Genomic DNA, 50,019 nt, shown 5'->3' with positions numbered 1-50,019 from the left:
CGTACTGGACGTACTTGGGCTTTCGGCCGGTGCGGCGAGAGTGCGTGCCGGGCGTCGCGACGGGGCGAACGTTGCCTGCCGCGGCACTAGCTCCGCTGCTCCTGCCAGGCCCGGTAGTGGTCCACCAAGGTCTCCTCGATCGGGCGGTAGGCGAGGCCCAGTTCCTCGGTGCTTCTGCGGTTGTCGACGCGGAAGCGGATGCCGAGGTGGTTGCGGATGTAGGCCTGGGAGAGGCCGAAGGCGGGGCCGAGGATGCGGACCGGCCAGTGCGGGAGGGCGGTGCGGGGCAGGCGCCGGTTTCTCGGGTGGTGCTTGAGCAGGACCTTCGCCATCTGGTGGAAGGAGGTCATCTCCTGCGCCGCGACGATGTACCGGCCGTGCGCCTCGGGGTGTTCCGCCGCCGCTATGTGGGCCGCCGCCACGTCCCGGACGTCGACGGTGGTGAAGCTGAAGTCGGGGGCGCCGTAGAAGAAGTAGCCCTTGAAGAGCTCGTCGAGGAGGAACAGGCTGCCCGAGTCCGAGGCGGGGGTGAGGGACGGGCCCAGGATCAGGCCGGGGTTGAGGGAGACCATGCGCCAGCGGCGCTGGGCCGCCTCGGCCTCCCAGGCCGACTGCTCCGCCACCGTCTTGGCGTAGTGGTAGGGGTTGTTCTCGACCGTGCTGGTGGTGTTGAAGTACTTCTCCGACAGGGTCCGGTCGTCCATGGCCCGTACGTCGGAGTAGTCGCCGAAGATCGCGCCCACGGTGGAGGTGAGGACGAGGCGCTCGACCGTCTCCGTGCGCTCGACGGCCGCCACGACGTTGCGCGTGCCCCGCAGGGCCGGTTCCACGACGTCCCGTCGGCCGTCCTTGATCTTCTCCGGCATCAGGAACGGCGAGGCCACATGGAAGACCACCGCGCAGCCCTTCATCGCCTCGTCGAAGGAGCCCTCCGTCAGCAGGTCCGCCTCGAAGAGGTCGAGGCGACCGGGATGGGCGTCCCGCAGGGCGTGCAGGGGCCGGAGCTTCGCCGGGTCCGCCGTGGAACGCACGGTGGTGTGCACGCGGTAGCCGCGTTCCAGGAGCTGACGGACGAGATGGGCGGCCACGAAGCCGCTGCCCCCCGTCACGAGAACCGTTCGGCCGGCCGGGCTTTCGCTCACGCGCGCTCCCCTCGGAGGTCAGGATGCGCCATGATCCCATCAGGACCGCCCGACCGGCCCTCGCTCACCGGCAATTCGTTCGACGAGGCCGCTCGTACCCGGGTCCGACAGATCAGCCGCCTCCCGCCTCCACCCGGCCGACCGCCCCGGACGCGGGCCGGACGGGCACGTCGACTCGGCTGCCGTCGCCCTCGGGCGCAGTACTCGGATTCCCGCGGCCGCGGCCAGCGTCTTGCGGTCGGGGTGGGCGCCCGGCGGGAGCGCGGGCAGTACCTCGACCTCCGCGACCAGGCCTCGTGACTTCACCACCCGCCACAGCGAGGCGAGCAGCGGGTCGTCGCCGACGAAGGCGGCCACGGTGCTGGCCGCGCCCTCCCCGTCGCGGTAGCGGATGCGTACGGGCTGGACGGGTACCCCGGCGTCCAGCGCGGCCTGGAACACGGCCCGCCGGAAGGGCCCTTGAGCGCGGCCGCACCAGGTGCTGCCCTCCGGGAACACCGCGACCGCCCTCCCGGCCCGCAGTGTGTCGGCGATCCGGGCGACCGTCTCGGGCAGGGCGCGCAGCCGGTCGCGGTCGATGAACAGGACTCCGCCGCCGGCGACGAGCGCGCCCGCCACCGGCCACCGCCGGATCTCGGCCTTGGCGAGCATCCGGGCCGGGCGGACGCCGGCCAGCAGCGGGATGTCCAGCCAGGAGATGTGGTTCGCGACCAGGAGCAGCCCGGTCGAGGTGGGCGCGGTCGCACCGGTCACCCGGACCCGGACCCCCGCCGCCCGCACGACGGTCCGGCTCCAGGACCGGACCACGCGATCCGGTATCCAGGCGCTGAGCGGCGCCAGCACGACCCCGACCAGGACCAGCAGGACGACCGTCGTGAGCCGCAGCACGGCCCGCGGCAGGCCGGTGAGGGACGCCGTCGTCTCCACGCACGCCCGCGGGGTGCAGGGCGCGCTGGGCAGCCAGACGCTCATCACGCCGGGACGAGCGAGAGGAAGTGCCGCAGATAGCGCGGGTTGATTCGGCGCATCGACAGCAGCACGTAGAGGTCGGCGACGCCGAAGGCGGGGTCGTGGGCGGGCTCCCCGCACACCCAGGCGCCGAGGCGGAGGTAGCCGCGCAGCAGGGCGGGCAGTTCGGTGCGGGCGGCCGGGACGGTGGCCTTCGGGGTCCAGGGCAGCAGCGGACGTACCCGGTGCTCCGGCGGGGCCAGGTGCTTGTCGCGCACCCGGTCCCAGGTCGCCGTCGCCAGCGTGCCGCCGTCGGCCAGCGGGATCGAGCAGCAGCCGGCCAGCCACTCGTGGCCGCGGTCCACCATGTAGCGGGCGATGCCGGCCCAGATGAGGCCGATGACGGCGCCGTCCCGGTGGTCGGGGTGCACGCACGAGCGGCCGACCTCGACCAGGCCGGACCGGATCGTGTCGAGCGGGCTCAGGTCGAACTCGCCCTCGGAGTACAGCCGTCCGGCGACCGCGGCCCGCTCGGGCGGCAGCAGCCGGTAGGTGCCGACCACCTCGCCGGTGACGCGGTCCCGGATGAGAAGGTGGTCGCAGTAGGCGTCGAAGGCGTCCGTGTCGAGGCCCGGTTCGGGGCCGTCGAGCCGGGCGCCCAGCTCCCCGGCGAACACGTGGTGGCGCAGTCGCTGCGCGGCCCGGACGTCGTCCTGGTCACGGGCCAGCGACACGAGGTAGCCGTTGCCGCCGGGCGGGACGGCGAGGGCGGGGGGCGAGAGCGGCATGGCGGTCATGAGGTCTCCTGCGCCGAGCGGAAGAAGCATGGGGACGGTGCATGGGGATGTGCACCTGCTTTCTTCCGCGGCCGGCTGGCCTCGGCGTGTCCTGCGCGGAACCCGTGGATGTGCGGCTGCTGAATCCCGGGCGACGCTACCGCTTCGCGACCTTACGGGTCGCCCGCAGCCACTCCTTGTTCATGCTCGTGATGGACACCAGCGGGATGCCCTTCGGGCAGGCCGTCGCGCACTCGCCCGTGAGGGTGCAGCCGCCGAAACCCTCCTCGTCCATCTGCGCCACCATGTCCAGCACCCGCGTCTCCCGCTCCGGCGCGCCCTGGGGCAGCACATTGAGGTGGTTGACCTTGGCGGAGGTGAACAGCATCGCCGCCCCGTTGGGACAGGCGGCCACGCACGCCCCGCACCCGATGCACTCGGCATGCTCGAAGGCTAGGTCGGCGTCCGGCTTGGGCACCGGGGTGGCGTGAGCCTCGGGCGCGGCGCCGGTGGGGGCGGTGATGTAGCCGCCGGCCTGGATGATCCGGTCGAGGGCGCCGCGGTCGACGACCAGGTCCTTGACGACGGGGAAGGCGGCGGCCCGCCACGGCTCGACGTCGATCGTGTCGCCGTCCCGGAAGGACCGCATGTGCAGCTGGCAGGTGGTGGTGCGCTCCGGTCCGTGCGCGTCGCCGTTGATGACGAGCGAGCAGGCGCCGCAGATGCCCTCGCGGCAGTCGTGGTCGAAGGCGACGGGGTCGTCGCCGCGCAGGATGAGCTCTTCGTTGAGGGTGTCGAGCATCTCCAGGAAGGACATGTCGGGCGAGATGCCGTCCACCTCGTACGTGGACATCGCGCCGTCGGCGTCGGCGTTGCGTTGCCGCCAGACGCGCAGTTTGAGCTTCATGCATAGCTCCGCTGAGTGGGGTGGACGTACTCGAAGACGAGGTCTTCCTTGTGCAGGGTCGGGGCGTCGCCGGTCGTGGTGAACTCCCAGGCGGCCGCGTACCCGAACGCGTCGTCGTGGCGGGCCGCCTCGCCGTCCGGGGTCTGCGACTCCTCGCGGAAGTGGCCGCCGCAGGACTCGGCGCGGTGCAGTGCGTCGAGGCACATCAGCTCGGCGAGTTCCAGGTAGTCGACGACCCGGTTGGCCTTCTCCAGCGACTGGTTGAACTCCTCGCCGGTGCCGGGGACCTTGATGCGCCGCCAGAACTCCTCGCGGATCTGCGGGATGCGCTCCAGCGCCTTGCGCAGACCGGTCTCCGTGCGGGCCATGCCGCAGAACTCCCACATCAGCTCGCCGACTTCGCGGTGGAAGGAGTCCGGGGTGCGGTCCCCGTCGACCGCGAGGAGCAGGTTCAGCCGGTCCTGGGTCTCGGCCAACACCTCCCGGACGGCGGGGTGTTCGTCGCTCACCTCGCCCTGGTTCGGGTTGCGGGCGAGGTAGTCGTTGATGGTCGCCGGGAGGACGAAGTAGCCGTCGGCCAGGCCCTGCATCAGCGCGGAGGCGCCGAGGCGGTTGGCCCCGTGGTCGGAGAAGTTGGCCTCGCCGATCGCGAACAGGCCGGGGACGGTGGTCTGGAGGTCGTAGTCGACCCACAGTCCGCCCATCGTGTAGTGCACGGCCGGGTAGATCCGCATCGGCACCTCGTACGGATCCTCGTCGGTGATCCGCTGGTACATGTCGAAGAGGTTGCCGTACTTGGCCTCGACGGCCTTGCGTCCCATGCGCCCGACGGCGTCCGCGAAGTCCAGGTAGACGCCCTGGCCGCCGGGGCCGACGCCCTTGCCCTCGTCGCAGACGTTCTTCGCGGCGCGGGAGGCGATGTCACGCGGGACCAGGTTGCCGAAGGAGGGGTAGATCCGCTCCAGGTAGTAGTCGCGCTCGTCCTCGGGGATCTTGTTCGCCGGGCGGTCGTCGCCCTTGGCCTTCGGCACCCAGATCCGGCCGTCGTTGCGCAGCGACTCGCTCATCAGCGTCAGCTTCGACTGGTGGTCGCCGGTGCGCGGGATGCAGGTGGGGTGGATCTGGGTGAAGCAGGGGTTGGCGAAGTACGCGCCGCGCCGGTGCGCCCGCCAGATCGCGGTGGCGTTGGAGTTCATCGCGTTGGTCGACAGGTAGAAGACGTTTCCGTAGCCACCGCTGGCGAGGACGACGGCGTCCGCGAAGTACGTGTCGATCTTCCCGGTGATCAGGTCACGCGCCACGATGCCGCGCGCCCGTCCGTCGACGACGATCAGGTCGAGCATCTCGGTGCGCGGGTGCATCTCGATGTTCCCGGCGGCGATCTGCCTGCTCAGGGCCTGGTAGGCGCCCAGCAGGAGCTGCTGGCCCGTCTGGCCGCGGGCGTAGAACGTCCGGGAGACCTGCACACCGCCGAACGAACGGGTGTCGAGCAGACCGCCGTACTCGCGGGCGAAGGGCACGCCCTGCGCCACGCACTGGTCGATGATCTCGACGGAGATCTGCGCGAGCCGGTGGACGTTGGACTCGCGCGCCCGGAAGTCGCCGCCCTTGACGGTGTCGTAGAAGAGGCGGTGTACGGAGTCGCCGTCGTTGCGGTAGTTCTTCGCCGCGTTGATGCCGCCTTGCGCGGCGATGGAGTGGGCGCGGCGCGGGGAGTCCTGGTAGCAGAACTGGACGACGTGGTAGCCCTGTTCGGCGAGCGTGGCGCCGGCCGAGCCGCCCGCGAGTCCGGTGCCGACGACGATCACCGTGTGCTTGCGCCGGTTGGCCGGGTTGACCAGCTTGGCCTCGAACCGGCGCTTGTCCCAGCGCTCGTTGATCGGACCCGAGGGGGCCTTGGCGTCGACGATCGGCTCGCCGGTCGCGTAGTCCGCGTAATCGGTAGACATGTTCAGCTCACCACTCCGGTCATGACGCCCACGGGGACGGCGATGAAGCCGGCCGTGAGCAGCAGCGCGAGGACGTCGGCACTGGCCTTCAGGGCGCGGTCGCGGGTGCGGCTGCCGGCGCCGAGGGTCTGTGCGGCGCTCCAGAAGCCGTGCCGGACGTGCAGGCCGAGCGCGAGCACCGCGACGATGTAGACGACGTTGCCGTACCAGGTGGAGAAGGTGTCGATCACGTTCTGGTACGGGTGTCCGGACTGGAAGCCGCCGCTGTGCACGGTGCCCGTCGTCAGGTCCAGGATGTGCCACACGATGAACAGCGCGAGGATGACGCCGCCCCAGCGCATGGTGCGCGTGGCGTAGTCGGCCCGCGGCTTCTTGTGCACGTACCTGGTCGGCCGGGCCTTGATGCCGCGGCGGCTCAGCTGGTATGCGGAGACGGCGTGCGCGACGACGGCGGCGACCAGGACGACGCGGATGATCCACAGCGCCCACTCGTAGTGCAGGAAGGGTTCGCCGAGGGTGCGCAGCCAGTGCGCGTAGTGGTTGAAGTCGCCCGGTCCGAAGAAGATCTTGAGGTTGCCCAGCATGTGGACGACCAGGTACGACAGCATGATCAGACCGCTGACGGCCATCACGGTCTTCTTGCCTACGGACGAGTCCCACATGGTGCGCGTCATGGACGGTTTTCGGTCCGTCCCCGGTGCCAGAGCCATGGATCCGACGGTAGGGCCGGCCCACCCCATCGGTCCAAGACATGGTCCGCCTGGTTTCCATAGGCGATGACTATCGGCGGCGTAGGCTGGCAGCATGCAGTTCCAGCAGCTCCAGTACTTCGTGGCCGTCGCCGAGACCCGGCACTTCACCCGGGCCGCCGAGCTCGTGCATGTCGCGCAGCCCTCGCTGTCGCAGCAGATCCGGGCGCTGGAGCGGGAGTTGGGGGCGGATCTGTTTCTGCGGGCGCGCGGCAACATCACGCTCACCGACGCGGGCGAGGCCCTGCTGCCGCTGGCCCGGCGGATCCTGGCGGACACCGAGACCGCGCGGTACGAGGTGCAGGAGCTGGTGCAGCTGCGCAGCGGGCGGGTGCGGCTCGGGGCGACGCCCAGCGTGTGCACGGGTCTGCTGCCGGACGTGCTGCGCGCCTTCCACGACCGCTACCCGGGCATCCGGCTGATGATCGAGGAGGGCGGCTCGCACGACCTCGTCCGGGAGCTGGCCCGCGGCGCCCTCGACCTGGCCCTGGTCGTCCTGCCCCTGCCGACGCCGTCCCCGGCGCTGACGACGGTGGAGCTGCTGCGCGAGGACCTGGTCGTGGTCTCCTCCCCGGAGGCCACCAGGCCCGGGAACGGGGGCCGGACCGTCCGGATCGCCGATCTGGAGCGCGAACCCCTGGTGATGTTCCGGCACGGCTACGACCTGCGGGAACTCACGGTGGCGGCCTGCCGGGCGGAGGGGTTCGAGCCGGACTTCGCGGTGGAGGGCGGGGAGATGGACGCGGTGCTCGGGTTCGTGCGGGCCGGGCTGGGCGTGGCCGTCGTCCCGCGGATGGTCGCCGCCCGCTCGGGCCGGGGGCTGCGGGTCACCCCGCTCGCCCGGCCCGGTCTGCACCGCACGATCGCCCTCGCCCACCGCAGCGACGTCGCGCCGCCGCGGGCGGCCCGGGAGCTCCAGCGGATGCTGCTGGAGCGCTGATCCGGGCTCACACCGTGCGAACGCAGGTGCTCAGGCCGGCACGGCCGGCCTGAGCACCTCCTCGCACCACTGACGGAAGCCGGTGGGGGCGAGGTCGGGGGTGGGGAGCTGGACGGCGCCGTAGAAGCCCTGGTCGTTCTGGGCGTCGATCATGTCGGCGTACCCCTGCGCCCAGGCCTCGGTCGCTCCGGAGCGCAGGATCGCGGCCTGCTGTGCCGCGACGGTGACGAACTCGGCGCGCACGGGCCGGTCGAGCACCTCGGCCAGGACAGCGGCCATGCCCTCGGGGGTGAGGTCGTCGGGGCTGACCAGGGGGACGTCCGCCCGCCCGGTCCAGGAGTCGTCGAGCAGCAGACGGGCCGCCGCGGCGCCGATGTCGCGCGTGGCGCACAGACGCAGCACCCGGCCGGGCAGATGCGGCGTGACGAGGACGCCCGTGTCACGGATCGCGGCGGCCTGGCGCAGGGTGTTCTCCATGAGGGCCGGCGGGCACAGTGCCCGGTAGTGGACGCCGGTGGCGGCGATCGCCTCGTCCATGGCGAGGCCCACGGAGATCAGCCCGGCGTTCCTCGCGACGCCGCGGCCGAGGGTGGAGACGGCCACGACCCGGGTGATGCCCTGGGCGCCGATGACCTCGCACAACGACTCGTTGAAGACCCGGTACTGTCCCTCGACGCTGTCGGCGGCAGGGTCCGGCGGGACCAGCCAGAACACGCGGTCGGCGCCCTCGCACGCCTCCTTCAGGACAGCGGGGTCTGCGTGCGAGCCCCGGACGACCTCCACCCGGTCACGGACCTGCGGGTCGAGCCGGGCGGGGTCGCGGACGATCACCCGGACCGGTGCGGCAGCGGCGGGGGCGTCGAGGAGACGGGCGACGACCTCACGACCGATCTGGCCGGTCGGAGTGGTGACGACGATCATGAACTGCTCCTGGAAGAACGGTGGTCGGGATGTCGTCGAGCCTGCCGCCGGACCCCGCCGAACTGAAGGACCGCTTCGCTCCCGCTTGTTACCCTCAGGGCAATACCGAGCGAAGGGCAGGCCCATGGAGTCCCGTCCGCTGCGCTATTTCGTCGCGGTCGCCGAGGAGCTCAACTTCGCCCGCGCGGCGGATCGGTTGGGCATCTCGCCGCCGCCGTTGTCCCGGGCCGTCCGTCAGTTGGAGACGGAGCTGGGAGCGGTCCTGTTCGAACGGACGACGCACAGCGTGAAGCTGACCACCGCAGGTCAAGTCCTCCTGGAGGAGGCCCGGTTCGCGCTGGAGGCGTTGGAGGCCGCGGAGCGACGGACCCGGCGTGCGGCCTCCGACGAGCCGAAGCTGGTGCTGGCGGTGAAGGCCGACGGGGACGCCGGGCTGCTGGAGGCGATCCTCGCGCGATACGCGGCCGACCCCGCGGCGGCGCCGGTCTCCGTGCGGCTGTGCGCATGGCACGAGCAGACCCTGCTGCTGCGCCGGGGCGAGGCCGACGTCGCCCTGGTCTACGAGCCGTACGACCGCGGCGGCCTCGATGCCGAGCACCTGGCCGCCGAGCCGCGCGTCGCCGCCCTCGCCGTGGCCCATCCCCTCGCGGCCCGGGTCGCGCTGACCCTCGCCGACCTGGGGCTGCGCCCCGACGAGGCGCACCGGTACATGGACGAGGTGCGCGGCAGGGGGAACGACCTCGCCCAGCTCCTCACCCTCGTGGGCCTGGGCGAGGTCGTCCCCCTGCTGCCGGCGTCGGTGGCCGACCGGTATCCCCGGCCGGGCGTCGTCTACCGGCCGGTCCTGGACGCGCCCCACGCCGTCCTGGTCGTGGCCTGGCCCCAGCAGTCCCGCTCGACGGCCACAGCGGCGCTCGTCCGGGCGGCCACGACGGTGGCCGAGGACGTCCGCGAACGGCGGGCGGGCTGACGCCGGACGGCCTCGGGCGGTACCGGCGTCCCCTGGCGGCGGTGGGGTTTGCGTGGCCGTCCGCCCATGATCGCTCAGGCCGTCGCGTCCACCAGTGCCAGCTCGTGGAGCCTGTCCGCCGGGCCCGGGCGGGCGTAGTACCAGCCCTGGGCCGTGTCGCAGCCCAGTATGCGCAGCTGCTCGGCCTGGGCACCGGTCTCCACGCCCTCCACGGTGACCGCGAGGTTCAGGCTGTGGGCAAGGGAAACGATCCCTTCGACGATCTTGAGGTCGACGGGGTCCGCCGGGAACTGCTGCATGCCCTGGGTGAAGGAGCGGTCGAGCTTGAGCACGCTCACCGGGAGGCGGCGCAGGTTGGCGAGGTTGGAGTAGCCGGTCCCGAAGTCGTCCAGGGCGATGTCGACGCCCATCTCGGCGAGCCGGCGCAGCGGTTTGAGCAGGTCGTCGTCGGCGCCGATCAACGCCGACTCGGTCACCTCCAGGCACAGGGCCTCCGGTGCGACGCCCGCGCGCTCCAGGATGTCGACGGTGTCCTGCACCAGACCGGGGTGCGTGAGCTGGCACGGGGAGAGGTTGACGTTGATGCGGAGGGGGTCGGTGTCCCCGCCCCGCTCCCGCCACTCGCCGGCCTGGCGGACCGACTCCTCCAGGACCCAGCGGCCCAGCGGCACGATCAGCCCGGTGTGCTCGGCGAGCGGGATGAACCGGTCGGGGCCGAGCACCCCGTGCTGCGGGTGCAGCCAGCGGACCAGGGCCTCCGCGCCGCGCACGCTGCCGTCGCCGAGGTGGACCAGCGGCTGGTACTCGATGAAGAACTCACCGCGTTCGAGGGCCGCCGGGAGCGCCGTGGTCAGGCCGTGCCGGGTGATCGCGCGGGCGTCGGCCTCCGGGTCGGCGAGCTCGAAGCGGTTGCCGCCCGCGGACTTGGCCCGGTACATGGTGATGTCGGCGCTGCGCAGCACCTCCGCCGCGCTGCGCTCCCCCGCCGGGCCCTCGACGATGCCGATGCTGCCGCGCACGGTCAGCTCCCGGCCGTCGATGCTCACCGGCGCGATCAGGGCGTTCATGATGCGTGCGGCGAGTTCGTCGACCTCGTGACGGGTGTCCCGGCCGGTGGTCAGCGCCACGAACTCGTCGCCGCCGAGACGCGCGACCATCTCGCCGGGCGCGGTCGCGCAGGACTGCAGTCGGTCGGCGACCTCGACGAGCAGCCGGTCGCCGGCCGCGTGGCCGAGGCTGTCGTTGATGGTCTTGAAGCCGTCCAGGTCGAGGTAGCACAGACCGAAGCGCTTGCTCTCGCCGGCGCCCAGCACCTTTTCGAGGCGTTCGAAGAACAGGGTGCGGTTGGGCAGACCGGTGAGCGCGTCGTGGGTGGCCTCGTAGCGCAGCCGCAGGTTGAGCAGCCGGCGCTCGGTGGTGTCCTCCATCAGGGCCAGCATGTACTGCGGTTCGCCGTCGGCGTCGCGCAGCAGGGAGACCGTGAGGTTGGTCCACAGGACCGTTCCGTCGGGGCGGCTGAACGCCTTCTCCGTGTGGAAGTGCTCGCGTTCGCCGCGGACGAGTTCGTCGTAGAGCTTCCAGATCTGCGGCGCGTCCTCGGGATGCGTCAGATCCTCGACGTTGCGGCCGCGCAGACTCTGCTCGGACCCGCCGAACATGCGCAGCAGCGCCCCGTTGACCTGGAGGACGTTGCCTGCCAGATCGGCGATGCTGATTCCTATCGCCGCTCCCTCGAAGACCGCGCGGAAGCGGGCCTCGCTCGCGTGCAGCGCCTGCGCGACCACGCCCTGGGCCTGCAGCGCGGCCCGGGCGATGGTCTCCTGTTCGGCGAGCGTGCGCTCGCGCAGCGCCCGCGCGTACCCGGCCGCCATGGCGTGCTGAAGCCTTGAGGCACGGGTGCGCAGGTCCTCCTGGGGACCGTCCTCGCCGCAGTAGAGCACCAGGTAGGCGTCGACGCAGTCGAGCGACCGGCTCAGCGCCTCGGGGTCGGTGCAGTGCACGTCGACCAGGGCGGCGCCCACGGTGTGGCCCGCGTCGGCGTCGAAGGCCCGCTCCAGCAGCGCCTCGCGCAACCGCCGTGCCAGCGGCAGGAGTTGCTCCTCCAGCTCGGGCCGGGTCAGCGACGTCGCGGTCACCGGGAACACGGCCCGGCTCCAGATCGTCGCGAACCGCCGCAGTCTGTCCTGCGGCCCGTCCTGCTCCGCGCTCATGCCGTACGGCCCAGGCCGGCGAACCCGGTGAAGGCCCAGGGGTCCTCGTCCTCCGGCGCCGTGTCCGGCCGCCAGTGCGGCATCGGCACCAGTCCCGGTTCCACCATGTCGTACCCCTCGAAGAACCGCGCGATCTCGTCACGCGAGCGCATGATCAGCGGGTTGCGAATGTCCTTGTACACGTCCACCGCGCCCTCGGTCCGTTCCGGCGGCTGCGGGATTCCCTCGTACGAGGCATGCGTGAGCACGAGCAGACTGCCCGGTGCGAGCGCGGCGCCGAGCTCGGCCACCGCCCCGTACGGGTCGTCCGCGTCCTCCACGAAGTGCAGTACGGCGACGAGCAGCAGCGCCACCGGCCGCTCCAGGTCGATCAGTCGCTGGACCTGCGGGCTGCCCAGGATGTCGTGCGGCTTGCGCAGATCGCCGGCCACGACGTCGGCGTCGGCGTCGTCCGCCAGCACCGCCTGGCTGTGCGCGACGGCCACCGGGTCGTGGTCGACGTAGACCACGCGCGCCCCGGGGCTCGCCGCCTGGGCGACCTCGTGGGCGTTGCCGAAGGTGGGGATGCCCGAGCCGATGTCGAGGAACTGGGTGACGCCCTCGGCTGCCGCGTGGCGCACGGCCCGGCGCATGAACGCCCGGTTCGCCTGCATGATCTTGGGAAGTCCCGGCATGAACTCCATGGCCCTGCGGGCGGCTTCCCGGTCGACCTCGAAGTTGTGCGAACCGCCCAGGTAGTAGTCGTGGATCCGCGAGACACTCGGCACCGAGATGTCGATGCTCCGAGGGGCCCAGGCGGGACGCTCCATCAATCTCTCCAAGGCGTAGGCGATCCGGTGTTCGAGCTGAGGCTACTGATCGCCCGCCAAACGGGCGAGTGGAAACGGAAATTGACCGTCCGTTCCCGGTCACTGCCTGCGGCACGTGCCGAATCGACGCCCCCCGTGGGGCTACGAAGGGTGCCCGGGGCGTTCCGGAGCGTTCCGGTCGGTCCACAGGGCGGCGAAAGTCTACGCACAGGAAACGGGGGGCGGACAAGCACAGCGGTCCGCCCCCTCCGTGCGGCGCGGAGGGGGCGGACCAACGGTCGTGCGCTATGGAGCAGTTGCGGGGATCAGCCCTGGGGAGGTGATCTCTACTGCGCCGGCGCTCCGACCAGCTTTCCGTCGGGCGCGACGGCGAACCACGTACCGCCGACGCCCTGGCCGTTGATGTCACCGGGCGCCTTGTCACCGGAGAAGGTGTAGATCGGCGAGCAGTTGATGGTCTGCTGCTTGACGCCGTCACCCCGGGTGAAGTTCATGTAGCCCTTCTCCTGGATGCCCTTGGTCTCGGCGAAGTCGACGGGCGCGACCGCCGGCCACTTCTCCAGGCAGGCCCCGTTGCAGTTCGACACCGGCTCGGGCCACGCCTTGTCCTTCACGAACCGGTAGACCGTCATGCCGTTCTTGTCGACAACGATCTTGCCGAGGTTGGGGTCGTTGCGCACGGACAGCCCGGGCAGCTCGGTCTCGGACTCGGAACCCGAGCCGGAGCCGGAGCCCGACTTGGCGGCCTTCTTGCCCTCCGGGGTCAGCGCGAACCACTTGTTGCCCACGCCCTGGCCGGTGGTGTCGCCGGCCTTGGCGTCCTTGGCGTAGTAGTAGGCGGGCCAGCCGGCCACGGTCAGCTGCTTGGTGCCGTCGGTGCGGGTGACCTCGCCGAGCAGCGACTTGTCGATGCCGTCACCGGCGCTGATGTCATCGGCGGAGACCGGCGGCCAGGTGGTCGCGCAGTCGCCGTCACAGTTGGACTTCGGCGGTTCGGCCGTGTCCGCGTCGAAACGGTAGAGGGTCTTGCCGCTGCCGTCGGTAAGGATCTTGCCGAGGTCCGTGTTCGCGGAGATGGCCAGTTCGCCCGCCGCGCCCTGGGCGCCGGTACCGCCGGTCGGGCTGGCGCTCGCACCGGAGCCGACGCCGCTGCCGACGCCGGTTCCGACACCGACTCCCGCGATGCCACCGGCCGGGGCCGTGGCCCCGACGTTCTGGCTCGACGACGTGCCGCTTTCGGAACCGCACGCCGTCGTCAGCGCCAGAACGGCCACAGTGCTCGCCGCGAGTGAGGCGCTCCGCCAGGTGGTCTTCATCGTCAACAACTCCCCGATCGTCACAAGGGTGTTGCAGCGCCCTGCTGCGCCGCCGCACGGTCCTGAGTACGCAGGGGGGTGGTCGTTGTGTTCAAACCTCGCACAAAATTCTTTCCGCGACCTGTGACGCGGGCCGCGCCCGGCCACCGCAACGGCGACCGCGACGGACGCCGTGACCGGCCGCGAAGGGGCGCGGAGGCCCGCGCCGGTCGCACATGCGCACGATGCACCGGATACGCGCACGCATCGCCGGCAAACCCGCGGACCGGAACTTCCCCCGTTCGGGGCAATCCTCGTAAGGCGTGGGCGTAGGGCGGTGCGAGAGGCCGCATGATCTCCGTCGTGCATGGATCCGAACCGACCCGATCCGCCCTCGTCACCAGGGCCTTGGCCCTGGGAGCCGTGGCCTGGATCCTCGCGGCCGCACCGGCCGGGGTGGCCACGGCCGACGCGTGCGCGTACGCCTCGACGGGCCCGGACGGCACCGAGGCGGTGGCGGTCGCGGGCGGCCACCAGTGGCCGACTCCCCCGGTGTGCCCGAAGCCGACGCCGACGCCCACCCCGACCTTCACACCCCCGAAGCCGAAGCCGACGCCCAAGCCGACGCCGACCCCCGCTCCCACGCCCACACAGACCCCGACCACGCCCCCGAAGCCGACGCCCGAGCCTCCGAAGCCGGCGCCGACGCCCGAGCCTCCGAAGCCCAGGCCGTCGACGACGAAACCGCGGCCGACGCCGCGGGCGCCCGCGCCCCGGCCCGCGGCACCGCTCCCCCGGCCGAAGCCCACACCCACGCGGACGCCGACTCCCACCCCCGAGCCGACGCCCACGCCCACACCCCGGCCCTCCCCGGCCCCGGTGAGCTATCCGGAGTACCACTCCTCGCCGCACCAGCGGTCCGTCCGCGGCGGCCAGTCGCCGGTCACCTACGTCCTGCTCATCACCGTGCCCGCGGTGATCGCCGTCGCCGCGCTGCGACCGCGCTGACACCGATGCTGGAGGCATCTCTTGCCGGAATGGCTTGTTCTCACCCTCGCGATGCTCGCCGCCTGTGCGGTGGTGGTCGTCGTGACCCTCGTTCGGCACCGCAGGGCGCCCGAGGACGAGGACCCCTCCGAGACCCCGGACGTCATCGAGTACATGACGATGTGGATCGGCGTGGTGTACGCCATCGTCCTGGGGCTGGCCATCGCCGGGGTCTGGGAGGCGCGCAGCGTCGCCCAGGACCACGTCCAGGCGGAGGCGCAGGCGCTGCACGAGATCTCGGAGCGGGTGCGGGTCTACCCGGCCGACACCCGCGACCGCATTCGGGGGGATGTCAACGCCTATGTCGGACACGTCGTCACCACCGAGTGGCAGAAGATGGCCGACGACGGGGAGGTGACGAAGCGCGGCGACGAACTCCTCCAGCAGCTCCGGGTGGACGTCACCGACTACGAGCCGAAGACCGACTTCGAGGCGCAGGCCTACCAACCGCTGCTCGACCAGATGGCCGCGGCCGACCAGGCGCGCAACTCCCGCGCCGCCTCGACCGGGGCGACCATGCCCGGTGTGGTGTGGTTCGGGCTGCTGGCCGGGGCGGCCATCACCATCGGCATGGTGTTCGCGCTGCAGATCCGGCGCACGCCGCGCGAACTGGTCCTGGCCGGGCTGTTCTCCGCGCTCATCGCCTTCCTGCTCTTCCTCATCTGGGACTTCGACGCGCCCTACAGCCGAGGCATCACCGCGTCGGCGGAACCGTTCCTCCACCTCTTCCCCGGCATCAAGGGCTGAGGTCCTGAACGGCTCGGGCGTTCGGGGGCGGCCGCCACGCCGACGGCGTCCCCTGTGCGGCCCACCCGCGTGCCCCATTCGTACGACTGCGATCGCGCGAGCGCACACATGTTCCTAGCGTTTCGGTCATCGAGGTGCATTTATGGCGCAAGCGGAACAGGTCCGCGGCTGCTCCTCGGGGACCGGAGGATCCACCATGCGCGCGATACGCGTCGCTTCGGCCGCACTGCTGGGCGTCACCGCCCTGACCTTCTGCGCACCCGCCGCCGTCGCCAGCGGCGACGACGACCACTACGTCATGTCGAACGGCTACGGCGTGCTGCCCTCGGCCGTCTCGGCGGGCGGGCAGGTCACCGTCCAGGTGGACCGCGACACCAGTGGCTGCAAAGGCTCCGTGACGGTGACTTCGGGCGTGTTCGACACGGTCGTCATCCCGCGGGGCTCCTCGTCGGCACTGGTCGTGGTCGACCGGAACGCCAGGGCGGGCGCGTCGTACCGGGTGACGTTCAGCTGCGGCGGCCTCAGCGCCGTCAAGGAGTTGACGATCGTCGGCGGCCGTCCGGTCGACCCCTCGCCGCTCTATCCGGTCCCGCAGGGCGTGCACGCCGGCGGGGGCGGCAGCGTCGCCGGGTTCGACCTCCGGGAGATCGGGCTGGGCGCGGCGATCGTCGCGGGTTCGGTGGGCGCCGCGTACTACTTGGCGCGGCGGCGCACCGGAGAGGACGGCGGCTGACGGCTCGGGTGGGCGCGGACCCGGTCGCGCGCAGGCCTTCGCCCCGGATCCCAGCAGGGACCGAGGCGAAGGCCTGTTCGCGGGTCAGATGCGGCGCTCGGCGCGACGCCGCATCCAGAACAGGCCGCCGCCGAGCAGGGCCGCGGCGACGAGTCCGCCGCCGATGGCCATGTCGGTGGGGGTGGCGCCGGCGGTGGTGCTGCCGCCGAGACCGCCGCGGACACCGCCGATGACGGTGAACGCGGCCGGGCGGGTCAGGGTCCGGCCGGAGCAGTTGACGGTGATGTCGTAGGTGCCGGGCCGGGCGTTGTCGTCGATGGTCGCGGTGCCCTTGGAGGTCTGGTTGGCTCCCTGGATCGGGGTCAGGTTGGCCTGCCGGAACGCGTTCGAGGTCATGGTTCCGCCGGTGGGGCAGCCGTCGACGGTGACCGTGATCTGGCCGCCGCGGGCGATGACGGCGGGCAGGACGACGATGTTGCTCGGATTGGCGCCCATGCCGTCACGTGCGACGGCGACGGGGGCGGCGACTCCCAGGGTGGCGACCGCGACAGCGGAGACCGCTGACGCCGCCAGAACACGAGTGGTACGCATGTGATCCTCCGCGGAAGGCGCCCCGGGGCCCGTCCCCGGCATGTCGGCGAGAAAGCGCCTCCCAAAAAGACCCTCAGATGCCGTGCACGCGCCCGCATTTCGGGAATGGTCCGTCCTGGTGAGCGGACACGCCGAGCAAAATGCACGCAAAGGGATATCGCCGCAGGTCACGGACCGTCAGAAAATTCCTGCCGTCGGCAACTCGGATGGCGCACCGAAGGACGCCGGGCCACCCGTTCGCTGTCGCCCCGTCGCCGGTTACCGCCGGGGGACTTAGCGTTCTCGTATGCGCGAAAGGACGTGGCGACGGCCGCGTCGAAAGGGGATGGCGAATGTCTGCGTACGAGCTGTCCGAGGTGGCGGAAGAAGAGGAGCGGCGGCGCAGGCGCGCCCCTTGGGGCGTGATAGCGCTTGTTCTGCTGACCGGTCTCGCGCTCATCCGGAACGGGTCGGGGGAGTTCGACATCGGCCCGCCGCAGCCGGCCTCGGCGGCGGCCGCGGACGGCCGTACCCTGGGCGGGGCCTTCGGTCGGACCCCGACTCCGCTGCCGTACGCCGAGCCGGACCGGGTGCGGATCCCGGCCATCCAGGTGAACGCGCCGGTCATGGCGGTCGGTCTGGACGCGGACGGCTGGGTCGGCGCGCCGCCGCCGGAGGACCCGAATCTGGCGGGCTGGTTCACCGGTGGCGTGTCGCCGGGCGAAAAGGGGACCGCGGTCGTCGTCGGCCATGTGGACAACCAACTCGGTCCGGCGGTGTTCTACGGTCTCGGCGCGCTGAAGAAGGGAAGTCGCGTCGAGGTGGCGCGCAAGGACGGAAAGACTGCGGTCTTCGAGATCTACGGCATCGAGGTCTTCGAGAAGAACAATTTCCCCGGCGACCGGGTATACGCCTCCAAGGGGGCCCCCGAATTGCGGGTCATCACCTGCGGCGGCGGTTTCTCCAAGGCGAACGGATACGACGGGAACGTCGTCGCGTTCGCCCGCCTGGTCGAGGTCCGCTGAGCGGGTGTCCGACCGGGCGGGCGGCGGCGACAGGGGCCTTGAGTCAGACGTACGGCCGGTGCGGGACGGTGAGGTGGTAGCCGGAGTCCAGAAGCTGCGGCAGATATCTGCGCAGCGCCCGCACGCTCTGTGAGCGGTCGCCCCCGGCGTCGTGCGAGAGCACCACGACACCGGGGGCGGCGCCCTGCTCGACCCGTTCGACGATGGCGCCGGCGCCGGGGGAGGTCCAGTCGAGGGAGTCGACCGTCCAGGCGAGGGGCTCCATGCCCAGTTCGGCGCCGATTTGGAAGGCGGCGCGGTTCCAGGCGCCGTAGGGGGCGCGGAACCAGCGGGGCCGTTCGCCGTAGCCGTCCCCGATGACGTCGCTGGTGCGGGACATCTCGGAGTGGATCTGTCGGCGGGTCAGTCTCGTGAGCAGCGGGTGGGACCAGGTGTGGTTGCCCACGATGTGGCCGTCGTCGGCCATGCGGCCCAGCAGATCCTGGTTGTCGGCCGCCATCTCCCCGCACACGAAGAACATCGCGGGCACCTCGTACTCCGCCAGCGTGTCGAGGATGCCCGGGGTGTAGCGGGGGTCCGGTCCGTCGTCGAAGGTCAGCACCATGGTGCGGCCGCGGCCTGTCATCCTCAGCAGCGGTTCGCGGCGCACCGGGGTGCGGGCGGGCGCGGTGCGCGGGGGGCCGTAGCCGATCAGCGGCTGGAGGCGGTAGGCGGAGGGCTTCAGCGGGACGCCACGCGGCGGGGCGCCGGCGGCAGGGGCGGCGGCCCGGACCGGCCTGCCGTGCTCGCCCCGGACGAACACCGCGGCCGTGCCGACGCTTCCGACGACGGCGGTCCCGGCGAGCAACGCCCGGCGCCGCGTGAACAACTGATCGTTCTTCATGCCTTATCAGTCGCCCGGCCGATCCCCGGCCCACCCCACCGACACCGCTCCGGCGGCACGATTCCACCCGCCTGGCGCAGCGCCCGCCCGGTCAGCGGTGGCGTACCAGCGGGAAGGGCAGGGTCTCGCGGATGGTGCGGCCGGTGAGGAACATGACCAGGCGATCGACGCCGATGCCGAGGCCGCCGGTCGGGGGCATCGCGTATTCGAGGGCGTCGAGGAAGTCCTCGTCGAGTTCCATCGCCTCGGGGTCGCCGCCCGCCGCCGGCAGGGACTGCTCGGTGAGACGGTGGCGTTGCTCGACGGGGTCGGTCAACTCGGAGTAAGCGGTGCCGAGTTCGGTGCCGAAGGCGACGAGGTCCCAGCGTTCGGCGAGGCGCGGGTCGATGCGGTGCTGCCGGGTGAGCGGGGAGACGTCGGTGGGGAAGTCCTTGTAGAAGGTGGGGAGTCGGGTCTTCTCCTCGACGAGTCGTTCGTACATCTCCAGGACGACGTCGCCGCGGCCGTCGTCCGGTGCGCAGGGGACCGAGGCGCGGTCGCAGTGCCGTCGCAGGACCGTCAGGTCGGTGTCGGCGTCGATCTCCTCGCCGAGCGCCTCGGAGATCGCGCCGTAGACCGTACGGACCGGCCACTCCCCCGAGATGTCGTACTCCCGCCCGTCCTTGCGGGCGACCGGCGAGCCGAAGGCGGCCGTCGCCGCGCCCTGGATCAGCTCGCGGGCCAGGTCGAGCATCACGTCGTAGTCGGCGTACGCCTGGTAGGCCTGGAGCATGGTGAACTCGGGGTTGTGCTTGCAGGAGACGCCCTCGTTGCGGAAGGTGCGGCCCATCTCGAAGACCTTCTCCAGGCCGCCGACGCACAGCTGCTTGAGGTACAGCTCGAGGGCGATGCGCAGGTAGAGGTAGAGGTCGAGGTCGTAGGCGTTGATGTGGGTGATGAAGGGGCGGGCGTTGGCGCCGCCGTGGATCTGCTGGAGCATCGGCGTCTCCACCTCCAGGCAGCCGCGCTCCAACAGGCCCTGGCGCAGGGCCTGTACGGCGGTGGAGCGGGCGCGGACGACGTCGCGGGCGGCGGGGCTCGCGATGAGGTCGAGGTGGCGCATGCGGACCTTGGTCTCGGGGTCGGTGAGGCCGCGGCGCTTGTCGGGCAGCGCGACGGCGATGGCGTGCGGCCATGCCTCGCGGTCGCCGACCGGGTCGCCGCCGGTCAGACAGACGCCGGCTTCGACGCGGTAGGTGACGGCGGCCTTGCCGCTGGGTGAGAAGACGACGGCCTTGTCGCGCCGGGTGGCGAAGCAGCCGAGGGAGTCCGCCTCGCCGTAGGCCTTCAGCAGGGCGCGGATGCGGGGTTCCTCGTCGCCGTGCAGGGCCGCTTCCATGCGCTGGGAGCGGAACAGGGCAGCGGCGGCGTCGAGGAGGGCGAGGGCGCCGAAGAAGGCGGCGAAGACTTCGGGCACCCGTTCGAGCGAGCGGCCCGCGAGCCGCCGGGGCGGGCCAGGGGCGCTCTTCGCCGTGGCGGTGTCCACGGTGGCACTCATGTTCCGACTGCAGGAACACCCGCGCCCGGCCGCCCGTCGAGCGGCCCTCCGAACGGCCGGACCTGCGGGTTCCGATAGCCTCTGCGCCGTGACGGAACAGCACTCGCAGCAGCCCGAGCACCAGTTCGAGCGGGGCACGGACGGACCCAAGGTCATCCTGGCCGGCGTGGACGGCTCCGACACCTCGCTGCGGGCCGCGGCCTACGCCGCCGGTCTGGCCCGCCGCCAGCGTGCGCTGCTCGCCCTGGTGTACGTGCAGCCGGTGACGGCGACGGGCGCCGCGTTCGGGGTTCCGGTCGGGGAGACGACCGACAAGATCGCCGAGGAGCTGGTCGCGCAGATCCGCCAGGCCACCGAGCACATGCGCGGGACATTCGACGTGCGCTGGGAGTTCCGCACCTCCCGCGGCGACCCCTACACCGGCCTGGTGAAGGCGGCGGACGAACTCAAGGCGGACGCGGTGGTGGTGGGCGCCTCCGAACAGGCCGGCCACCGGATCGTGGGATCCGTCGCGGTACGGCTGGTGAAGGCGGGACGATGGCCGGTGACGGTGGTGCCATAGCACCTCCTCACCCGAAGGGTCGGCTGTCGCTACCCCATCACCAGCCCTTCCTTTGCCGCGCCCCGGCTCAGGACGACGTCGCGGATGCGGTCGCGTACGCCCGCGACGCCCGCGCCCTGGGCGAGAGCCTGGTCGAGGTCGACGACCCGGCCCGCGTCGATGTCGAACATCTGGGGCACGAACTCGGCCTTGCGCACTGCCCAGCGGCCGCCGGCCCGGGCGGGCGGGTCGAAGGTGAAGCGGGCCACGGTGGACTGGCTGCCGCGGGGGTCCGGGACGCCCTGCCGGTTGACCATCTCGCCCGCGATCTGGTCGCCCAGCCCGTAGACGACCCAGGTGCCGTTGACCTTCTCGTAGGCCTGCGGGACGTGCGCGCGGGCGCCGAGGATCAGGTCGATGTCGGGGCGGCCGTCCGTGCGGGAGGCGGTGAGCGTGCGGGCGAGGGCGAGCTGGCGGTCGTCCGGGGCGTCCTGCCAGGCGGTGCCCCAGTGCACGGAGACGACGACCACGTCGGCGCCGGCCTTCCGGGCGGCCTTGGCGTCGGCGACGATCCGGTTCTCGTCGATCAGGCCGACGGTCCAGGGCTGCCCCGGCGGAAGCGGCTGCCCGCCCGTGTCACTGGTGTAGGCGAGGTGGGCGACGGTCGCCCGCCCGGCGCGCAGGAGCGTGACCGAGTTGCCCTCGGCCTCGGTGCGCGCGGTGCCCGCGTGCCGTACGCCCGCGCCGTCGAGCGCGTCGAGGGTGCGCTGTACGCCGGCGGCTCCGTCGTCGAGGCTGTGGTCGGAGGCGGTGGAGCAGCCGTCGTAGCCCGTGGCGGCGAGGGCCCCGGCGATCTCGGGCGGGGACTTGAAGAGGGGCCGGCCGGTGTAGTCGCCGTTCGCGCCGTACGGGGTGTCCAGGTGGCACAGGGCCAGATCGGCGCGGGAGACGACGGCCCTGACCCCCTCGAGCATGGGACGGAAGTCGTGACCGGAGCCGCCGGCGCTTACCGTGCCTCCCGCGTCGAAGCGGGCGCGGTCGATGACGGCGGTGTCCGGGAGGATGTCCCCGGAGGCCACGAGGGTGAAGCCGCGGGCGGCGGACGGCGCCGGGCGGCCGGGCCGGTCGGCCGGCCGGTGGTCCCGGGCCTGGCAGGCGGCGGCCGACGCGAGGACGGCCGTCAGGACCAGGGCCACCTGGTGTCTGCGTGCGATCACCGGGTCACCCCCTCTCGGATGGCTTGTCATATTTACGCACGTATCACTACTAATCCATCACGGGTGCCCGACCGGTCCGGCACTCCCTTCGTCCAGGGCCGATGCCCGCGATCGGCGTAGCCCGGACCGTTCGTCGAACCGTTCGTCGACGCGATCGACCGTCCGCCGCAGAGCGTTGTGCGCACCCTGTCCCGAACCGGCCCACTGCGGTGCCATACGCGCATGACCGCCGGAACCGCCCTCAAAGCCAGGACGACGACCGCCGACCACGAGCTCGCCGCACTCCAGCGCGAGCACGGCCGGCCGCTCTTCGCGCTGCTGCTGAGACTGTGCGACGGCGACCGCCAGCGCGCCGAGGACCTCGTCCAGGAGACCCTGGTGCGCGCCTGGCAGCATCCCGAGGCACTGCGCACCGACGCCTTCGAATCCGTCCGGCCCTGGCTGCTCACCGTCGGCCGGCGGCTCGCGATCGACGCCCGGCGGGCCCGGCAGGCGCGGCCCGCGGAGGTCGGGGACGCGGTGCTGGAGAACGCGCCGGTCTGCGCCGACCACGCCGAGCGGGCCGCGGCGGCCCTCGATGTGCGCGAGGCTGTGAAGACACTCACTCCGGAACACCGTGAAGTCCTGGTGCTGGTGTATTTCCACGGGGCGAGTGTGGCGGAGGCCGCCGAAACGCTCGGAATTCCTGCCGGTACCGTGAAGTCGCGCGCGTACTACGCGCTGCGCGCCCTGCGCAGGGTGCTTCCGGGATACGCAGCCGACCTGCGCTGAAACCCACGACTGGGTCAAGCCTCCGTAAAGCGCCTTGCCTAGGACCCCCTTTGAGTAATCGGGTGTCCTTATCCGTGTTCCGGACTGGGGTCCCGGCAACGGGCGACGCGCAAGCACCGGAGGAAGGCAGGAAGGGATGCTGCACAGAGGTCACCAGAGCACGGACGGCACCGGCGGCGGTGAACTGACCGTCCCCATGGCCTGGTTGTATGCCGAGTACATCGCCGACGAACTGCTGCGGACCGGCGATCTGATGCCGCCGACGTCCTTCGAGTTCCGTGCCGGGCGCGACGCCCTCGCGCTCACCATCTTCCTGTCCGACACCGACGGCGAACTCCCCGGCATCCGGGTCGTGACCCAACTGGAGACCTGGCTTTCGCTCACGGCGTACGACCAGCCGTGGCAGAACTGGGTCGATGAACGTATGTCCCAACTGACAGCCGAAGCCGCCGAGTTGGAGGGGCCTGCGCCCGATCTCGAACTGGCGGCCGCGGCCTGGCGCTGGCTCGAGGAGACGGAGCTGCTGGCCCCCGACCTCAACGCGGTTCCCGGCGGCACGCCGGTCGGCGAGGACGACGGACCCAAGGTCTGGACACCCGCGTGGCAGCTCGGACTGCCCCTCGGCCACTTGGCGATTCATCTTTTTTAGATTCACACCAATCCGCGGACCGGACCGCTCCGAACATCTGGGTCACGATTCGGTACGTGGCTTGAGTGATTCGTCTGTCGGGTGCGTACCGGTGGGAGCAAGGAGTAACCCCACTGGCACTCAACGGCACGAGGTTTCGGCATGAGGTCCCTGGAAAGGCATCGCGACGTCGGCGCGTACGCGCTCGGCGTGCTGGACGAAGCGGAGGCTTTCCGCTTTGAGGACCACCTCATGGAGTGTCCTCAGTGTGCGGCGCAGGTCACCGAGTTCGGGCCCACCGCACGGCAGATGATGCTCTACCGGCGCGCGACCCCGCGCGCCGTGCACCCCTTCGCCGGCCCCGGCCCGCAGCTGCTCGACCGGCTGCTCGCCGAGGTGGCGACCCGGCACCGGGCGATGCGCCGGCGGCTGGTGTTCGCCCTCGCGGCCTCCGTGGTCGTCGCCCTGGCCGCGCCCGCGCTCGTGATGATGGCGGGCGGCGGCAGCGGCGACGCCCAGGACGCCGTGCGGGTCACCGCGACGGACGAGAAGTCCGGGGTGTGGGCACAGATCACCACCGAGGACGAGACCTGGGGCAGCCATGTGCAGCTCGAGGTCAAGGACGGCGCCGGCCCCCGGTCCTGCCGCCTGATCGCCATCGGCCTCGACGGCTCCGAGCAGACGGTCACCAGCTGGACCGTCCCCGAGCACGACGCCCGCCCCAACACCATGCAGGGCGCCGCGGCCTGGCACCCCGACGAGATCGCCCGCTACGAGCTGCGCACGGCCTCCGGAGAGCACCTGGTGACGCTCGACGCCCAGTGAGACCGGCCCGGAGTGAGTCCAGGTCACTTCGACGTCGGCCGCTTGAGTCGGCTCCTCGGGTCGGCTACTTGAGCAGTCGGGACATCCTGCGGTCCGCCAGCGGCTTGCCGCCCGTCTGGCAGGTGGGGCAGTACTGGAGGGAGGAGTCGCTGAAGGAGACCTCCCTGATGGTGTCGCCGCAGACCGGGCAGGACTCGCCGGTGCGGCCGTGGACCCGCAGGCCGCTCTTCTTCTCGGCCTTGAGCCGTCCGGCCGCGAGGCCCCGCGAGCGTTCGACCGCCTCGGTGAGCGTGCTGCGCAGGGCCTCGTACAGGGTGTGGGTCTCCTGGGGCGTCAGAGAGGCCGCGAGTTTGAAGGGGGACGTCTTGGCCGCGTGCAGGATCTCGTCGCTGTAGGCGTTGCCGACGCCCGCGATCAGGCTCTGGTCGCGCAGGGCGCCCTTCAGCTGACGTCGTTCGCCCGCGAGGAGTCCGGCGAAGCGGGCCTCGTCGAAGTCGGCGGCGAGCGGGTCGGGGCCGAGCCGGGCGACGCCGGGAACCTGTTGCGGGTCCGGCACCACGTACACCGCGAGCCGGTGCTGGGTGCCGGCCTCCGTCAGGTCGAAGCCCTCCCCCGTCTCCAGGGCGACCCGCAGCGCCAAGGGCCCTTTGCCGGGGCGGGGCGGCCCGTCGGGCAGCCGGTCCTTCCAGTGCAGCCAGCCCGCGCGGGCGAGATGGGTGACGAGGTGGAGGCCGCCGCCGGTCGCCAGGTCGAGGAACTTGCCGTGCCGGTGCACAGCGGTGACCTCCTGGCCCTCGACGGCGGTGAGGGGCGGGTCGTACGTCTTCAGGACGCTGACGGCGACGGGCAGCACCCGGACGATCTCGTGGCCCACGAGATGCTCGGTCAGGAAGTCCTTCAGCGCTTCGACCTCGGGGAGTTCCGGCATACGTCCTACAGTGCCATCCGGGGCCCGAGTGGTCAGCCCCGGTCCGGGGCGACGAACTCGCACCACACGCACTTGCCGCCGCCCCGGGCCTCCACGCCCCAGGCGTCGGCGAGCAGGTCCACCAGCAGCAGTCCCCGCCCCAAGACCCCCGACTCGCCCGCCTCACGGCGGCGCGGCAGCGCGCTGGAGGAGTCCTCGACCTCGACCCGCAGCCGGCGCTCCCCGCCGGTGAGCGCCCGCAGCGTGACGATCGCCGCGCCCTCGGTGTGCATCAGCGCGTTGGTGATCAGCTCGTCGGCGACCAGCTCGATCTCGTCGGAGCGGTCCCGGACGCCCCAGGCGCGGACGGCGGCCCGGATCATGTGCCGGGCCTCGCTGAGGGCCTCCGGATCGCCGGACGCCACATGCTGCTGGAGCCGGCTCCCGGCCTGCGGGGTGTCCGGGCCGCGTCGGCGCAGCAGGAGCAGCGCCACGTCGTCGTCCCCGCCCTGCCGCTCCGCGACCTCGATGAGCTGGTCGGCGAGCTTGCGTACGTCGTCGGGGGCGGCGGCGATGAAGGCGGCCAGGGCCCGCATGCCGTCGGCGAGGTCGGCGCCGGGCTGTTCGACCAGTCCGTCGGTGCACAGCAGCAGGGTGTGGCCGGGGTCGAGCTCGAGGGTGCCCACCGGGTAGTCGAGCTGCCCGAACTCGGCGGACAGGCCGAGCGGCAGCCCGCCGGGCACCGGAACCCGTCGGCAGGTCCCGTCGGGGCTGCGCAGCAGGGGGTCGATGTGCCCGGCGCGGACCGCCTGGACGACCCCGGTGGTCAGGTCGACCTCCGCGTACAGGCAGGTCGCGAAGCGGTCGGTGTCGAGCTCGTGCAGGAAGACCGAGGCCCGGGCCATCACGGTGGCGGGGGTGTGCCCCTCGGCCGCGTAGGCCCTCAGCACGATCCGCAGCTGGCCCATGACGGCCGCCGCGTGCGTGTCGTGGCCCTGCACGTCGCCGATGACGGCCCCGACCCGGCCGCCGGGCAGCGGGATCAGGTCGTACCAGTCGCCGCCGATGTCGCGGCCCAGCGAGCCGCCGATGGTGGCGGCGCGGTAGCGGACGGCGACGTCGGCGCCCGGCACGCTGGGGATGGTGCGCGGCAGCATGGCCTGCTGGAGGCCCTGGGCGATGTCCTTCTCCTGCTCGTAGAACATGGCCCGTTGCAGGCTCTGCGCGATGCTGCTGCCCAGGGCGACGAGGATGTTGCGCTCCTCCTGGGTGAACCCCTCGCGGTTGCTGTAGAGCAGGCCCATCGCGCCGATCGGGCGGGCCTGGACGATGAGCGGCAGATAGGCCGCGGAGGTGATCTTCAGGTCGGTGATGTGCGGCCACAGCACGGGGTAGCCGGCCGCGAACTCCTCCGACGACTCGATGAAGCGGGGGGTGAGGGTGCGGACGACCTCGCTCATCGGGTACGGCTCGTCTATCCGGGTGACCAGCGTGCCGGGCACGAAGCTGCCCTCCGGCCCCTCCGCGATGAGCCGGATGCGGCCGGCCTCGACCAGTCCCATGACCAGGCTGGTCGCGCCGAGATGGGTGAGCCCGTGGGTGTCCTTGAGGACGTCGATGACGTCCTGCACGGTGCGGGCGTGCGCGAGGGCGGCGGTGGTGAGCTGGACGACGTTGGTCTGCTCGCGGCGCGCGTCGTCCAGGGCGGCCTCGTCGCGGCGGGCGGCGAGGTCGCTGAGCTCGTCGGTCGCGTCGCGCACGATGCCGACGATGCGGCGCGGCCGGCCGGTGCCGTCGCGCCGGATGTAGCCCTGGGTGTGGGTCCAGCGCAGCCGGCCGTCCCGCAGCCGCATGCGGAAGTAGGCGCCGTAGTTCTCGCTGCCGTCCTTGATGGCCGTGGCGACCAGTTCGTCCAGCCGGATGCCCTCGTTCGGCGGGACCCGGATCGCGAGGCTGGCCGGGTTCCCGTCGTATTCGTCGGGGCGCAGGTCGAAGATCTCGTGGGCCCGGGCGTCCATGTGGAACAGACCCGAGTCCAGGTCCCAGTCGAAGCTGCCCATGCGGTTGAGCGCCAGAATCGGATCCGGGTAGGCGGGCCAGTCGTCCGGGAGTGACGGGGCCCTCGCTCCCCGATCAGCCATGCGCCCACCTTGCCAGGATTTGCCCGATTCTTCGACCGGGGAGCGGGCCCCGCCCGACCGGGCTGCGCCCACGGTCAGCCGCTGAGGGCGTCGGCGGGGCTGCCGAAGACGATGCCGGACGCGTCGGTCGCCCCGGACACGCCGGACTCGTCCGGCCCGTCGGGGATCAGCCCTCCGCCGTCGAGCAGATCGGGGATCTCCGGGACGGTCTCCGGCCCGATGGCGTTGGGGTCGAACACGTCGGGGACGTCGGGGGCGAGACCGCGGTCGAGGTCGGGGGCGACGTCGGGGGCGACGTCGGGGTCGGGGGCGGGGTCGACGCCCGCGTCGGCGTCAAGGCCTGGGTCCGGGTCCGCGAACAGCGCCCGGCCCTCGGCCGCCGGGAGGACGACCTCCGAGCCCGGCATCGTACGGTCCGCTCCCGCACCGCCGCGACCGGCGACGAGGAACGCCGCCGAGAGCGCGCAGGCGGTGAGGAGAGTGCCAGTGGGTAGTCGCACCGCGTTCTCCGCATCGTCTCGATCGGTCCAGCTGAGGTGATTCGCCCACTATTGTCTGCTTCACCCTCCCGAGTCACGCAAGCGGAGTACGTGAACACACACAGTGATCCGGCAGGCGGCAGAAGAGGAGAATCAGGTCCGTGGAGTGGTTCACCGCACCCGAGTACTGGCTGAGCCGGCTGGTCTTCCAGCGGGCCCTGGCCGGTCTGTACCTGGTCGCGTTCCTGACGGCGGCCCTGCAGTTCCGGGCGCTGCTCGGCGCGCGGGGGATGCTGCCGGTGCCCCGGTTCGTCGCGCAGGTGCCCTTCCGACAGTCGCCGAGCCTGTTCCACCTGCGCTACTCCGACCGCCTGTTCGCGGCCTGCGCCTGGACGGGCTGCGCGGTGTCCGCGGCGCTGCTGGCCGGGCTGGACGGCCTGCTCCCCCTCGGGGCGGCGATGGCGCTGTGGCTGGTGCCGTGGGCCCTGTATCTGTCGATCGTCAACGTCGGGCAGACCTGGTACTCGTTCGGCTGGGAGTCGCTGCTGCTGGAGACGGGCTTCCTCGCCGTGTTCCTCGGCAACGACGAGGTGGCCCCGCCGATCCTCGTGCTGTTCCTGCTGCGCTGGATCCTGTTCCGGGTCGAGTTCGGCGCGGGCCTGATCAAGATGCGGGGCGACGCCTGCTGGCGGAAGCTCACCTGCCTCTACCACCACCACGAGACGCAGCCGATGCCCGGACCGCTGAGCTGGTTCTTCCACCGGCTGCCGAAGCCCCTGCACCGCGTCGAGGCGGCCGCCAACCACGTCACCCAACTCTTCGTGCCGTTCCTGCTGTTCGCCCCGCAGCCGGTCGCGACCGCGGCCGCTTCGCTGATGATCCTGACCCAGCTGTGGCTGGTGGCGTCGGGCAACTTCGCCTGGCTGAACTGGATCGCGATCGTCCTGGCCGTGCCCGCGCTCGAACTCCCCTCCGGACAGCGGTCCTTCCCGGCCGCTCCGGTCTGGTACGAGGCGGTCGTCCTCGCCGTCGGCGCGCTGCTGCTGTTCCTCAGCTACCACCCGGTGGTCAACATGCTCTCCCGCCGCCAGGTGATGAACCGCTCCTTCGATCCGCTGCATCTGGTCAACGCCTACGGCGCGTTCGGCAGCGTCAGCCGGATCCGCTACGAGGTGGTGGTCGAGGGCACGCTCGACGACGTGCCGCGCGAGACTTCCGACTGGCGGGAGTACGAGTTCAAGGGCAAGCCGGGCGATCCCCGGCGCTGGCCGCGCCAGTTCGCCCCGTACCATCTGCGGCTCGACTGGCTGATGTGGTTCGCGGCGCTCTCCCCCGCGTACGCCGGACCGTGGTTCGGCGCCCTGGTGGAGCGGCTGCTGGAGAACGACCGCGACACGCTGAAGCTGCTGCGCGGCTCCCCGTTCCCGCCCGACGAGCCCCCGCGCCACATCCGCGCCCGCCTCTTCCGCTACCGGTACACGACGTGGCGGGAGCTGCGGGAGACGGGCGCGTGCTGGCAGCGGACGTATGTGCGGGAGTACCTGCCGCCGACCCGGCTGGCGGAGGCGGCTCAGAGGCCGTAGACGCGGACGGCGGTGGTCTCCAAGATCCGGGTGTGGTCGCCCGGATCGGTCAACCGGCGTGCGATGTCGAGGACTTCGCCGTACGGGGCCAGGGGCGTGCAGACCGGCCAGTCCGAGCCGAACATCAGCCGGTCCGGGCCGAAGGCCGCGAGCACCGTGTCCGCGTACGGGCGGAGGTCGTCGACGGTCCAGGACTCGGGGTCGGCCTCGGTGAGCATGCCGGAGAGCTTGCACACCGTGTTGGGCAGGGCGGCGAGGGTCCGAACGGCCGAGGCCCACGGCTCCAGTGCGCCGGCGGCGATGGGCGGCTTGCCCAAGTGGTCGAGGACGAAGGTGAGTTCGGGCAGGTCGGCGGCCGCCCGGGCGCAGGCCGGGAGCTGGCCGGGCAGCACGACCAGGTCGTAGACGAGTCCGGCGTCGGCGACCGCGGCGAGACCACGCCGTACGTCCGCCCGCAGCAGCCACTCCGGGTCCGGCTCGCCCTGGACCTGGTGCCGGACGCCCTTGAGGTACCGGCCGCCGGGGAGCTCCCGCAGCCGGGCCAGTTCGTCGGCGACGTCCGGGCGGGTGAGGTCGGTCCAGCCGACGACGCCCGCGATCAGTTCGTGCTCGGCCGCCAGGGCGAGGAACTCGGGGGTCTCCTCGGCCACGGTGACGGTCTGGACGAGGACCGTGCGGTCGACGCCGGCCGCGCGGGCCTCGGGTGCGAGGTCGTCGACGGTGAAGTCCCGTCGGAGGGGGCTCCCTTCGGCGATCCAGTCCTGGTCGCGGACCGACAGGTCCCAGAAGTGCTGGTGCGCGTCGACGGTCACGGCAGCTCCCAGACGACGGGCAGGCCCGCGCCCGCGCCGTCGTCGGAGTAGTCGTGCACCACGTCGAGCAGCTCGGCCATCCGGGTCTGCCAGACCACGTTGACCGGCAGTTTCTCCAGCTCGGCGAGGAGGCGCGCGTAGTCCTCGCACTCCAGGACGTGGAACAGGTCCGTGCCGCTGCGCCAGATCGTCCAGGAGGCGGCCCCGGCGGCGCGGATGGCGTCCGTCAGCTCCTTCGGGACCTCGCGGTGGGCGGCCTCGTACTCGGCGACGCGGTCCGCGCGGACCTTCGTGTGCAGGGCGACCCTCATGACGGCTCCTCCTCGGGGAGCAGACCGGCAGCCCGCAGCTCCTGCCAGAAGGCGGCGGGGACGGGGTTCGCGAACTGTTCGGCGCAGTCGCGCACTTCGTCCGGCGAGCGCGTGCCGACCAGGACGCTCGCGACGGCCGGATGGGCGAAGCAGAAGGCCAGGGCGGCGGCCCGCAGAGTGGTGCCGTGCCGGTCGGCGATCTCCTTCATGCGCAGCGCCCGGTCCAGCAACTCGGCCGACGCCTGGGCGTAGTTGAACGTCGCGCCGGGCCGGGGGTCCGCCAGCAGACCGGAGTTGAACGCGCCCCCGATGACCACCGACACGCCCCGCTCGACGGCGGCGGGCAGCAGCTCGGTCCGGGCCCGCTGGTCGAGGAGCGTGTACCGGCCCGCGCACAGCACCACGTCGACGTCCGTGTCCCGGACGAAGCGCGTCAGCATCTCGGCCTGGTTCATGCCGGCGCCGATCGCCCCGACGACGCCCTCCGCGCGCAGCTTCTCCAGCGCCGGGTAGCCCTCGCGGAAGGCCTCTTCGGCGTGGTCGTCGGGGTCGTGGAGGTAGACGACGTCGACGCGGTCGAGGCCGAGGCGCTCCAGGCTCGCCTCCAGGGTGCGGCGGACGCCGTCGGCGCTGAAGTCCCACACCCGCTCGTGCGTGGCGGGGACGGCGAAACCGTCGGCCAGGTCGTCGCCGCCCCGGGCGGTGGGCTCCAGGCGGCGGCCCACCTTGGTCGAGACGGTGTACTCCGAGCGGGGGTGTTCGCGCAGGGCGGCGCCGAGGCGGCGTTCGGACAGGCCGAGGCCGTAGTGCGGCGCGGTGTCGAAGTAGCGAATGCCCTGCTGCCAGGCGGTGGCCACGGTCTCGTGCGCCTGCTCCTCGCCGACCTCGGTGAACAGGTTGCCGATGACGGCGGCGCCGAAGCCGAGCGGGCTGACGGGGACGCCGCTGCGCCCGAGGCCGCTCACTGCCCGACCGGCCTGAGCCGCAGGCCCTGCATGCCGCCGTCGACGGCGAGCGCGGTGCCGGTGGTGGCGCCGGACAGCGGGCTCGCCAGGTAGGCGACGGCCCCGGCGACCTCGGCGGCGCCGACGAGCCGGCCGGTGGGCTGACGGGCCTCCAGCGCGGCGCGCTCGGCGGCCGGATCGTCGGCCGCGTCGAGCAGCCGGCCGACCCACGGGGTGTCGGCGGTGCCCGGGTTCACACAGTTGACGCGGATGCCTTCGCGGACGTGGTCGGCGGCCATGGCGAGGGTCAGCGAGTACACCGCGCCCTTCGTCGCGCTGTAGAGGGCGCGTTGCGGGAGGCCCGCGGTGGCGGCGATGGAGCAGGTGTTGACGACGGCCGCGTGCGCGGAGCGCCTCAGATGCGGGAGGGCGGCGCGGGCCGTGCGGACCATGCCGACGACGTTGACGTCCAGCACCCGGTGCCACTCGGCGTCGTCGTTGTCCTCGACGGTCCCCTGCGCGCCGATGCCCGCGTTGTTGACCAGGATGTCCAGCCCGCCGAGTTCGGCGACGGCCGCCTCGACGGCCGCGCGCACCGAGGCGTCGTCGCCGACGTCGGCGCGGTAGCCGAGCAGGGGCTTCTCGACGCTCGACGGGTCCAGGTCGAGGACGGCCACCCGCGCGCCGCGCTCGGCCAGGAGCTCCGCGGTCGCCCGGCCGATGCCCGAGGCGCCCCCCGTCACCAGAGCCGTCAGCCCTTCGAAGTCGCTCACTGCGCCTACTCCTTCCGGTCCTTGAGGTCGGCGGCCCAGAAGCCGCCGCCGGGATACGTGTACCGCGCGATCGACTCGGGCCGCATGGCGGCCGAGAAACCCGGCGCGGTGGGTGCCGTGTAGTGACCCTCGCGGATCACCACCGGATCGAGGAAGTGGTCGTGCAGATGATCGACGTATTCGATGACCCGGTCCTCGGTGGTGCCGGTGAGGGCCACGTAGTCGAACATCGACAGGTGCTGGACGAGTTCGCACAGGCCGACGCCGCCCGCGTGCGGGCACACCGGGACCCCGAACTTGGCCGCGAGCAGCAGGATGGCGAGGTTCTCGTTGACGCCGCCGACCCGGGCGGCGTCCAGCTGGAGGACGTCCAGGGAGCCGGCCTGGAGGAGCTGCTTGAAGACGACGCGGTTCTGGACGTGCTCCCCGGTGGCCACCTTGACGGGAGCGACGGCCCGGCGGACGGCCGCGTGGCCGAGGACGTCGTCGGGGCTGGTGGGCTCCTCGATCCAGTACGGGTCGAACTCGGCGAGGGCGCGGGTCCAGCGGATCGCCTCGGCGACGTCCCAGCGCTGGTTGGCGTCGACCGCGATCCGGATGTCCGGGCCGACCACGGAGCGGGCGACGCGGCAGCGCCGTATGTCGTCCTCGAGGTCCGCGCCGACCTTGAGCTTGATCTGCCGGAAGCCGTCGGCGACGGCCTCGGCGGCGAGGCGGCTCAGTTTCTCGTCGTCGTAGCCGAGCCAGCCGGGCGAGGTGGTGTAGCCGGGGTAGCCGCGCTCCAGCAGCCGGGCCCGGCGTTTCTCGGCGCCTTCCTTGCCGCGGCTCAGCAGGTCGAGGGCCTCGTCGGGGGTGAGGGCGTCGGTGAGGTAGCGGAAGTCGATCTGGCGCACCAGCCACTCGGGCTCGGCGTCGGCGAGCAGCCGCCACAGGGGCCGGCCCGCACGCTTGGCGGCCAGGTCCCAGACGGCGTTGACGACCGCGCCGATCGCCATGTGCATCACGCCCTTCTCGGGGCCGAGCCAGCGCAGCTGGCTGTCGCCGATCAGGTCGCGGCTGAGTGTGCCCGGGTCGGCGCAGAGCTCGTCGACGGACCGGCCGACGACCTGCTCGCGCAGGGCGTCGAGCGCGGCGACCTGCACCTCGTTGCCCCGGCCGATGGTGAAGGTGAAGCCGTGCCCCTCGTGGCCGTCTGGCGCGTCGGTGCGCAGCACGACATAGGCGGCGGAGTAGTCGGGGTCCGGGTTCATCGCGTCGGAGCCGTCGAGCTCGCGCGAGGTGGGGAAACGGATGTCGTGGGTGTCGACCGCGGTGACGCGGGCGGTGGGCGGGGGCGCCATCGGTCGGCTCCTCATCTGGCGTGCTTCGTGCTTCATAGCGTCGCGCTTCGTGCGACAGCCAGCATATTTATCAGACCACTTCCCCCTCACAACACCCCTGAAGGCGAGTTTGAGCCCATTATTGAGGCAAGTGGTCCGACCACATCGATGGCTAGACTGCGCGGCACCGGCGACAGGAGAGAGCACGTGGACGAGCCGCGACAGGACGCACCGGCAGCCCCCAAGGGCACGGTGACGCAGCGCGCCATCGAGCGGATCAAGGCGATGATCGGCGAGGGGCTGCTGGAGCCGGGCCAGCGGCTGCCGACCGAGCGCGACCTCGCGGCCCAGCTGGGCATCTCGCGCAGTTCGATGCGCGAGGCGATCCGGGCGCTCACGGTGCTGGGCGTGCTGGAGGCCCGGCACGGCTCGGGCATCTATGTGACGCAGCTCCAGGCCGGGGACCTGCTGGAGACGTTCGGGGTGGTCGCCGATCTGTCGCGCGGACCCCGGCTGGTGGAGCTGCTGGAGGTCCGGCGGATCCTGGAGTCGACGGCGACCGCGCTGGCCGCCGCGCGGATCACCCCCGCCCAGCTGGCCGCCGTCGAGGGCCATCTGGACGCGATGAACGCCACCGACGACCCCGACGAGATCCTCGCCCACGATCTCGCCTTCCATCGCTCGATCGCGGCGGCCGCCGGCAACGAGACGATGGCGGCGATCCTCGAGGGCCTGTCCTCGCGCACCTTCCGGGCCCGGGTCTGGCGCGGCTACCGCGAGGAGGGCGCCTTCGACCGCACCCGCCGGGAACACGCCGCGATCCACCGCGCCCTGGCCGCCCGCGACCCGGAGGCGGCCCGCGCGGCCGCGGCCGCGCATGTGGGCGAGGTGGCGGAGTGGCTCAGGGCACAGGTCGGCACCTGACCGCCGGCTCTCGACGCGGGGCGTCCGGCGGGGCACAGTTCTCCTCACGTACTCACCAGTAGGACCAAGGAGCCGCCGTGACCAGCTGGGTCGGCCGGACCGCCGTCGAGATCGCCGCCGCCGTTCGGGAGAAGGAGGTCACACCGCGCGAGGTGGTGGCCGAGCACCTCGCGCGCATCGAGCGCCTGGACGGCCGGATCGGCGCGTTCCGCGTGGTGCGGGCCGAGGCCGCGCTCGCCGAGGCCGACGCGGTGGCCGCCCGCGGCGACCTGACCGAACTGCCGCTGGCCGGGGTGCCGGTGGCGGTCAAGGACAATCTCGGCGTGCGGGGCGAGTCGACGCGGGTCGGCTCGGCCGCGACCCCGGACACCCCGGCCGACGCCGACCATGTCACCGTGGCTCGGCTGCGGGCGGCCGGCGCCGTGGTGGTGGGGCTGACCAATGTGCCGGAGCTGTGTGTCTTCGGCACCACGGAGGGCGTTCACGGCACCGCCCGCAACCCGTGGGACACCTCCCGCACGGCCGGCGGCTCCTCCGGCGGCAGCGCGGCCGCGGTCGCCGCCGGGATGGCGCCGATCGCGCTCGGCAACGACGGCATGGGGTCGCTGCGCATACCGGCGGCCAACTGCGGCCTGGTGACCGTCAAGCCGGGCCACGGGGTGGTGCCGGCCGGGATCGGGGACGGCGACTGGTTCGGGATGTCGGAGAACGGTCCGCTGGCGACGACGGTGCGGGACGTACGGCTGATGCTGTCGATCCTCGCCGACACCGACGTCCCGGCGTCCGCGGAGCCCGCCGCGCTGAAGATCGCGGTGTCGGTGCGCAGCCCGCTGGCCGGGACCGCGGTGAGCAGGCCGTACACGGACGCGGCGCGGGAGGCGGCCGGGGTGCTGGTCCGGGCGGGGCATCACGTGGAGCGGGCGGATCCGCCGTATCCGCTGTCGCTGGGCGTCACCTCGCTGGCGCACTGGACGGCCGGCACGGCCGTGGACGCCGCGAGCCTCGACCCACGGCTGCTGACCCGGCGCACCCGGGTGCACGCGGCCCTCGGCCGGCGCTTCCTGAACGGGGTGCGTGACGGCTCGGCGCGGGAGACGCTGCGCCGACGGCTGGAGCCGTTCTTCGCGGAGTACGACGTGCTGCTCACCCCGGCGCTCGCGCGACGGTCGCCGAAGGCGGCGCCGTGGCACGAGCGGGGCTGGCTGCGCAACGTCCTGGTGAACACGAACTACTCGCCGCTGACCCCGCCGTGGAACCTGACCGGCTGGCCCGCGATGGCGGTCCCCTTCGGCACGCTGCCGTCGGGCGCCCCCACCGCCGTGCAGCTGGTGGGCCGGCCGGGGACGGAGGGCGAACTACTGCGGCTGGCGGGGCAGTTGGAGAGCCTGCGGCCGTGGCGGCGGACGGCTCCGCTCGACTGACCGAGGGACGGGAAGAAGACGACGGGGGCTCGGCATGGGCGTGCCGGGTGCGGCGCACGCCCATGCGGTGAGCGATCGCGAACGGGTCAGTCCACGCTGGGCAGGATGTGGTCCTCGGCGAGGTCCTCCTCGTAGCCCGCGAGGCGGATCGGGGCGGAGCGGGCCCACACGTCGAGGCTGCCGATCTCGCCGGGCCTGCGGCCGGCCCGCTCCGGGCGTTCCTTGGGACGTTCCTCGCGATTCGTCTTCTCCGGTGTCACCGCGCACTCCTTATGTGTCGGGTCACCCTCGGGGCGTGCCGGTCAGTCTGCGATCCGGCGCTCAACGCTCCCTCAGGTCTGGCTGAAGTCGGTGGCCACACTGTGGTGCCGGTGACTCCCAGGAGGGCTGGCCGTTGTGAACCGGCTTGTCCCAGACGGACGGTGGGTGTGGGTGGCACTCCGTCCTGCTGTCCGTCCGATACAGACTAACCAAATGAGCGGGGTGCCGCTCGATAGGGCTGAAAATTTGGGGTAACCATGGCGCGTCACCCGTATGTCCTCGCAAGTGAATTGAACTCCTTCCGTCACTTTCGCACCCTTTGAGTTCACCCGTCCGGCGTACACCGGCGAACGCGCCTGCCGGTCCGTCGCGCCGTTCAAGTGCCGTTCGTCCGATCGCAAGCCGGACCTGGTCTGCTGGCGTCCGGCAACGGCTGTCTCGCGGAAGGACAGACGCATGGAGCTGCGCAGCGTCGAGGAGCTGATGGACCTGCTGTACGCCTGCCGGGGCGTACCGGAAGCCCCGGACGGCGGTGTCGTCGGCGTCGATCTGCACGATCACGCGCTGCAAACGGCCGCACTGCTGCGCCGAAGTCGCCCCGCCGACAAGGAGCTCCAGCTCACCGGGCTGGTCCACCCCATCGGCCGGCTCCTGTGCCCCACCGGCACCGGCCTCCGTTCGGAGCGCGCCGCCGACGCCGTACGGCCGCTGCTGGGCACCCGTGTCTCCCGCCTCATGGGCCTCCATCCCTGGCACGAGACGCCCGCCGACGACGACGTGTTCAGCCTGCGCCAGGCCGACGAGGACGGCCGGGTCGCCGGATTCGACGCGGGGGTGCTGGAGGACTGGCGCACGGTGCTGGAACTGGTGGCGGCACGGAACTCACGTCTCGGGGCTGTCGATTGAGGGTGGGCCGTGAGACCGTGCGCCGATGACGTCGTCGTACGGGTTGAGCGGTAGGGCCGCGGTCGTGACCGGCGCCACGCGCGGCATCGGCCTGGCGGTGGCGCGTGCGCTCGCCGAGGCCGGGGCCAAGGTGTGCGTGAGCGCGCGCGACGCCGACGAGGTGAGCCGCACGGCCGCGGAGCTGGGCGGGATCGGCCTCGCGGGCGACGTCGCGGATCCCGGGTGCCCCGAGGAGCTGACGGAGCTGTGCCTGCGGACGTTCGGCCGGCTCGACGTACTGGTCAACAACGCGGCGACCAACCAGCCGTACGGCCCGCTGATGGACGCCGACCCGGCCGTCTGGCGCCGGGCGTTCACGGTGAACGTCGAGGCGCCGCTGCGGCTCGTGCAGTGCGCGTGGCGCGGCTGGATGCGGGAGCACGGCGGAGCCGTGGTCAACATCTGCACGGAGGGCGCGACCCACGTCGGCCCGTCCGTGGGCGCCTACGGCACCAGCAAGGCGGCCCTGCGCCACCTCACCCGACAACTGGCGGGCGAGCTGGGCCCGGGAGTACGGGTCAACTCCGTCTCCCCCGGCCTGGTCCGGACGGAGATGGCCCGCTTCATGTGGGAGCCGAGAGAGACGGAGATCGCACCGGCCCTGCCGCTGGGCCGCATAGGCGAGCCCGAGGACGTGGCGAGGGCGGTGCTGTGGCTGGCGTCGGACGAGGCGACCTGGATCACAGGAGCCGACCTGCTGGTGGACGGCGGCACGCATGTGAGAGCGGCGCGTCCCGACGTGCAACGGCCCTACCACTTCCCGGGCGCGTAGTCCTTCAAGAAGACCCCGTACAGGTCCTCCCCCGCCTCACCACGCACAACGGGGTCATACACCCGAGCCGCCCCGTCGACGAGGTCGAGAGGCGCGTGGAACCCCTCCTCCGCAAGCCGCAGCTTGTCGTAGTGAGGACGCTCGTCGGTGATCCAGCCCGTGTCGACGGACGTCATCAGGATCCCGTCGGCCTGGAACATCTCCTGCGCACTGGTCCGCGTGACCATGTTCATCGCGGCCTTCGCCGCGTTCGTGTTCGGATGCCCCGCACCCTTGTACCCGCGCCCGAAGACGCCCTCCATCGCCGAGACGTTCACGACGTACGCGCGTCCGCTCGCCGCCTTCCGGGCAGCCTCGGCCATGGCCGGGCGCAGCTGGCTGATCAGGATGAACGGCGCCGTGTAGTTGCACAGCTGGGTCTCGAGGAGCTCCACCGGGGAGATCTGCTCGATGGTCTGCACCCAGGTGTTGGTGTCGACGACGTCCGGCACCAGACCGCCCGCGTCGATGGCGGTGCCGTCGAGGTGCCGGGCGACGCTCGCGTTGCCGGCGACCAGGGCGAGGTCGGCGACCGCCTGTGCGTCCAGGCCGCTGATGCCGGCGGGCAGCGCGGCGAGGCCGTCGACCGCGCCGGAGCCGAAGGCGCCGATGACATGGTGGGCGGGCAGCTCGCCGGCGGGCAGCGGGGCGCTCTCGCCGCCGACCAGGGCCGCGTAGGCCGAGGGCAGCCGGCGTACGGTCTGCGTCGCGTTGTTGACGAGGATGTCGAGCGGGCCCGCCGCGGCGACCTGGTCGGCGAGGGCCACGGCCTGCGCCGGGTCGCGCAGGTCGATGCCGACGACCTCCAGGCGGTGGATCCAGTCGGCCGAGTCGTCCATGGCCTTGAAGCGGCGGATGGCGTCCTTGGGGAAGCGGGTGGTGATCGTGGTGTGCGCGCCGTCCCGGAGCAGCCTGAGCGCGATGTACATGCCGATCTTGGCGCGGCCGCCGGTGAGCAGCGCGCGCTTGCCGGTGAGGTCGGCGCGGACGTCGCGCTTGGTGCGGTTCAGGTCGGCGCAGGCGGGACAGAGCTGGTGGTAGAAGTAGTCGACTTCCACGTACCGGGCCTTGCAGGTGTAGCAGGAGCGCGGGCGCTGGAGTATCCCCGCGATCTTGCCCTCCTCGGTGACGGAGGACGGGAGGATGCCCTCGGTCTCGTCGTCGATGCGCTGGGCGGAGCCGGTGGCGGTGGCCTCGGTGACCGCCTTGTCGTGGGCGGTCTTGGCTGCCCGGCGCTCCTGGCGGCGGCGCTGCTTGACGGTGCGGTAGACGCCGGCGGTGGCCCGGCGCACGGCGATCGCGTCGGGGTGGTCGACGTCCAGCTTGTCGAGTTCGTCCAGCACCGCGAGGCAGACGGCGAGCCGCTCCGGGTCGATGCCGGGGCCGTACACGACGTCCTGCACGACGTCGTCCACGGCCTCCTCGGTGATCGCCGCCGAGCCGTCCTCTGTCACCGTCATCGCGCTGCCGCTTCCCTGCTGACCCGTGCGGCGCTCCGACCGCGCCCGCCTCGAACAGGGAATTTTACGGAGCGCCGGGCCTCTCCTCCAAACCCGTTCCCGTCAAGAGCCGCAGGCCGTGATGAGCGTCTCCACCTCGGCGGTCAGCGCGCGGGCGAACCGGTCGAGATCGGGGACGGCCTCGGCGTCGGCGACGAGCCCGTAGTGGACCTGGCCGCGGTAGGTCGAGACGGCGACCGCGAGCGCCTGGCCGCGGGCGAGCGGGGCGTACGGGAAGACCTCGGTGACCGGGTTCCCGCCGAGTTTCAGGCCGAGGCTGGGCAGCGGGACGCTGGTGACGAGGATGTCGAACCAGAGCCGGGCGGCCTGCCCGGCCAGCGGGCCGCCGAGGCGGTGGCCGAGGGCCGGGACATGGTCGGCGAGCAGGGCGACGGCGCCGGCGCCCCGGCCGGGTCCCGCGTCCTTGTTGCGGTCCATGGCGGCGCGAACCGTGGCCAGCCGGCTCAGCGGGTCCGGGTCGTCGACGGGGAGCCGGGCCAGGTACCCGGAGAGCCGGTTGCCCTGCGGGTGGGCGGTGCGCGGGCGGCGTTTGGAGACGGGGATGAGGGCGCGCGGCACGACGCCCTCGCTGCCGTCGCCGCGTTCGTCGAGCCAGCGGCGCAGGGCGCCGGCGACGACGGCGATCAGCACGTCGTTGACGGTGCCGCCGGCGACCTTGCGGATCCGGTGCACGTCGTCGAGGTCGATGACCACGCCGGCGGTGCGGCGGGTGCCGCTGGAGCGGGCGGTGAGGGCGGGGCTGGGGCGCATGCCCAGGGTGTGGACGGCGACGGAGGCGCCGATGTCGAGCGCGCGGCCCACGTCGGAGACGGCCCCGCGCAGCAGGTCGGGCAGTCTGCGGACGTCGGGGAGGAGCCCGCGGGGCGGCTCGGCGGGGCGGGGCCGGGGCGCGGGCAGGTCCAGCGGGTCGAGGACGGCGGCGGCCAGGGTCAGGGCGCGCAGGCCGTCGGCGAGGGCGTGGTGGAACTTGAAGAGCACAGCGAAGGACACGCCGTCCTCGCCCGGCAGCACATGCGCTTCCCACGGCGGGCGGCCGCGCTCCAGGGGCCGCTGCATGAGCAGGCCGGCGTCGTCCTGGAAGTCGGCGGTGGGCGCGTGCAGGGTGACGTGGTGGAGGGGGTCGAACTCGGGGTCCGGCTCCCGGGTCGCGCCGCCGAAGGCGAGCGGCAGCCGCAGGTCGAACGGACGGCGCAGGTCGAAGGGCTGGGCGGAGTCGAACGGCCGCCACACGTCTCGGATGCGCATGCGCAGCCCGGGGACGGCGGCCGCGCGGGCCGCGAGCAGGTCGGCGGCGTGGGCGCCCGCGGTGGGCGAGTCCGCCGTGAAGACGCCGAGCGCGCCCAGGTGCATGGGGTGCTCGGCCGACTCGAGGTTCCAGAACGCCAGGTCGAGGGGTGCCAGCAGATCATCAGCAGTCAAGGACTTGCCTCGCGTCGACGAAGAGGGTGAGGCAAGCAGTCAATCGCGCCGGGCGATTACGGTCAAGTACGATCATGCTACGCACAGTTAACAACGCATTAAGTTCAGGGCACCTGCTGCCCCTTGCCCAGGGCGATCACGCCGCCTTTGGACACCGTGTACAGCTCCGTGTCCCGCTCCGGGTTCACGCCGATGGTCGCACCCGGAGGGACCTCGACGTTCTTGTCCAGGACCGCCCCGCGCACGACCGCACCCCGCCCGATGCGCACGTTGTCGTGCAGGATCGAGCCCTGCACGACCGCCCCCGGATCGACCACGACCCCCGGGGACAGCACCGACCGGGTGACCTGACCGCGGATCAGACACCCCGAACTGATGATCGACTCACCGGCGATGCCGCCCGCGCTGAAGCGGGCCGGGGAGAGCTGGCCCGAGTGGGTGTAGATCGGCCAGCTGCGGTTGTAGAGGTTGAAGGCGGGGCGTTCGGCGATCAGGTCCATATGGGCGTCGTAGTACGCGTCGAGCGTGCCGACGTCCCGCCAGTAGCCCTGGTCGCGGCTGGTCTCGCCGGGCACATGGCCGTCGTGGAAGTCGTACAGCCGGGCCTCGCCGCGCTGGGTGAGCTGGGGCAGGATCGAGCCGCCCATGTCGTGGACGGAGGTCTCGTCCTCGGCGTCGCGCTGAAGCGCCTCGATGAGCGCCTTGGTGGTGAAGATGTAGTTGCCCATCGAGGCGAACACGGACGCCGGGTCGTCCGCGAGCCCCGGCGGGTCGGCGGGCTTCTCCAGGAAGCGCTCGACCGTCTGGCCGTCCGAGCCGGGAGTGATCACCCCGAAGGACGAGGACTCGCCGCGCGGGACGCGGATCCCGGCCACCGTGACGCCCGCCCCGCTGTCGATGTGCTGGGCGAGCATCTGGCGCGGGTCCATGCGGTAGACGTGGTCGGCGCCGAACACGGCCACGTACTCGGGCCGCTCGTCGTAGATCAGGTTCAGCGACTGCAGGATGGCGTCGGCGCTGCCGAGGTACCAGCGCGGGCCCAGCCGCTGCTGGGCCGGGACCGGCGTGACGTAGTTGCCGAGCAGGCTCGACATCCGCCAGGTGGTCGTGATGTGCCGGTCCAGCGAGTGCGACTTGTACTGCGTCAGCACGCAGATGCGCAGGATGTCGGCGTTGACGAGGTTGGACAGGACGAAATCGACGAGCCGGTACGTGCCACCGAAGGTGACCGCTGGTTTGGCACGGTCCGCCGTGAGGGGCATCAGGCGTTTGCCCTCGCCGCCGGCCAGCACGATCCCGAGCACCGAAGGTCCACCACGACGCATGGCCGCTCCCCTCACCCTGTTGGATACCCATGGCTGCCCAGGCGCGAGGTCGTCTACGCCTGTTTGACGATCTCCTCGTACAGCCGGACGGTCCGCCGGGCCACCGCGTCCCAGCCGAACTCCCCCACCGCGCGGGCCCGGCCCGCCTCTCCCATGCGGCGCGCCGTCTCCGGATCGCCGAGCAGCGCGTCCAGCGCGCGGCCGAGGCCCGCCTCGAAATCGTCGTCGACCGCGACGAGGGCGCCCGTCACGCCGTCCTCGACGACCTCCGGGATCCCGCCGACCCGGGAGGCCACGACGGGCGTGCCGCACGCCATCGCCTCCAGGTTGACGATCCCGAGCGGCTCGTACACCGACGGGCAGACGAACACGGCCGCGTGGGTGAGGAGTTGGATCACCTCGGGGCGTGGCAGCATCTTCGGGATCCAGTGCACGCCGTCGCGGGCGCCGCTCAGCTCCGCGAAGAGGTCGCGGAACTCCCGGTCGATCTCGGGGGTGTCGGGCGCACCCGCGCACAGCACCACCTGGGCCGCGGGGTCGATGTGCCGCACGGCGCGCAGCAGATGGGGCACGCCCTTCTGCCGGGTGATGCGGCCGACGAACAGCACGAACGGGCGATCCGGGTCGAGCCCGATCCGGGCGAGGGCGTCGGTGCCGTGGTCGGGGCGGTAGAGGGCGGTGTCGATGCCGTTGTGCACGACGTGGACCCGGTCCGCGGCCAGCGACGGATAGCAGGTGAGGATGTCCTCGCGCATCGCGCCGGAGACGGCGATCACCGCGTCGGCCGCCTCCACCGCGCTCCGCTCGGCCCAGCTCGACAGGGCGTAGCCGCCGCCGAGTTGCTCGGCCTTCCAGGGCCGCAGGGGCTCCAGCGAGTGCGCGGTGACCACGTGCGGGACGCCGTACAGCTGTTTCGCGAGATGTCCGGCCAGGTTGGCGTACCAGGTGTGGGAGTGGACGAGTTCGCGGCCTTCGAGGGCGGCCGCCATGGCGAGATCCACGGAGAAGGTGCGCAGCGCGTCGTTGGCCCCGTCGAGCGCGGACCAGGAACGGTGGCGCTGGACGCCGACCGCCCGGTCCGCGTTGGACACCTCGCCCCAGCAGTGCACCTCGAGGTCGACGAGCCGCCTCAACTCGCGGGCGAGGAACTCGACATGGACACCCGCTCCGCCGTACACATCCGGGGGATACTCCCGGGTCAGCAGTCCCACTCGCACCCGGAACCCCCCCATCTCAGCGGTCGGCTCCCTTCATGGTCACCCAGACGGGGCGTGTGGGGAAGAGCGCGGGGGTCGTGTGAAGCAACAGTCGCCGCAGACACCGCCGTCGGGCACCCGGTAGTAGAGGCAGCAGCTGCGGCGGCGGAACGCGGTGCCGGTGAGGGTGCCGGTGTCCGCGAGGAGCGGGTGGGCGAGGAGTTCGGCGGTGAGGGCACGCGCGTGTGCGGCGACGTCGGGGCGGCCCTGTGGGCGCGCCCACTGCACCAGCAGCCGGGCGGTCGCGGCCAGAGCCGAGGCGGCGTTGCCGCGCAGCAGGCCCGGCGCGACCGGGCAGCGGGCGCGCAGGGCGGCGGAGAGCGGTTCGAGGTGGCCGTCGAGGACGGTCTCGGCCACGGTCGCCGCGTCCGCGGGCCTCGGCCGCACCTCCGTCAGCCACAGGTCGTCCGGGGCTCCGGCGTCCGGGTCCCAACGCAAGCGCTCCGGGGCGAGGTCGGGGATCGCCCCGTACAGGACGGCGCAGCCCAGGGTGACCGACCAGAGCCGGGCCGCGAGCCCCTGCTGCGCCACGGAGGCGCCGATCCGCTCCTCGGGGGCGCGCAGGGCCCGGTTCACCTTGCGGATCCTGAAGGTCAGAGGGTCGGCGTCGGCCTCCGCCGCCGCGCCGTCAGGGATCTCCCCGTAGGCCCGCGCGAGCGTCGGCAGGGGGCGGGGCGGCTCTCCTGAGCCGGGTAGTGGGGTGCGCAGGGCGAAGAAGCCGCCGAGCGGGCGGAGCGCGGCGAGTCGGGGGTCGAGGTCCACGAGGTGCAGTAGTACCAAGGACGGTCGGGGTCGTGCTCAGGGGGATCCCTGGCTCGGCACCCGCCTGAGGGAGGACACCGGGGGCTTTCTACTCCATCGGTAGTAGGACCCATTGCGTGCTCAGGGACGACGACGGGAACAGATCCACAAGGCATCGTGTTGGTTATGAGAGCCAGCCGTTCGCAGCGCCGGGCCCCGCGCCCCCGCCTCACGCAGAGGAGCAGCTCATGAGCGCCCTCGCGTTGTCCGTGGTCCTGTCGCTCGTCTCCGCCGTGGCGTACGCGGGCGGGGCGATCGTGCAGGAGCAGGTCGCGGTGTCCTCGCCGGGCGAGGAGTACGCGCCGCTGCGCCGGGCGAGCTGGTGGGCCGCGGTGGCGTTGAACGGCATCGGCGGCGTTCTCCACGTGGTGGCGCTGGCCTACGGCCCTCTCAGTCTCGTCCAGCCGCTGGGCGCGCTGACGATCGTGTTCGCGCTGCCCATGGCCGCGCTGTTCGTCGGCCGCAGGGCCGGGGCGACGGCCTGGCGGGGCGCGATCATGGCGACGGTCGGTCTCGCCGGTCTGCTGTCCCTCGTCGGGGCGTCCGACGCGCAGTCCCTGAGCACCCCGCAGCGGGTGACGGTGGCCGTGGTCACCGCCGCCGCGGTCGTGGCCCTGATGATCGCCGCGCGGGCCGCGCATCGGCACCCGGCGGTCCGCAGCATGCTGCTGGCGACCGCGTCGGGCATCGCGTTCGGCATGTCGTCGGTGTTCACCAAGACCGTCGCCGTCGACTGGGCCGGCGGCGTCACGGCCGCCGACCTCCCCTCCCTGGCCGTGATCGGGGTGCTGGCCACGGCCGGCATGCTGTTGTCGCAGGCCGCCTACCGGGGCGCGGGCCTCGCGGCCCCGCTGGCGACGCTGACCGTGGTCAACCCGGTGGTGGCGGCCGCGGTGGGCATCACGATGCTCGGCGAGACCTTCCGCTACGGCACCACGGGCACCGCGCTCGCCCTGAGCTGCGGCGTGGTGGCGGCGGGCGGGTTGATCCTGCTGACGACAGAGCGTCTTCAAAGCGGATCCCCAGTGGCCGGGCTTCCGGCTGCCCAGGACGCGCCGACGCTGACGCCGGCCGCCGACGAGGCGTTCGAAGAGAAGCTCGCCGACGCGTTCGTGGCGAAGGGCCAGGAGCGCGGACGGGAGCAGGTGCGGGTGCAGGAGAGCCTGCCGGCGTCGGCCCAGGGCCGGGTTCCCGCCCAGGCCGGTGAGACGGACGTCCCGGTCGACCTGGGGAAACTGGCCGACCTGACCGACCTGCGGGAGGCCGACCTGGCCGACCTGCGGGAGGACGAACCGCCGGTTCTCCTCCTCCACCACACCTTCCCCGGTGGCCTGTACGTCCCGGCGCCGGCCCCCGACCGGCGCCGGGTGCGCGTCAAATCCTGACGCCGCCGGCCCGGAGATAGGCCACCGGATCGACGTCCGAACCGAAACCGGGCCCCGTCCGCACTTCGAAGTGCAGATGCGGGCCCGTGCTGTTGCCCGTGGAGCCGGACCGGCCGATGCGCTGGCCGCCGCTCACCGACTGACCGTCCCGTACGGAGATCGCCGACAGGTGGGCGTACTGCGAGTAACGGCCGTCGGCGTGCCGGATGACCACCTGGTAGCCGAAGGAGCCGCCCCAGCCCGCGCTCACCACCTTGCCCGCCGAGACCGCCTTCACGGAGGTGCCGGTGGGCACGGGGAAGTCGACGCCGGTGTGGTAGCCCTTCGACCAGGAGGAACCGGTCGCGTGGTACGGCGTTCCGGTGCCGGCGGTGACGGGCGCGACCAGGGAATGGCCGGTCGTCGCCTTGCCGTCGGACTCCTTCGCCTTGTCGCTCTTGGCGGGCTTGCTCTCCTTCTTGCCCTCCTTGGCCCCCGAGGAGGGCTTGGGGGAGGTCTTCGGCGAGGTCTTCTGCTTCGCCGCCTCCGCCAGGCTGAGCCGCTGGCCCGGCAGGATCAGGTCCGGGTCGGCTCCTATGACCGTCCGGTTGGCCGCGTACAGCCCCTGCCAGCCGCCCTTGACCTCCTCGGTGTCGGCGATGCCGGAGAGGGTGTCGCCGCGGACGACCGTGTACATCTCCACGGTGCCGGCCCGGGACTGGGGCGTGCTGTGCGCCTGCACGTCGTCCAGGGACGTCTTCGACGTCTTGTTCGATGTCGGGCCGGACTTCTCGGTCGTCTTCGTGGAGGTGCCGTTCGGGTGGATGTCGGGGGCGTCGCCGCCCCGGCTCAGTCCGGCCCGCACCGAGCACGCCGGCCAGGCGCCGGGCCCCTGTCCGTCCAGCACCTTCTCGGCGACGGCGATCTGCTGGTCCTTGGTGGCCAGATCCGCGCGGGGCGCGTACCGCGTGCCGCCGTACGCCTCCCAGGTGGACCGGGTGAACTGCAGCCCGCCGTAGTAGCCGTTGCCGGTGTTGATGTTCCAGTCGTTGGTCGACTCGCACGCGGCGACCTTGTTCCAGGTGTCCACGTCGGCCGCCTGGGCGACGCCGGTGCCGATCAGCGGTAGCGCCATGCCGGCGCCGCCCGCCGTGACGGTGAGTGAGGCTCGGTTGATCCTGTTCGGCTGATACCGGCGGTGCCGGCCGCGTACGGCCATGGAGATCCCCCTCGACATGCGTCAGGAGCGGCAAAAATACGGGCTGCGAACAGGCCATGACAAGACCACAACCGGCCGCGTGGGCTCCCTCGGTGGCACGGGGAGACCCCGTCGCGAAACCGGTCGAGAAAACCGTCAAGATGGTCCTCAGGACGGTGACGGTATCGACCGTACTGACGGGCACACCTTTGGAGGAGCCAACCGTATGAGCACTTCAGCCCAGATCGGCGTCACGGGGCTCGCGGTCATGGGCCGCAATCTCGCCCGCAACTTCGCCCGCAACGGCTACGCCGTCGCGGTGCACAACCGTACGGCGGCGAAGACGCACGCCCTGGTCGAGGAATTCGGCCACGAGGGCGAGTTCGTCGCGGCCGAGACCGCCAAGGAGTTCGTGGCGGCGCTGGAGCGGCCCCGCCGCCTGGTCATCATGGTCAAGGCCGGTGAGCCCACCGACGCGGTGATCCGGGAGTTCGCCCCGCTGCTCGAACCGGGTGACATGATCATCGACGGCGGCAACGCGCACTTCGCCGACACCCGCCGCCGCGAGCGCGAACTGCGCGAGCAGGGCATCCACTTCGTCGGCGCCGGCATCTCCGGCGGCGAGGAGGGCGCGCTGCACGGACCGAGCATCATGCCGGGCGGCTCGCCGGAGTCGTACGAATCGCTGGGCCCGATGCTGGAGAAGATCTCCGCCAAAGCCGCGGACGGCTCGCCCTGCGTCACGCACGTCGGCCCGGACGGCGCCGGCCACTTCGTGAAGATGGTCCACAACGGCATCGAGTACGCCGACATGCAACTCATCGGCGAGGCCTACCAGTTGCTGCGCGACGTCGCCGGGTACGAGCCCGCGCAGATCGCCGAGATCTTCCGCACCTGGAACACCGGACGCCTCGACTCCTACCTGATCGAGATCACGGCCGAGGTGCTGTCCCACGTGGACGCGGCCACGGGCAGGCCCTTCGTGGACGTCGTCGTGGACCAGGCGGAGCAGAAGGGCACCGGCCGCTGGACGGTCCAGATCGCGCTGGACCTGGGCGTGCCGGTCTCCGGCATCGCCGAGGCCGTCTTCGCCCGGTCGCTCTCGGGCCACGGGGCGCTGCGCGAGGCCTCGCGCGGCCTGGCGGGGCCGAAGGCGTCCGCGCTGGGCGAGGCGGAGGCGCAGGCCTTCGCCGACCGGGTGGAGCAGGCGCTGTACGCCTCGAAGATCGTGTCGTACACCCAGGGCTTCCACGAGATCGCCGCGGGCAGCGAGGAGTACGGCTGGGACATCGACCTGGGCGCGGTCTCCGCGATCTGGCGCGGCGGCTGCATCATCCGCGCGGCCTTCCTGGACCGGATCCGCGCCGCGTACGACGCCCGGGCCGACCTGCCGAGCCTGCTGTCCGACGCCACGTTCGCCTCGGAGATCGCCGCGGCGCAGGACCCGTGGCGTGAGGTGCTGGTCGCCGCGACGCTGCAGGGGGTGCCGACGCCCGGGTTCGCGGCGGCGCTCGCCTACTACGACGCGCTGCGGGCGGAGCGGTTGCCTGCGGCGCTCACGCAGGGGCAGCGGGACTTCTTCGGCGCGCACACGTATCGGCGGGTGGACCGGGAGGGGTCCTTCCACACGCTGTGGGGCGGGGACCGGTCGGAGGTCTCCGCGTAGCGCCCACCGCATGGGGTGATTCCGTGGGGGCGCGGGTGCGCGTGGGCGGGGGTTGCTCGCGCGGTTCCCCGCGCCCCGTGGGGGTGTCGGGCATCGTCGGCGGTCAGGTCAGGGGTGGGCCCGGTTCCGGGTCGGGGGTCGGTTCCGGGCCCGGAGGGATCGGGGAGGGGGACGGGTCCGGGGGCGGGCCCGGTCGTGGGGTCGGTTCCGGGACGGGGGGTGGCATCGGGGCGGGGAAGGGGTCCGGGGGGACCGGGGGCGGTCCGGGGGTCGGTCCGGGTGGGACCGGGTCGGGGTGCGGGTTGGTCATGGTGTCCTCCGGCCAGTTGTCGCGCTTGGCTCTGGACTACTCCCCCGCGTACCCGGGGCGGCCGCGGCCACTCACCCGGGTGGCCGACGTGCCGCAGGCCGCGTCGGTCAGAACCGGCCGGGGTGCGCGCGCAGCCAGTCCTTGGCGGCGGCCAGCAGCTCGGGATCGGCTGCCGGAGCCTCGTCGGGATGGCGTGCGGCCCACTTCACGACGTACGGGCACAGGGGCGCCACGGGGACGCCCTCGCGCGCGGAGACGGCGTACAGCTCGCGCGCCAGCGACCCCGCGATGCCCTTGCCCTCGTGGGCGGACTCGACGATGGTGTGCACCGGGACCAGCGCGCGCCCGGGCGACTCCAGGACGAAGTACTCGATGCGGCCCACGACTTCGCCGCCGTCACCGACGGCTTCGAGGCGGCCCGCCGCCCGGTCGTCGCGGATCTCGATGTCGCTCATGGGCACTCCCGGTGCGAGGTCTGTTTCGGTCAGACCGACACCGCGTGCGGGCTGCGCTCCTGGTCGGAGCCCGGTACCGGCTGCGACGGGTCGGCCCCGAGGGCCACGATCCGGTTGTCGCGGTCCACGTGCACGACTCGTGGCTCCAGCGCCCGCGCCTCGGCATCGGTCACCTGAGCGTAACTGATGATGATCACCAGATCGCCGGGGTGGACGAGATGGGCGGCGGCCCCGTTGATCCCGACCACCCCCGACCCGCGCTCGCCCTCGATGACATACGTCTCCAGCCGTGCCCCGTTGGTGATGTCGACGATGTGGACGAGCTCACCCGGCAGCAGGTCGGCGGCGTCCAACAGCTCTGCGTCGATGGTCACCGATCCCACGTAGTGCAGGTCGGCCTGGGTGACGGTGGCTCGGTGGATCTTGGACTTGAACATGGTACGAAACACGGAGAAACTCCCGTTTTGTCTGCTCCCTGCCTGTTTTTTCAGGTCAAGGGCGTTCACCGGAGGCTACAACGATTCGCGTGTTCGGTCAGCTGCGCCCGGGTGTATCAGGACTCACACCGACCCGTTGCCGACCTTTCTGACGCCACGCCAGTCGCACGAGCACGCGTGTGTCGTTCACCGCCCCGGCCGTCGGAGCGCGGGCGACCCGCGTGGTCACCGGGCCGTCGGCGCGCGACACGGCGTCGGGTGCGCCCGTCCGGCGAACGCCCGGCGAGCCCGGTTCGAGGTGCGTCTCGCTCACCGGCAGCCGCGCTGCGCGGATACGAGGGCATCACGCCCAGCGCACCGGTGCGCCACTGAGGGCAAGCATTCCCTCAAGAAAGCGGCCGGGCCGGGGGGGGGGGGCGCGGGGGGCCCCCCCCCCCGCGGGCCCGCGGTGGTTTCTCGCCCATCCGGCGGTTTGCGGGGCGGGGGGGGGCACGCCC

47 protein-coding genes and 2 pseudogenes are annotated in these 50,019 nt (G+C 72.2%); 17 read left to right on the top strand and 32 right to left on the bottom strand.

Annotation, left to right across the window (positions count from 1 at the left end):
- Positions 1-86: 86 nt before the first annotated feature.
- The 6 genes from AB0J04_RS27780 to AB0J04_RS27755 all read right to left on the bottom strand — a co-directional run bounded on the left by AB0J04_RS27780 (position 87) and on the right by AB0J04_RS27755 (position 6,396).
- The gene (locus tag AB0J04_RS27780; protein ID WP_363171286.1) at positions 87-1,142 is read right to left on the bottom strand and encodes an NAD-dependent epimerase/dehydratase family protein; all 1,056 of its coding nucleotides are present in this window, start codon (positions 1,140-1,142) and stop codon (positions 87-89) included.
- Positions 1,143-1,181: 39 nt separating this feature from the next.
- On the bottom strand, positions 1,182-2,114 hold the full coding sequence (locus AB0J04_RS27775; RefSeq protein WP_363171285.1) for a lysophospholipid acyltransferase family protein: 933 nt from the start codon (positions 2,112-2,114) through the stop codon (positions 1,182-1,184).
- Positions 2,114-2,878, bottom strand: a complete 765-nt coding sequence (locus AB0J04_RS27770; RefSeq protein WP_363171289.1) for a GNAT family N-acyltransferase — start codon at positions 2,876-2,878, stop codon at positions 2,114-2,116. The genes AB0J04_RS27775 and AB0J04_RS27770 overlap by 1 nt, the downstream gene beginning before the upstream one ends.
- A 145-nt stretch (positions 2,879-3,023) precedes the next feature.
- Positions 3,024-3,773: a succinate dehydrogenase/fumarate reductase iron-sulfur subunit gene (locus AB0J04_RS27765; RefSeq protein WP_363171284.1), complete on the bottom strand. Its 750-nt coding sequence runs from the start codon at positions 3,771-3,773 to the stop codon at positions 3,024-3,026.
- Positions 3,770-5,722, bottom strand: coding sequence for a fumarate reductase/succinate dehydrogenase flavoprotein subunit (locus AB0J04_RS27760; protein WP_363171283.1), 1,953 nt, complete (start codon positions 5,720-5,722; stop codon positions 3,770-3,772). The genes AB0J04_RS27765 and AB0J04_RS27760 overlap by 4 nt, the downstream gene beginning before the upstream one ends.
- A gap of 2 nt (positions 5,723-5,724) precedes the next feature.
- Positions 5,725-6,396 carry a succinate dehydrogenase gene (locus AB0J04_RS27755; protein WP_363171288.1) on the bottom strand — a complete coding sequence of 224 codons (672 nt, stop codon included), beginning with the start codon at positions 6,394-6,396 and terminating at the stop codon, positions 5,725-5,727.
- Positions 6,397-6,526: 130 nt separating this feature from the next.
- Between AB0J04_RS27755 and AB0J04_RS27750 the strand changes: the two genes are divergently transcribed.
- Positions 6,527-7,411: a LysR substrate-binding domain-containing protein gene (locus AB0J04_RS27750; protein ID WP_363171282.1), complete on the top strand. Its 885-nt coding sequence runs from the start codon at positions 6,527-6,529 to the stop codon at positions 7,409-7,411.
- 30 nt (positions 7,412-7,441) lie between these two features.
- On the opposite strand, the gene AB0J04_RS27745 is transcribed toward AB0J04_RS27750, so the two are convergent.
- The gene (locus tag AB0J04_RS27745) at positions 7,442-8,332 is read right to left on the bottom strand and encodes an NAD(P)H-binding protein (RefSeq protein ID WP_363171281.1); all 891 of its coding nucleotides are present in this window, start codon (positions 8,330-8,332) and stop codon (positions 7,442-7,444) included.
- A 124-nt stretch (positions 8,333-8,456) separates the two neighbouring features.
- Between AB0J04_RS27745 and AB0J04_RS27740 the strand changes: the two genes are divergently transcribed.
- A complete protein-coding gene (locus AB0J04_RS27740; protein ID WP_363171280.1) occupies positions 8,457-9,302 on the top strand; it encodes a LysR family transcriptional regulator in 846 nt (281 codons plus the stop codon).
- Positions 9,303-9,376: 74 nt separating this feature from the next.
- Here AB0J04_RS27740 and AB0J04_RS27735 read toward each other — a convergent pair whose 3' ends face one another.
- The 3 genes from AB0J04_RS27735 to AB0J04_RS27725 all read right to left on the bottom strand — a co-directional run bounded on the left by AB0J04_RS27735 (position 9,377) and on the right by AB0J04_RS27725 (position 13,637).
- A complete protein-coding gene (locus AB0J04_RS27735) occupies positions 9,377-11,512 on the bottom strand; it encodes an EAL domain-containing protein (RefSeq protein WP_363171279.1) in 2,136 nt (711 codons plus the stop codon).
- Positions 11,509-12,321, bottom strand: coding sequence for an SAM-dependent methyltransferase (locus AB0J04_RS27730; RefSeq protein WP_363171278.1), 813 nt, complete (start codon positions 12,319-12,321; stop codon positions 11,509-11,511). Before AB0J04_RS27730 ends, AB0J04_RS27735 begins: the two co-directional genes overlap by 4 nt.
- Positions 12,322-12,647: 326 nt before the next feature.
- Positions 12,648-13,637: an SCO0930 family lipoprotein gene (locus AB0J04_RS27725; protein WP_363171277.1), complete on the bottom strand. Its 990-nt coding sequence runs from the start codon at positions 13,635-13,637 to the stop codon at positions 12,648-12,650.
- Between the two features lie 342 nt (positions 13,638-13,979).
- Here AB0J04_RS27725 and AB0J04_RS27720 point away from each other — a divergent pair, with 342 nt between their 5' ends.
- The 3 genes from AB0J04_RS27720 (at position 13,980) to AB0J04_RS27710 (ending at position 16,143) form a co-directional block, all read left to right on the top strand.
- Positions 13,980-14,624 carry a hypothetical protein gene (locus AB0J04_RS27720; RefSeq protein ID WP_363171276.1) on the top strand — a complete coding sequence of 215 codons (645 nt, stop codon included), beginning with the start codon at positions 13,980-13,982 and terminating at the stop codon, positions 14,622-14,624.
- A gap of 21 nt (positions 14,625-14,645) precedes the next feature.
- A complete protein-coding gene (locus AB0J04_RS27715; protein ID WP_363171275.1) occupies positions 14,646-15,410 on the top strand; it encodes a hypothetical protein in 765 nt (254 codons plus the stop codon).
- Between the two features lie 196 nt (positions 15,411-15,606).
- Complete coding sequence (locus AB0J04_RS27710; protein ID WP_363171274.1) at positions 15,607-16,143, top strand: hypothetical protein; 537 nt, start codon at positions 15,607-15,609, stop codon at positions 16,141-16,143.
- 84 nt (positions 16,144-16,227) lie between these two features.
- Here AB0J04_RS27710 and AB0J04_RS27705 read toward each other — a convergent pair whose 3' ends face one another.
- Entirely contained in the window at positions 16,228-16,734 is a 507-nt protein-coding gene (locus AB0J04_RS27705; protein WP_363171273.1) for a hypothetical protein, read from the bottom strand.
- Between the two features lie 332 nt (positions 16,735-17,066).
- Between AB0J04_RS27705 and AB0J04_RS27700 the strand changes: the two genes are divergently transcribed.
- The gene (locus AB0J04_RS27700; protein ID WP_363171272.1) at positions 17,067-17,738 is read left to right on the top strand and encodes a class F sortase; all 672 of its coding nucleotides are present in this window, start codon (positions 17,067-17,069) and stop codon (positions 17,736-17,738) included.
- Positions 17,739-17,781: 43 nt separating this feature from the next.
- On the opposite strand, the gene AB0J04_RS27695 is transcribed toward AB0J04_RS27700, so the two are convergent.
- The 3 genes and pseudogenes from AB0J04_RS27695 to AB0J04_RS27685 form a co-directional block, all read right to left on the bottom strand.
- Entirely contained in the window at positions 17,782-18,621 is an 840-nt protein-coding gene (locus AB0J04_RS27695; protein WP_363171271.1) for a polysaccharide deacetylase family protein, read from the bottom strand.
- Between the two features lie 91 nt (positions 18,622-18,712).
- Positions 18,713-19,771: pseudogene (locus tag AB0J04_RS27690) on the bottom strand (amino acid--tRNA ligase-related protein); the annotation flags it as partial.
- A gap of 63 nt (positions 19,772-19,834) precedes the next feature.
- Positions 19,835-19,999: pseudogene (locus AB0J04_RS27685) on the bottom strand (phosphatidylglycerol lysyltransferase domain-containing protein); the annotation flags it as partial.
- A gap of 247 nt (positions 20,000-20,246) precedes the next feature.
- On the opposite strand from AB0J04_RS27685, the gene AB0J04_RS27680 reads away from it, so the two are divergent.
- On the top strand, positions 20,247-20,720 hold the full coding sequence (locus AB0J04_RS27680; RefSeq protein WP_363171270.1) for a universal stress protein: 474 nt from the start codon (positions 20,247-20,249) through the stop codon (positions 20,718-20,720).
- A 29-nt stretch (positions 20,721-20,749) separates the two neighbouring features.
- Here AB0J04_RS27680 and AB0J04_RS27675 read toward each other — a convergent pair whose 3' ends face one another.
- On the bottom strand, positions 20,750-21,916 hold the full coding sequence (locus tag AB0J04_RS27675) for a CapA family protein (protein ID WP_363171269.1): 1,167 nt from the start codon (positions 21,914-21,916) through the stop codon (positions 20,750-20,752).
- 222 nt (positions 21,917-22,138) lie between these two features.
- Between AB0J04_RS27675 and AB0J04_RS27670 the strand changes: the two genes are divergently transcribed.
- The 3 genes from AB0J04_RS27670 (at position 22,139) to AB0J04_RS27660 (ending at position 24,140) form a co-directional block, all read left to right on the top strand.
- Positions 22,139-22,687 (top strand): sigma-70 family RNA polymerase sigma factor, encoded by a 549-nt coding sequence (locus tag AB0J04_RS27670; protein WP_363171268.1) that lies wholly within the window; start codon positions 22,139-22,141, stop codon positions 22,685-22,687.
- Between the two features lie 136 nt (positions 22,688-22,823).
- Positions 22,824-23,336, top strand: coding sequence for a hypothetical protein (locus tag AB0J04_RS27665; RefSeq protein ID WP_363171267.1), 513 nt, complete (start codon positions 22,824-22,826; stop codon positions 23,334-23,336).
- A 141-nt stretch (positions 23,337-23,477) separates the two neighbouring features.
- Positions 23,478-24,140: a zf-HC2 domain-containing protein gene (locus AB0J04_RS27660; protein WP_363171266.1), complete on the top strand. Its 663-nt coding sequence runs from the start codon at positions 23,478-23,480 to the stop codon at positions 24,138-24,140.
- 64 nt (positions 24,141-24,204) lie between these two features.
- Here AB0J04_RS27660 and AB0J04_RS27655 read toward each other — a convergent pair whose 3' ends face one another.
- From AB0J04_RS27655 to AB0J04_RS27645, 3 genes are all read right to left on the bottom strand, one after another.
- Positions 24,205-25,068: a DNA-formamidopyrimidine glycosylase family protein gene (locus AB0J04_RS27655; protein ID WP_363171265.1), complete on the bottom strand. Its 864-nt coding sequence runs from the start codon at positions 25,066-25,068 to the stop codon at positions 24,205-24,207.
- A 32-nt stretch (positions 25,069-25,100) separates the two neighbouring features.
- Positions 25,101-27,188 carry a SpoIIE family protein phosphatase gene (locus AB0J04_RS27650; RefSeq protein ID WP_363171264.1) on the bottom strand — a complete coding sequence of 696 codons (2,088 nt, stop codon included), beginning with the start codon at positions 27,186-27,188 and terminating at the stop codon, positions 25,101-25,103.
- Positions 27,189-27,262: 74 nt separating this feature from the next.
- A complete protein-coding gene (locus AB0J04_RS27645) occupies positions 27,263-27,688 on the bottom strand; it encodes a hypothetical protein (RefSeq protein ID WP_363171263.1) in 426 nt (141 codons plus the stop codon).
- Between the two features lie 140 nt (positions 27,689-27,828).
- Here AB0J04_RS27645 and AB0J04_RS27640 point away from each other — a divergent pair, with 140 nt between their 5' ends.
- On the top strand, positions 27,829-29,250 hold the full coding sequence (locus AB0J04_RS27640) for a lipase maturation factor family protein (RefSeq protein ID WP_363171262.1): 1,422 nt from the start codon (positions 27,829-27,831) through the stop codon (positions 29,248-29,250).
- Here the strand turns inward: AB0J04_RS27640 and AB0J04_RS27635 are convergent.
- The 5 genes from AB0J04_RS27635 to AB0J04_RS27615 are packed head-to-tail and all read right to left on the bottom strand — an operon-like array spanning position 29,238 to position 33,430.
- Positions 29,238-30,062: an amidohydrolase family protein gene (locus AB0J04_RS27635; RefSeq protein WP_363171261.1), complete on the bottom strand. Its 825-nt coding sequence runs from the start codon at positions 30,060-30,062 to the stop codon at positions 29,238-29,240. The two genes, AB0J04_RS27640 and AB0J04_RS27635, sit on opposite strands and share 13 nt — an antisense overlap.
- Positions 30,059-30,373 (bottom strand): L-rhamnose mutarotase, encoded by a 315-nt coding sequence (locus tag AB0J04_RS27630; RefSeq protein WP_363171260.1) that lies wholly within the window; start codon positions 30,371-30,373, stop codon positions 30,059-30,061. Before AB0J04_RS27630 ends, AB0J04_RS27635 begins: the two co-directional genes overlap by 4 nt.
- A complete protein-coding gene (locus tag AB0J04_RS27625; protein ID WP_363171259.1) occupies positions 30,370-31,338 on the bottom strand; it encodes an aldo/keto reductase in 969 nt (322 codons plus the stop codon). Before AB0J04_RS27625 ends, AB0J04_RS27630 begins: the two co-directional genes overlap by 4 nt.
- Positions 31,335-32,090, bottom strand: coding sequence for an SDR family oxidoreductase (locus tag AB0J04_RS27620; protein ID WP_363171258.1), 756 nt, complete (start codon positions 32,088-32,090; stop codon positions 31,335-31,337). Before AB0J04_RS27620 ends, AB0J04_RS27625 begins: the two co-directional genes overlap by 4 nt.
- A gap of 5 nt (positions 32,091-32,095) precedes the next feature.
- On the bottom strand, positions 32,096-33,430 hold the full coding sequence (locus tag AB0J04_RS27615; RefSeq protein WP_363171257.1) for an L-fuconate dehydratase: 1,335 nt from the start codon (positions 33,428-33,430) through the stop codon (positions 32,096-32,098).
- A gap of 186 nt (positions 33,431-33,616) precedes the next feature.
- Between AB0J04_RS27615 and AB0J04_RS27610 the strand changes: the two genes are divergently transcribed.
- Together AB0J04_RS27610 and AB0J04_RS27605 are read left to right on the top strand one after the other, a co-directional pair.
- The gene (locus tag AB0J04_RS27610; protein ID WP_363171256.1) at positions 33,617-34,333 is read left to right on the top strand and encodes an FCD domain-containing protein; all 717 of its coding nucleotides are present in this window, start codon (positions 33,617-33,619) and stop codon (positions 34,331-34,333) included.
- Positions 34,334-34,410: 77 nt separating this feature from the next.
- Complete coding sequence (locus AB0J04_RS27605) at positions 34,411-35,754, top strand: amidase family protein (RefSeq protein WP_363171255.1); 1,344 nt, start codon at positions 34,411-34,413, stop codon at positions 35,752-35,754.
- Positions 35,755-35,840: 86 nt separating this feature from the next.
- Here AB0J04_RS27605 and AB0J04_RS27600 read toward each other — a convergent pair whose 3' ends face one another.
- Positions 35,841-36,014, bottom strand: a complete 174-nt coding sequence (locus AB0J04_RS27600; protein WP_363171254.1) for a hypothetical protein — start codon at positions 36,012-36,014, stop codon at positions 35,841-35,843.
- Positions 36,015-36,471: 457 nt separating this feature from the next.
- On the opposite strand from AB0J04_RS27600, the gene AB0J04_RS27595 reads away from it, so the two are divergent.
- Positions 36,472-36,921 carry a hypothetical protein gene (locus AB0J04_RS27595; protein ID WP_363171253.1) on the top strand — a complete coding sequence of 150 codons (450 nt, stop codon included), beginning with the start codon at positions 36,472-36,474 and terminating at the stop codon, positions 36,919-36,921.
- A gap of 25 nt (positions 36,922-36,946) precedes the next feature.
- A complete protein-coding gene (locus tag AB0J04_RS27590) occupies positions 36,947-37,732 on the top strand; it encodes an SDR family oxidoreductase (RefSeq protein ID WP_363171252.1) in 786 nt (261 codons plus the stop codon).
- Here the strand turns inward: AB0J04_RS27590 and AB0J04_RS27585 are convergent.
- The 5 genes from AB0J04_RS27585 to AB0J04_RS27565 form a co-directional block, all read right to left on the bottom strand.
- Positions 37,711-39,231, bottom strand: a complete 1,521-nt coding sequence (locus AB0J04_RS27585; RefSeq protein WP_363171251.1) for an SDR family NAD(P)-dependent oxidoreductase — start codon at positions 39,229-39,231, stop codon at positions 37,711-37,713. The genes AB0J04_RS27590 and AB0J04_RS27585 overlap by 22 nt on opposite strands.
- A 102-nt stretch (positions 39,232-39,333) precedes the next feature.
- Positions 39,334-40,710 (bottom strand): wax ester/triacylglycerol synthase family O-acyltransferase, encoded by a 1,377-nt coding sequence (locus AB0J04_RS27580; protein WP_363171250.1) that lies wholly within the window; start codon positions 40,708-40,710, stop codon positions 39,334-39,336.
- 104 nt (positions 40,711-40,814) lie between these two features.
- Positions 40,815-42,035 carry a glucose-1-phosphate adenylyltransferase gene (gene glgC / locus AB0J04_RS27575; protein ID WP_363171249.1) on the bottom strand — a complete coding sequence of 407 codons (1,221 nt, stop codon included), beginning with the start codon at positions 42,033-42,035 and terminating at the stop codon, positions 40,815-40,817.
- A 53-nt stretch (positions 42,036-42,088) separates the two neighbouring features.
- On the bottom strand, positions 42,089-43,252 hold the full coding sequence (glgA, locus tag AB0J04_RS27570) for a glycogen synthase (RefSeq protein WP_363171287.1): 1,164 nt from the start codon (positions 43,250-43,252) through the stop codon (positions 42,089-42,091).
- Positions 43,253-43,291: 39 nt separating this feature from the next.
- Positions 43,292-44,053 (bottom strand): (2Fe-2S)-binding protein, encoded by a 762-nt coding sequence (locus AB0J04_RS27565; protein WP_363171248.1) that lies wholly within the window; start codon positions 44,051-44,053, stop codon positions 43,292-43,294.
- A gap of 227 nt (positions 44,054-44,280) precedes the next feature.
- Between AB0J04_RS27565 and AB0J04_RS27560 the strand changes: the two genes are divergently transcribed.
- Entirely contained in the window at positions 44,281-45,477 is a 1,197-nt protein-coding gene (locus tag AB0J04_RS27560; RefSeq protein ID WP_363171247.1) for a DMT family transporter, read from the top strand.
- Here the strand turns inward: AB0J04_RS27560 and AB0J04_RS27555 are convergent.
- Entirely contained in the window at positions 45,467-46,675 is a 1,209-nt protein-coding gene (locus tag AB0J04_RS27555; RefSeq protein ID WP_363171246.1) for a transglycosylase family protein, read from the bottom strand. The two genes, AB0J04_RS27560 and AB0J04_RS27555, sit on opposite strands and share 11 nt — an antisense overlap.
- Positions 46,676-46,880: 205 nt before the next feature.
- On the opposite strand from AB0J04_RS27555, the gene gndA reads away from it, so the two are divergent.
- A complete protein-coding gene (gene gndA, locus AB0J04_RS27550) occupies positions 46,881-48,320 on the top strand; it encodes an NADP-dependent phosphogluconate dehydrogenase (protein WP_363171245.1) in 1,440 nt (479 codons plus the stop codon).
- A gap of 417 nt (positions 48,321-48,737) precedes the next feature.
- On the opposite strand, the gene AB0J04_RS27545 is transcribed toward gndA, so the two are convergent.
- Positions 48,738-49,085 (bottom strand): GNAT family N-acetyltransferase, encoded by a 348-nt coding sequence (locus tag AB0J04_RS27545; RefSeq protein WP_363171244.1) that lies wholly within the window; start codon positions 49,083-49,085, stop codon positions 48,738-48,740.
- Positions 49,086-49,114: 29 nt separating this feature from the next.
- On the bottom strand, positions 49,115-49,534 hold the full coding sequence (gene panD, locus AB0J04_RS27540) for an aspartate 1-decarboxylase (protein WP_363171243.1): 420 nt from the start codon (positions 49,532-49,534) through the stop codon (positions 49,115-49,117).
- Positions 49,535-50,019 lie beyond the last annotated feature (485 nt).

Origin of the sequence: Streptomyces sp. NPDC050263 (genome assembly GCF_040655955.1) — a bacterium.
Classification (GTDB): Bacteria; Actinomycetota; Actinomycetes; order Streptomycetales; family Streptomycetaceae; genus Streptomyces.
Note: the sequence above shows the minus strand (reverse complement) of the source record. Positions and strands in the feature narration are given on the sequence as shown.

What these genes read in the sequence shown, in the direction of transcription:
- AB0J04_RS27545 (WP_363171244.1), bottom strand. Translation starts at nt 49,085, where the DNA reads ATGAGCGACATCGAGATCCGCGACGACCGGGCGGCGGGCCGCCTCGAA.
- AB0J04_RS27735 (WP_363171279.1), bottom strand. Translation starts at nt 11,512, where the DNA reads ATGAGCGCGGAGCAGGACGGGCCGCAGGACAGACTGCGGCGGTTCGCG.
- AB0J04_RS27595 (WP_363171253.1), top strand. Translation starts at nt 36,472, where the DNA reads ATGGAGCTGCGCAGCGTCGAGGAGCTGATGGACCTGCTGTACGCCTGC.
- AB0J04_RS27755 (WP_363171288.1), bottom strand. Translation starts at nt 6,396, where the DNA reads ATGACGCGCACCATGTGGGACTCGTCCGTAGGCAAGAAGACCGTGATG.
- AB0J04_RS27775 (WP_363171285.1), bottom strand. Translation starts at nt 2,114, where the DNA reads ATGAGCGTCTGGCTGCCCAGCGCGCCCTGCACCCCGCGGGCGTGCGTG.
- AB0J04_RS27700 (WP_363171272.1), top strand. Translation starts at nt 17,067, where the DNA reads ATGTCTGCGTACGAGCTGTCCGAGGTGGCGGAAGAAGAGGAGCGGCGG.
- AB0J04_RS27725 (WP_363171277.1), bottom strand. Translation starts at nt 13,637, where the DNA reads ATGAAGACCACCTGGCGGAGCGCCTCACTCGCGGCGAGCACTGTGGCC.
- AB0J04_RS27745 (WP_363171281.1), bottom strand. Translation starts at nt 8,332, where the DNA reads ATGATCGTCGTCACCACTCCGACCGGCCAGATCGGTCGTGAGGTCGTC.
- AB0J04_RS27740 (WP_363171280.1), top strand. Translation starts at nt 8,457, where the DNA reads ATGGAGTCCCGTCCGCTGCGCTATTTCGTCGCGGTCGCCGAGGAGCTC.
- AB0J04_RS27765 (WP_363171284.1), bottom strand. Translation starts at nt 3,773, where the DNA reads ATGAAGCTCAAACTGCGCGTCTGGCGGCAACGCAACGCCGACGCCGAC.
- AB0J04_RS27590 (WP_363171252.1), top strand. Translation starts at nt 36,947, where the DNA reads ATGACGTCGTCGTACGGGTTGAGCGGTAGGGCCGCGGTCGTGACCGGC.
- AB0J04_RS27750 (WP_363171282.1), top strand. Translation starts at nt 6,527, where the DNA reads ATGCAGTTCCAGCAGCTCCAGTACTTCGTGGCCGTCGCCGAGACCCGG.
- AB0J04_RS27560 (WP_363171247.1), top strand. Translation starts at nt 44,281, where the DNA reads ATGAGCGCCCTCGCGTTGTCCGTGGTCCTGTCGCTCGTCTCCGCCGTG.
- AB0J04_RS27710 (WP_363171274.1), top strand. Translation starts at nt 15,607, where the DNA reads ATGCGCGCGATACGCGTCGCTTCGGCCGCACTGCTGGGCGTCACCGCC.
- gndA (WP_363171245.1), top strand. Translation starts at nt 46,881, where the DNA reads ATGAGCACTTCAGCCCAGATCGGCGTCACGGGGCTCGCGGTCATGGGC.
- AB0J04_RS27705 (WP_363171273.1), bottom strand. Translation starts at nt 16,734, where the DNA reads ATGCGTACCACTCGTGTTCTGGCGGCGTCAGCGGTCTCCGCTGTCGCG.
- AB0J04_RS27655 (WP_363171265.1), bottom strand. Translation starts at nt 25,068, where the DNA reads ATGCCGGAACTCCCCGAGGTCGAAGCGCTGAAGGACTTCCTGACCGAG.
- AB0J04_RS27695 (WP_363171271.1), bottom strand. Translation starts at nt 18,621, where the DNA reads ATGAAGAACGATCAGTTGTTCACGCGGCGCCGGGCGTTGCTCGCCGGG.
- AB0J04_RS27650 (WP_363171264.1), bottom strand. Translation starts at nt 27,188, where the DNA reads ATGGCTGATCGGGGAGCGAGGGCCCCGTCACTCCCGGACGACTGGCCC.
- AB0J04_RS27665 (WP_363171267.1), top strand. Translation starts at nt 22,824, where the DNA reads ATGCTGCACAGAGGTCACCAGAGCACGGACGGCACCGGCGGCGGTGAA.
- AB0J04_RS27760 (WP_363171283.1), bottom strand. Translation starts at nt 5,722, where the DNA reads ATGTCTACCGATTACGCGGACTACGCGACCGGCGAGCCGATCGTCGAC.
- AB0J04_RS27730 (WP_363171278.1), bottom strand. Translation starts at nt 12,321, where the DNA reads ATGGAGCGTCCCGCCTGGGCCCCTCGGAGCATCGACATCTCGGTGCCG.
- AB0J04_RS27670 (WP_363171268.1), top strand. Translation starts at nt 22,139, where the DNA reads ATGACCGCCGGAACCGCCCTCAAAGCCAGGACGACGACCGCCGACCAC.
- glgC (WP_363171249.1), bottom strand. Translation starts at nt 42,035, where the DNA reads ATGCGTCGTGGTGGACCTTCGGTGCTCGGGATCGTGCTGGCCGGCGGC.
- AB0J04_RS27585 (WP_363171251.1), bottom strand. Translation starts at nt 39,231, where the DNA reads ATGACGGTGACAGAGGACGGCTCGGCGGCGATCACCGAGGAGGCCGTG.
- AB0J04_RS27630 (WP_363171260.1), bottom strand. Translation starts at nt 30,373, where the DNA reads ATGAGGGTCGCCCTGCACACGAAGGTCCGCGCGGACCGCGTCGCCGAG.
- AB0J04_RS27615 (WP_363171257.1), bottom strand. Translation starts at nt 33,430, where the DNA reads ATGGCGCCCCCGCCCACCGCCCGCGTCACCGCGGTCGACACCCACGAC.
- AB0J04_RS27660 (WP_363171266.1), top strand. Translation starts at nt 23,478, where the DNA reads ATGAGGTCCCTGGAAAGGCATCGCGACGTCGGCGCGTACGCGCTCGGC.
- AB0J04_RS27770 (WP_363171289.1), bottom strand. Translation starts at nt 2,878, where the DNA reads ATGCCGCTCTCGCCCCCCGCCCTCGCCGTCCCGCCCGGCGGCAACGGC.
- AB0J04_RS27555 (WP_363171246.1), bottom strand. Translation starts at nt 46,675, where the DNA reads ATGGCCGTACGCGGCCGGCACCGCCGGTATCAGCCGAACAGGATCAAC.